This is a genomic window from Ilumatobacter sp. (genome assembly GCF_030065885.1).
Taxonomy (GTDB): domain Bacteria; phylum Actinomycetota; class Acidimicrobiia; order Acidimicrobiales; family Ilumatobacteraceae; genus Ilumatobacter.
On the sequence record NZ_JASJCS010000017.1, the window covers coordinates 1 to 56,592 of the forward strand.

Sequence of the window (56,592 nt, forward strand, 5' to 3'; positions counted from 1 at the left end):
TCGAGACGGCGTACCGCTGGCACCAGGCCCAACACGCCCGGATGCCGCAGCCGAGCTGAGCGCCGGCCGTGGGAGCACCCGACGTCGACGACACCGACGGCCCCGCACCCGTACCGCGCATCGGCATCCTGCACCCCGCCCGGCCGCACCCGATCGTCGCTGCCGCCGAGGCGCGCGTCCTCGAACACGAGTTGTCGCGCCGGCTCGGCGAGGTCACGCTCGACCTGCGCGTCGATGGCGAGCACATCGGCGTCTGGCAGCCGATGTCCACGGCGTCTTGGCCGACCGATGTCGACGCGGTCCTCGACACCGACCTGTGGGCGCCTGATCTCCCGCCGCTGGCGTCGCTGTTCGCGAGAACCGTCGAGGCCGGTGCGGCCGAGGTCCGGCGGCGCATGCTCGAACATCTCGGCGTGCTCCCGTGCCCGACGTTCGACCAGTCCGCGCTCGACGCTCTCCCGGACACGATCCGCGTCACGGACGTGTGGCTCATCGTCTCGGGCGCCGACGACGTCGGCGTCGACGACGCCGGCATCGCTGCGTTCGGCTCGGACCCCGGCGATCAGGCACGACTCGATGCTGCGCTCGATGCGGTCGCCGACGGGCTCTCCGTGCACGACGAGGTCGATCGCAGCACCCGCTGGAGTCTCCAGCGCTCGGTCGCCGCAACCGCCGTCTGGCGACGCAGGGCCGCCGAGCTCGAGTCCGAGCTGGCGCAGTCGACACGGGCGGCCACCGAACGCCTCGACGAGCTCAAGGCCGAGATCGGCGTGCTGCGCGAACGGCTCGAACGCAACGCGCTCGATGACCCGGCAGCACCGTCGTGACACACGACACGGTGGTCACCGCTTCACCCGCGCCGTCGGTCGTCGCGCCCGTGTGCGACACCCCCGATGTCTCCTTCGTCACGGTGACGTTCGGCACCGGCGCGATCGCGGTCGACTCGATCGCATCGCTGGTCGACTCCCTCGCGGCCGGCCGGCACTCGTACGAGGTGATCGTCGTCGACAACCCCCACCCGCTGCACGCCACGTTCACCGACCTCGCGCTGTTCACTGCGGGCGTGCGCGTCGTCCGCCCCGACCGCAACCTCGGCTTCGGCGGTGGCTGCGAGCTGGGTGCGATGTACGCGCGCGGCGGGCTGCTCGGCTTCGTGAACCCCGACATGTCGTTCCCGTCGGGCTGGCTCGATCCGCTGATCACCGCGCTCGGGGACGACTGGGCGCCGTCGATCGTCGCACCGGTGCTCCGCGACGGCGACGGCTCGATCCAAGAGGTCGGTCAGATGCTCGACGCGAACGGCCACACGAGCCCGATCACCACCCTGCCGGCAGGTGACCAGCTGATGCTCGTCGACTACGCCTCGGCCGCCTGCTGGCTGATGACCCGCGACGAACACGAGCGGCTCGGCGGCTTCGACCCGGCGTATCACCCCGCGTACTTCGAGGACGTCGACCTGGCGCTCCGTGCCCGCCGGGCGAACGGGTCGTGCGCCGTGCACGCGGGCGTCTCGGTCGTGCACCACCGCGGCCACGGCACGCCCGACGCGCCTGCGCCCGCGAGCGAGCAGCACCGCATCCTGCTGGACAAGTGGCCCGAGATCGCGTGGACCCAGCCGGCCGCCTCAGCCTGAGGCGCCGTCGCCGAACACGGCCGCGACGAGCCGTCGCGCCTGGGCGAGCGGCGTCTCACGGGCCGCGTAGGCGAGCGCGGCGGCACGCATCGCGAGCCGGCGCGGCTCGTCGTCGAGCAGCACCTCGACGGTGTCCGCGAGCTCGCCGGCCGACACGTCGACCGGCACCTTGACCGCCACCTCGTCCGGCAGCTCGGCCATCGCCCCGATGTCGGAGACGATCAGCGGTACGCCGCGCGCCAGCGCGTGTGCGACGACACCCGACGATTCGCCGTTGGTGGTCCGCCGGAGCTGCACCAGCACGCCGGCCCGCCGCAGCCAGGCGTCGAACTCGCCGTCGTCGACCTGACCCGTGACCTCGACGGCGTCGCCGTCGCCGACGAAGCGCTCTCCTCCCAGGCCGACCAGCGCGGGCCGCACCGATCGACGGGCAACCAGTTGTCGCATCGCCTCGGCGACCACGTCGGAGCACTTGCTCTCGTCGGCGATCCCGGCCGAGACGACGTAGTCGGGTCCGCCGTCTCGGATCGGCTCGGTGGACGCCACCGCGGCGCACGGGTGCGGCCCGATGTCGATCGCCTCGGCGCCGGCGTCCGACCGCACGAGATCGGCCGCGTGGGCCGATTGCACGAGCGTCGTGAGCGCGGCGTGCACGACCGGCGCGGCGAACAGCGTGTCGTCGTCGACGTCGTGGTCGTACCAGCGCTGTGCGAACCGGTCGACGCGGAGACGGTCGAACACACCGCGGAGTCGCACGTCGTGCAGGAACGCGTGGCCGGGCACGACCTCCAGCATCGGGAGGAAGCTGCGATGGAACCGGTTGTTGCCGAAGCAGTACACGACCGAGTCGAGCTCGCCGGCGGCCCAGCGCCCCGGCAGCGTGGCCAGGTCGTGCACCTGATACGGCACGTCGAGCTGCGACCAGGACGCTGTGCGCTCGACGAAGACCGCGACCTCCACGCTGTCGACGTCGTGGTGGAGCGCGGTGACGAGCCGTTCGCTGTGGTCGGCGATACCGCTCGGCGTCGGCGGCATCAGCGTCACGATCCCCAGCCGTTTCCGCTGCGGCGACGGCACGGCCGGCTCGGGCCGGACCGAGTCGTAGACGGTCACCAGCCGATCGGCCGCTCGCGCCCACGTGAAGCCGGCGTCGGGGACGCGATCGAGCGCGGCAGCGACCGATGGGTCGTCCAGTGCTGCGAGCAGCGTCGCCGCCGTGTCATCGGTGTCCCACGGGTTGAAGAGCGCCCGCTCGTCCGGCAGCACCTCGGGCAGCGACGACACGCCACTGCAGATCACGCGTGCCCCGCACGACCGCGCTTCGAGCACGGGGAGGCCGAAGCCCTCGTAGTAGGACGGGAAGAACACCAGCTCGGCGGTCTGGTTGAGGAGCACGAGCACGTCGTCGGGCACGAAGCCGGTGACGAGCACGCGGTCGGTGACGCCGTGCTCGTGGCACAACCGATCCAGCTCGTTCCGCTGGTGCTGGTCGACCTTGCACGCCAGGACCAGTTGATGCCGGGATCGGGCGGCGTAGGGGAGACGGGCGAAGGCGGCGATCGCCCCGGCGTAGTTCTTGCGCCAGTCCATGCCGGTCGGAACGAGCACGAAGCGCGCCTGGATGCCGGGGATCGCCTCCCGCAACGCACGGATCCGCTCGGCCAGCGGCGTGGTCGGCGGCCGGAACCGGTCGCTGACGCCTGCGCCGAGCACGGTGAGCCGCTCCTGCGACACGCCGAGCAGACCGGCCACGTCGTCGGCCGCCGATTGCGAGTCGGTGACGATGGCATCGGCCGCCGCCAGCATGCCGAGACGGGTCCGGTACCGGGCGCTGGTGAAGACGTCGGCGAGATAGCGGTCGGGGAACCGGTAGGGGATCAGGTCGTAGCAGGTGACCACCAGCCGCCGGGCGCGGACCGGAACACCGACCTCGCCGATCGGCAGGAGCTCGAAGGGCGAGTTCACGTGGAGCACGTCGACGGTCCTGCCGCGCACCGCCGAGAAGGACTGCAGCCGTTCACCGAGGTCGAGCTCGCCGATGCGGTCGACCCAGGGAAGCCGATCGTTCCACAAGAACGCGTCGACGACGCCCGGATGCCGCTCGGCCAGCGTGCGGGCGAGGTCGAACACGTACCGGGCGATGCCGCGCTCACCGTGGGCGGCGCTCTGGATCGCCTGGAGATCGAACGCGATCACGGTTCGGAGACCGCGGACGCCGCGATGACCGCTGCGAGCTGCCTGACGAGCCGCTCGAGCTCGTCGAGCCGATCGCCCATCGTCTGCACCTCGTCGCTCAGGCGAGTGAGGACGCGGCTCTGGTACAGCGACAGCTCGGCGAGCGTGTTCTCGAGATCGGCGACGCGCTGCCACGCGGCACTGTCGTCGATCTCGACCTCGGGCGAGTGCTCGCGGACCTCCTGCTTGACCATCTCGAAGTGGTCGTTGAGGTAGCCGCGTACCGGAGCCGTCGCCGCACGCGCCGCCCGCCGGAGTGGAGAACCAGGCATCGGGCTCACGCTAGCGATCGGGTGACCGGCAGCGTTGAATCACGGGCGACGCCGCCGTGGACCCGTGGCCAGGCGTCGACGAGCGCGGCGAGCCGCCGGCCGGTCTCGGCCCGCGTCGGCTGCGAGGCGATCCTCTCGTAGGCCGCCGCCGCCAGCCGACCTGGCAGGGACGGATCCTCGACGAACGATCGCATGATCCGGCTCGCGGCCTCGAGGTCGGGTTCGGCCCACCGGCCGCCGTCGTAGGCACCGTCGCCTCGCTCGACCGCGACGAGCTCGTGGTCGACGAGCGCCGCGCACGCGTCGTCGACGAGGTCGAGCACACCGCTGTACCGCGTGGCGATGATCGGCGTCCCGACCCACATGGCCTCGGCGATGTGGAGGCCCAGCCCCTCGCCGCGATGGAGGCTCACCACCGCGTCGCTCGACGCGACGAGAGCGGCCAGCTCGTCGTCTCGGAGGTGCTCGTCGCGGATGGTGATCCGCTCGTCGCCGGCTGCCGCTGCCGAGATCGCAGCTGCAGCTTCGGGTCGCTGGTCGGCGTTGATCGTCTTGACCACGAGCCGAACGGGCTCGTCGCCGCTGGCGAACGCGCGCCGGAATGCGGCGATCGCGCCGCTCGGGTTCTTGCGCTCGGCCACGCTGAGGTGGTCGAAGCTGACGAGGAACCGGAACGGTGCGTCTCGGACGCGCCCGATGCCGTGGGCGGCCGGCGCCTGGATCGGCAGCGGGACGTGGCGCACCGGCACGTCGGCGACCGAGCGGTACGCGTCATGGACGAACCGGGTGGGCGCCCAGATCTCGTCGACGAGCTCGATCGCGGCCAGGTGCCGGTCGGGGACGCGCTCCAGCTCCCAGAACCAGTACCCGATCACCCGATCGACCTCGGCGACGAGCGGCCGGTGCGACTCGAACAGACCGGGGGTTTGGTCGGCGGTGACGACGGCGATCGTGACGCGCCGAATCGGTGACGCACCCGGCTCGGGGTCACCCGGCTCGCCTGCCGGCGGGCTGGCCGATTCGACGTCCCACCTGCCGACCTGGACGCCCGCCTCCTCGAGGCATGCCGCGAGCTCTCGTGCGCGATCGCCGAGCCCGCTCATCGACGAGAAGTAGCCGACCACGTTCACGCCGGCCGCCCGCTGGGATGGCGCGGTCGCCAGCAGGAGCGGACCGAAGAGCGCGACGACGCTCAGCCCCGCCGCGACGAGGAGCACCTGCGGCGACGCGACCGAGTCCTCGATGGTCCAGCTCCGCCAACGAACCCAGCTGGCAGGTTCGGGGAACGTCGCCGCGAACCGGATCTGGTCGACGATCGCGACGAGCCACACCATGCCGCCGCCTGCGCCGACGAGGCGACCGATCCGACGGTGGACGGATCCCCTCAGCGGCACCGTCCCGGCCGTGAGCACGATGGCCACGCTGAAGAGGAACGCGCCGGCAGTGGTGTTCGCGGCACCGACGAATCGCTCGATCGCGGCGAACAGCACGAACGAGCCGACCAGAGCGATGAGGACGAGACCCGCCGCCAGCCGTCGACCGACGAACCAGGCCGTGGCGGCGACGGCGCCGACCGCGACCCACCAGAGCGCGAGCGCGCTGACCGACAGCGACGCACCGATCTCGCCGACGACGCCGGTCGCGCCACGCAGGTTGACGTCCGCCCGGTCGAGGATCGCCGACCACCCCGGGGTCGTGTCACGCGACGTCGCTGCGGCGAGCGCTCCGGCGACCCCGGCTGCGAGCGCGGCGCCCGCCACGAGGATCGCTGCCCGTGTGGCACCGTGCAGCAAGAGCAGCGTCAGCAGCGACGCAGCCAGCATCGCCAGCGCGCCGTGCCGCTCGCCCGCGGCGACCGACGAGAGGACGGCGGGCGACACGGCGAGGAGCAGTGCGCCGACCGCCAGCCACTGCCGGCGCCACAACGCCACCGTCACTGCGATCACGAGCAGCGCGGCGGGCACGAACGTGAAGGCCAGCCGCGCGGAGACACCGGGCGAGTCGAATCGGATCGTGGCCTGCACCCAGATCGCGAGCGCGACCCCGATCGCCACGATCCATGTCGTCCGGCCGCGCACGAGCGCGCCGACCCACGAGCGGTCGGTCATGCCCGGTGGCGCCCGAGGAGCCGACGCACGATGTTCGGCCGACCCTCGAACGCCGCCGCTCCGGACCGGAGCGGCCGCTCCAACCAGTCGTCGCGGCCCGGCGCCAGGTTCGGGTTGTAGTACGGGTCGTGGTGGATCTCGTCGTGCCAGCGCTGGTTGACGAACTGGTACTCCTCGGGCTGCAGCACGCTGTGCCGCGTGCGGCTCTCGAAGTGGTACCAGACGGCCCACGGCGTCCAGACGATGCGGTGCCCGGCGGCGCGCAGCTTCAGGCTGAAGTCGACGTCGTTGTAGTTGAGCGGCAGCTCGAGACTGAAGCCCCCGACCTCGTCGAACGCCGAGCGTCGGACGAGCGCAGCCGCTGCGGTGACCCCGCTGCACTCCCGCTCGACCGCGAGCGGCCGCAGCGGCCAGGGGCCGGGCGAATCGCCTCCCCACCCGAAGCAGGCGTGGCCGATGTCGCGGTGGTAGACGTGGCCGCCGTGCTGCAGCGTGCCGTCGGCGAACAGCAGCTTGGCCCCGACCATCGCGACATCGGGCACGTCGAGGTGGGCGACCATCGTCTCGAGGCTGGTCGGTTCGATCAGCTCGGTGTCGTCGTTGAGGAGCAGGAGCGCCTCGCCGGTGGCGTGCAGCACGCCCAGGTTGATCTTCTCCGAGAAGTTGAACGGCCCGTCGAACGGCACCAGGACGAGGCGCTCGCCGGCGATTCGCCGCAGGGCGTGCAGAACTGCGTCGGGGGTGTCGGCGTCGAACACCACGACGATCTCGAGCTGGTCGTACGTCGAGTGTGCCAACAGGCTGGCGACGGCATCGACGACGAAGCTGCGACTCGCCCCCCACACCCGTCCGACCGTCCCGCGGGTCGGCACGACCACGCTGACGAGCGGACGTGATCGTGGCCGGCGGCGGAGCCGGTAGCAGCCGTCGTGCTCGGTCAGCTCGGCGTCGGCGTCGATGCCGACCCGCGCGCAATGGTCGCTCACCGCCCGGACGCCCGCCTCGAACGCCCACCGCTTGTTGTCGCCGCTCGTCGTGACGCTGCGGGGCGACTGCCGCCAGTGGTAGAGCACCTCGGGCACGTGGGTGACCGAGACACCCGCCCGTTCGGTGACCCGCAGCAGCAGGTCGTGGTCCTGGGCACCGTCGAACCCGCTGCGGAACCCGCCGGCCTCGTCGGCGAGCGAGCGGCGCATGGCGACGCAGTGGGCGATGTAGTTCTGGTTGCGGAGTCGTTCCGGAGAGAAGTCCGGCTTGTACGACGGCGTCGCGTACTTGCCGTCGGGGCGGATCAGATCGTGATCGGAGTAGGCGACGTCGGCCCCGGCCTCGATCGCCTCGGTCATGATGCGCACCGCGTCGGGCTCCAACACGTCGTCGTGGTCGAGCAGGAGCACGACGTCGCCGGTCGCGGCCGAGAGCGCGTCGCTGCTCGCCGCTGCGATGCCGCCGTTGGACGGACGCCTGATGACGCGAACCCGCTCGTCGGCGGCGGCAGCCTCGTCCAGGACGGTGGCGACCCACGGCGCCGTCGATGCGTCGTCGACGACGACGTGTTCCCAGTCGGCCAGGTCCTGCTGCCGCACCGAGCGAAGACACGCGACGAGATGCTCGCGGTCGGTCTCGAAGACGGTGGTCAGCACCGAGCAGCGGGGCGACACGGCAACCTCAGAGAACTCGGGATCGGATCGCCCGACTCAGCCGCGAGCGCGCCGACGACGCGACGCCGAGCACTGCTCGTTGGAAGTGAGCCTGGTCCTGCCGTGCACGCGCGAGATCGACCTCGAGCTCGCGCACTCGGCCCCGCAACATGCCGGCGTTGGCCTCGGCGCCCTTGGCGGCATCGCGGCACGCGAGGACGTCTTCCTGGAGCTGGGTGTACGACAGCTCGGCGGGCCCGACGAGCGACCGGAGCCGGTCGACCTCGGCCTGCAGGGCTGCCAGCTCGTCATCTCGGGATGACTCGGTCATCGGGCGAAGTGTAATCCCGACGGGGCCGGCGGCCCGGGGGTGGCCATGTCCGGACGCCGGCCGACCGGTACTGTCGCCACCGTGACCGCCACGTCGACGCAGGCACGTCCCACTGCGGTCGTCCACCAACGCTCGGCCGTGATCACCGCCGGCGTGCTCGGTCTCGTGCTCTGCTGGGCGTTGCTGATGCCGCCGGGGTCCGGTCCGGACGAACCGGGTCACCTCGTGCGATCGGGCGCCGTCGTCCGTGGCGAGTTCGGCGACTCCGGCACGTTCGAGCTGCCCGACCGCTACCGGGTGCCCGAACCGGGCTGCTACGCGTTCGACCCGACGACGCCGGTGTCCTGCGCCGCCGACGTGCCGGCGGCCGGCGAGACGGTGGCGTTGCCGTCACGGTCGGGTGAGTACCCGCCGTGGGGGCATCTGACGTTCGGGCTGCCGAGCGGGCTGCCCGGCTTGCGGCCGATCTGGTGGGCGCGGCTCGGCGGCGCGATCGTGTCGGCGCTGCTGGTCGGCTGGGCGCTCCGCGAGGCCTGCGGCACTCGTCGCTCGCTCGCCGCCGCGACGCTCGTCGGGATCACCCCGATGGCGTGGTCGACGTTCGGCACCGTCAACCCGTCGTCGATCGCGATCGCGGGGTCGGTGGCGCTGTGGGTCGGTCTCGTGGTCGGCGACGGCAACCGGCACCGGGTCGGTTGGTTGACGGCGGTCGGCTGGGCCGCGCTCGCGCTCCCCCGCCGCGACGGGCTGATCTGGACGTGCATCGCGCTCGCGGTCGCCCTGGCCGCGACCGACCGGTCGGTGGCGACGTGGTGGCGATCCCTGCATCGCGGCGCGCAGGTGACGGTGGCCACGAGCACGCTGATGGCGATCGTCTGGGCGGTCACGAGCGAATCGCGAGCGAGCCGGTTGGCGGCGCTCGCGCCGCTCCTCGTCGTGGCAGGCGAGGGAGTGCGATGGCTGATGGCGGCACCGATCGAACGTTCCCGCCGGTTCGGCGTGGGTGCAGCCGGAGCGGTCGTCGCCGCGGTGGGCACCATCGTGCTGCTGCGCAACCGCCCCGGCGGTTGGGACACCGATCTCGCTGTCGCGATCGTCGAGCAGACCGGCAACAACCTGATCGAGGCGATCGGCGTGCTCGGTTGGCTCGACACCAGGGTCCCGTTCCTCGCGGTCGTGATCTGGCTGATGCTGATCGGTGGCCTGTTCGCTGCGTCGGCGATCGCGGGGCGACGAACGATCGCCACGGCGTCGATCCTGGTCGCCGTGATCGTCCTGACGAGCTGGGTGTTCGAGCTCTACCAGGGCAACACCTCCGGCCTCTACTGGCAGGGCCGCTACTCGATCCCGCTGCTCACGGGGGTTCCGATCCTGTTGGCGTCGCGCCCGACCGACCTCCCGGCGGTCGAGCAGCGCATCGCCGGCGCGGCGACGTTCGGGTCGCTGATCGTGCTGAACATCGCCGCGTGGGCTGCCGCGAGGCGGTTCGGCGCGGGCACGACGGGGACGTTCCTGCCGTGGCGGTGGGACACCATCCATCAGCCCGTCCACCCCTTGGCCCTGCTCGCCGTGCACGCTGCGCTCTCCCTCGGGCTGGCGGTCGTGGTGGTGGGCGGCCCGACGGTTTCCACTCGCCGCGCGCCGGCCAGCCGATAACGTCTGGTCGATGTCGGCAACACGGGCGGCGCCAGAGCCCATCGTTCGGGTGTCGCACCTGTCCAAGCGATTCCGCCTCTTCCACGAGCGGCACCATTCGCTCAAGCAGTCGCTGCTGAACATGCGCCGCAGCACGCACGAGGACTTCTGGGCGCTGCGCAACATCAGCTTCGACGTCTTCGAGGGCGAGACGTTCGGGATCGTCGGCCACAACGGCAGTGGCAAGTCGACGCTGCTCAAGTGCCTCACGCAGATCCTGCAGCCCGACGAGGGCACCGTGTCGGTCAACGGATCGATCTCGGCGCTGCTCGAGCTCGGCGCCGGCTTCCATCCCGAGCTCAGCGGCCGCGAGAACGTCTACCTGAGCGCTGCCATCCTCGGCGTGCCCAGGCGGCAGGTCGAGGAGAAGTTCGACGAGATCGTCGAGTTCTCCGGCCTCGAGCACTTCATCGACACCCCGGTCAAGAGCTACTCGTCGGGGATGTTCGTCCGGCTCGGGTTCGCCGTCGCGGTCAACGTCGATCCCGACGTGCTGATCATCGACGAGGTCCTCGCGGTCGGCGATGCCGACTTCCAGGCCAAGTGCGGTGACCGCATCGCCGAGTTCCGCGACCAGGGCAAGACGATCGTGCTCGTGACGCACAGCATGTCCGACGTCGTCCGGCTGTGTCAGCGAGCGGCGTGGATCGACCACGGCAACCTCCGGATGCTCGGCACGCCGGTCGACATCACCGAGTCGTACCTCGAGACCACCCACGAGGGACGGTCGGTCCAGTATCAGGACGGCACGCGGCGGGGTTCGGGGGAGGTGCTCGTCGCCAGCCTCGAGATCCTCGACGCTGGTCTCCAGCCGGTGTCGTTCGCTCGCTCGGGTGAACCACACGCGATCCGGATCGGACTCGAATCACGCGAGCGCGTCGTCGACCCCGAGGTGACGCTGTCGTTCTACGACCAGAACGCCACCCTGGTCACCGAGGTCAGCACGCGTGGCCGCAACGCCATCATCGACCACGTCCACGGCTCGCGGACGGTGACGCTCGAGATCGACGTGCTGCCGCTCGTCGAAGGCACCTACGAGGTGAGCTGCGCCGTCCGGGACCAGTCCGGCCAACGCGAGTTCGACGTGCGCAACCGGTTCGTGCGCTTCGACGTGCTCAAGGGGGCCACGTCCGACCAGGGCCTGGTCACGCTCGGTGGCTCGTGGGACGTGGGGTGAGAACCGGCGGGCTTCGCGCGCCCTCGTGCTGACAGCCCTGGCCGGCGAGCAGCTCGCCCCGAACGGGGGCGCACGGGCGCTCGGTCAGAGCTCTTCGGCGAAGCGGCCTTCGAGCCGGTCGAAGAGCCACCAGCCGGCGAGGAGCGCGATCACCGAGTACGCCGTCAGCAGGCCGTAGTCGATCAGGCGCGGCATCCGGAGGTCGTACATCAGGTTGCGGAAGACCCGGACCACCACGGCCATGGGCAGGTCGTTGTAGATCCGCACGATCGTCGAATGCCCGGCGAGCTGCTCCTCGACGAGCCGCGGCGGGTAGACGATCGGCGTCGAGAAGAACCACGCCTGCACGGCGATGCTCCAGAGGTACGTCATGTCGCGGAAGAAGACGTTCGCCGCCGCGAGCGCGAGCCCGAATCCCGTCCCGAACATCGCGAGCAGACCGCTCGTCAGCACGACCAACGGCAGCCACGGCAGCACCATGTTCCCCTCGACGACGATCAGTGCGGCGCTCAGCACCGTGAGCTCGACACCCAACGTGAACAGCCCGGCGAGGATGGTCGAGACGACGAGGTGCTCGCGTGGGAACCAGACCTTGCCGACGAGCGACGCGTTGCTCACGATGCTGGTCATGGCCGTGCTGACCGACACGTTGAAGAAGGTCCAGGGGACCAGGCCGCAGAGCAGCCAGAAGGCGTACGAGTCGAGGCCGCTCGGGTCACCCTTGCCGGGGCTCGCGTCGAGGATGATCGAGAACGCGAACGTGTAGATCAGCATGAACGCGATCGGGTTCAGCAACGACCAGCCCCAGCCGAGGAGGCTGCGCTTGTACCGGCCGCGCAGCTCGCGCAGGGTGAGGTTCCAGAGCAGTTCGCGGCGCGCCACGAGGGCGCCGGCCGATGACATGGACGCGCAGCGTAGTAGCGCCCGGCGCGGATCGGACCGAATGTCAGATCACTGCCGAACCGGGGCCGAGAGGCGCTCGCTCGACGACCCGCTCGCTATGCAGACGGCCACGGAAGGGTCGGGTACAGGCCCCTGAGGTACCGCAGCATGTGGTCGGCCACCAGGTTGGTCGTCGCGATCATCGACTGCTCCTGCGTCCGGTATCGCCCGAGCATCTGGGGGACGTGGACGCCGTGCTCACCCTGTGCGGCCAGCCGGAGCCAGAGCTCCCAGTCCTCCCAACCGAAGACCTCGTCGTCGACGCGGTAGCCGCCGTGGCGGGCCCAGGCCTCGCGCCGGATCATCGCCTGTGCATCGATGTAGTTCCCCTCACACAGCCACGGCACGTGCCACGCCATCGCGCTCCTGATCCCCGTCGACGAGCCGAACTCCTCGAGCGCCGAGTAGGCGAAGGCGGCGTCGGGGTCGGCGTCGAGGGCATCGGCGAGTCGACGCAGCGCCGACGGGTAGACGAGGTTGTCGGCGTCCATCACCATCACGTCGGCGGCACGGGCGTGCTCGAAGCCGAGGTTGCGGGCCGCGGGGAGGCCGCGGTTGATGTCGCTGCCGAGCAGCAGGGCCGGCACGTCGGGATGGGCGTCGATCCAGGCCCGCACGACCGCCCGCCCGGTGTCGTTCGAGTGATCGTCGACGACGACGATCTCGACGTCGACGTCCTCGGACGCGGCGATCGAATCGAGCGTCTCGGTCACGAGCTCCGCGTAGTCGTACAGCGTCACGACCACCGTGACCTCCGGCGCGGCCGCATCGTACGAAGCCGAGGTCACCCGTTCGACGTGATCGTCGCGACCGTGACGCACGAGGCTGCGAGCCCGTTCCAGCCGGCGCTGCAGCGCGGTCTCGGCCATCAGCGCGCGGTAGATCCGGTGCCGGAGCTCGGGGTGGGGGGTGAACGCCGGCAGCACCGGGATCTGCTGCGCCCGCACCGTCTCGCTGTCGTACCGCGGGGCGATCAACGATCGTCGCGGCTGGTGTCGCGACTCGATCCGGTCGAGCACCGGCGCGAGCGTGGCCGTGAGCGGCCACTCGTGCAGCACGGCCTCGGCGGCGCGTTCGCCGATCGCCGAGGCCCGGTCCGGGTCGTCGAGCAGCGCCGCAACCTGCCCGACCAGCTCGTCGTCGGCCTCGACGAAGTGCACACCGGCGGTCAGCGGCTCGTGACCGGTCGAGGGCTCGGTGACGACACAGCACCCGTTCGCCATGGCCTCGACCATGCGCGCCCACTCGAAGTAGCCAGGGTGTGCCTCGTCGCGGTGGATGTTGAGCAGGATCCTGCTGTCGGCCAACAGGTCGTACTTGTCGCGACCGAACACGAGCCCGCCGGCGCCGTCCTGGACGGGCTGCCGGAAGGAGAACATCCGCAGGTCGACCTCCCGATTCCACAGCTGCGGCGCGAGCGTCGCGAGCAGCCGGCCGCGGCGCGGCGTCCGGCCGCCGAGGAAGAGCAGCTCGCGGCTTCGATCGTCGTCCGCGAGGCGACGATCCATGCTCGGTACGCCACCGAGCCGGAGGTGGACCGCATCGTGACCGTGTCGCCGTAGGGCTCGCGCCCCGTGTGCGTTGATGTCCACCACCGACCCGCTCGCACGGCAGAGCAGGCGGGACACGTCGAACCAGGTGGTGCCCGGTTGCTCGGTGCACACCGGCGTGCTGATGCGGGCTGCGTCGTCGATCTCGCGGTTCGTGAAGTCGCCGAGCGGGTAGAACTCGTGCGGCGCGACCACCAGGTTCACGGCACGATCGTCGACCGGGAGGCGCCCGTCGGCGTGCAGCGACGCGTCACGGCCGAGCAGCGAGCCGGCCTCGACGAGCCACGCCGCGATGTCGCGCATGAACGCGTTCCCACGTGGGGAGACGTGGACGTGGAGCGGCGGCCCGGTCAGCGGCGACCTCGCACCATGTCCAGCGGAGTGCGGACGATCTTCGCGACGACCCGCCGCACCACGCGCGGCTTGTCGGGCGCGGTTGCGATGCTCTTCGCCATCGATCTCACCAGCGCGCGCCGGCTCACCGCCTCGGGCATCGCCGCCGCGATCGCGCGTAGCTCCGCCCGGCGGAGCTCGGACTCGCGCTGGAGCTCGTCGATCAGCGCCTCGGCGTCGGGCGACCTCGATCGGTCCATGCCGGCGAGGCTACGGCGTCGGGCCCGCAGGGAGGGGTACGCTCGGGTCGGTCACCATGAAGGAGCTGACGCAGCCCACCGAGGCCGACACCGAGCCGACGCCCGCCGCCGAGCCGTTCCCGGCGGTCATCGAACGTGCCGTCAACCGCGCCGGCCGCCCCCTCGGCTGGATGTGGGATCGAGGCTTCCGCTTCCTGTTCGTCCTCGATGCGGTCGCACTGTTCGGCGCCATGGTGGCGATCAACTTCGCCCGCTTCGGCTGGACCTGGCCGACGTACCCGAGGAGCCACTACTGGATCGGATTCTCGATCGCGACCGGCATCCACCTGCTGATCTTCTACTTCGCCGGGTTGTACGAGCGCGAGGTCCGTCTGGGCCACCGGCCGTGGCTCCCGAGAGTCGCCGTGGCGAGCGGCATCGCCGTCGCCTTCGACGGGCTCGCGGCGCTGCTCACCGACCGCTACCTCATGCCACGACTCAACCTCGCGGTCTTCTTCCTCGTCGGCGCACTCGCCGTCACCGGGAACCGGTCGGTGAGCCGGTACTTCGCCCGCCGGCGACGTGGTCCGTCACGCGTGCTGCTGGTCGGCCACGGCGAGACGGTCGAGACGGCGCGCCGCCACTTCGAAGCGACAGCGGACGCCGAGGTCGTCGGCACGGTCGAGCGACCGAACGAGCTGTTCGAGATCGTGAACGCCAGCCAGGCCACCGACGTCCTGCTGCTCGATCTCGCTGCGTTCTCGTCGGCGTTCCCCGAGCCGCTGACCGCACTCGACCGTGAGGGCGTCGGCGTCCACCAGCGGGTCAGCGCCCGCGAGACGCTGCTCGGCCTGCAGTCGGTGCGCGAGATCGCGGGGATGCCGTTCACCCGCATGCGCACGCACGCGATGGCGTCGCACCAGCTCAGGCTCAAGCGTCTGTTCGATCTCTTCGTGATCGTGGTCACGGCGCCGATCACGGTGCCGTCGGTCGCGCTGCTCGCGCTCTACGTGCGGATGCGCGCCGGTTCCGGCGTGCTGTACCGGCAGACGCGCGTCGGCCTGTACGGCAAGCGCTTCACCGTCGTCAAGTTCCGCACGATGGTGCCCGATGCCGAGTCGCTCGGTCCGCAACTGTCGTCCGAGCGCGACGACCGGGTCGTGCGCGGCCTCGCCTGGATGCGCTCGACCCGCGCCGACGAGTTGCCGCAGTTCTGGAACGTGCTCAAGGGCGAGATGTCGCTCGTCGGCCCACGCCCCGAACGACCCGAGATGATCAGCAAGATCGAGCGCGACGTCGCCGGCTACGCCCGCCGCCACGAGCTGCCGCCGGGCGTGACGGGGCTCGCCCAGATCCACGGCCGATACGACACCGACGCGGACTACAAGCTCGGCTACGACCTCCAGTACCTCGTCAACTGGTCGCTCGTCCTCGACATCCAGATCCTGCTGCGCACGGTCTGGGTCGTGCTCAGCCGCCGTGTCTGAGCTGCGGGCGGCGTGCCACGGGCGCGACGTCGAGCGTGACGGCTGGCCGACCGTGTCGGTCGTGATGCCGATCCGCAACGAGGCCGACCATCTCGGGCGAGCCGTCGAGTCGGTGCTCTCGCAGGGATACCCGCTCGATTTCGACGTCTGCCTCGCCGTTGCGCCATCGGACGACGGCACCGAGACGATCGCGGCGTCGATCGCAGAGCGCGAGCCGCGCGTGTCGGTCGTGGCGAACCCGACCGGCGTCACGCCCGCCGGACTGAACGCGGCCATCGGGGCGACGACCGGCGACGTGGTGGTGCGGGTCGACGGCCATGCCGCGCTGTCCGACGGGTACATCCGCCGCGCGGTCGACACGATGCGTCGCACGGGCGCCGTGAACGTCGGCGGGATGCAGGTCCCGGCGCCCGAGACGCCGTTCGAGCAGGCGGTCGCCGCCGCCACCACGTCGTGGTTGGGCACCGGCGGGGCCACCTATCGCGTCGGTGGACGCGCCGGGCCCGTGGACACAGTCTACCTCGGCGTGTTCGACCGGGCGGCTGGCGATGCCGTCGGCTGGTTCGACGAGACGCTGATCCGCAACCAGGACTACGAACTGAACATCCGGCTGCGCGATGCGGGTGGCGTCGTGTGGTTCGACCCCGAGCTGTCGGTGTCGTATCGGCCGCGCGGTTCGTTCCGAGACCTCGCCAAGCAGTACTACGAGTACGGCCGGTGGAAGGCCGAGGTGGTCCGGCGACGCCCCGACACGCTTCGACGGAGGCAGACCATCCCCGCCGTCGTCACCGCGACCCTCGGGTTGTCGATCGCAGGATCCATCCGACGACCGAGCCTGCTCGCGATCCCCGCCGCCTACCTCGCCGTCGTCGGGGCAGCGACCACGAGACTCGGACCGAAGGCGGGACCCGCCCTGGTCGGGATGCACATCGGGTGGGGTTGTGGATTCCTGTCGGGGCTGGCTCGCGCCGTCGCCGGGCCACACCGATCCGACGGGAGTAGGCCGCCGGCTCGAACCGTCGACGGATAGCGTGTCGCCCGTGATCACCCTGTCCGCACCTCACATCAGCGACGCCGAGCGAGACAGCGTCCTCCGCGTGCTCGACAGCGGCATGCTCGCCCAAGGTCCCGAGGTCGCAGCGTTCGAGGCGGAGTTCGCAGCGCGGATCGAGGCCGAGCACGCCGTCGCCGTCAACTCGGGCACCTCGGCACTCCATCTCGGACTCATGGCGGCCGGCGTCGAGCCGGGGCAAGAGGTCATCGTCCCGTCGTTCACGTTCGCGGCGACCGCGAACGCCGTCAGGCTGGCGGGGGCCGAGCCGGTCTTCGTCGACATCGAGCTCGACACGTTCTGCATGAGCGCCGAGGCCGCCGCCGCGGCGTGCACCGACCGCACGGCAGCGGTCATGCCGGTCCACCTCTACGGCCACCCGGCCGACATGGACGCCTTCGGGCGGCTCTGCGACCGCCGTGGGCTGCTGCTCGTCGAAGACGCAGCGCAGGCGCATCTCGCCACCTGGAACGACCGGTTCGTCGGCACGTTCGGCCTCGGCATGTTCTCCTTCTACCCCACCAAGAACATGACGTCGGGCGAAGGCGGCATGATCACGACGTCCGACGCCGAGCTGGCCCGCGCCGCGCGCCTGCTGCGCAACCAGGGGATGGAGCGTCGCTACGAGAACGAGATCGTCGGGTTCAACTGTCGGATGACCGACCTGCACGCTGCGATCGGTCGAGCACAGCTCGCCCGACTCGACGAGTGGACCAGCCGTCGCCGCGACATCGCCGCCCGGTACGACCGGGAGCTGACGAGCGTCGTGACACCGTGCGTCGCACCGGCTGCGCGGCACGTCTACCACCAGTACACCGTGCGGGTGCTCGAGCGACGTGACGCGTTCGTCGACCACCTGCACGAGAACGGGGTCGGTGCCGGCGTGTACTACCCGACGCCGGTCCATCGCCTTCCGTCGTTCGGGCTCGACGTCGACCTCCCCGTGACCGAAGCCGCCGCGAGTCAGGTCGTCTCGATCCCGGTGCACCCGAGGCTCACCGACGACGAGGTGAGCCGGGTCATCGAGGTGGTCAACGCATGGTCCTGAGAGCCGGCCTCATCGGCCTGGGCATGATGGGCCGGAACCACGCACGCGTCCTGCAGTCGGTCGACGGCATCGAGCTACGCGTCGTCGCCGATCCGCTCGGCGACACGACCGGAGCCGTGCGAACGGGCACCGTCGTCGATACCGTCGACGCACTGCTCGACCACGAGCTCGACATCTGCGTCGTGGCCTGCCCGACCGAGGACCACGAACGTGTCGGGCTCGCGCTTGCCGACCGGGGCGTGCACGCGCTCGTCGAGAAGCCGCTGGCCCTCGACCTCCCTGCGGCGCGCCGGCTCGCAGCAGCCTTCGATGCGGCCGGGCTGGTCGGGGCGGTCGGCCACATCGAGCGCAGCAACGCTGCGATCCGTTCGCTTCGGACTCGACTGCTCGCGGGCGAGATCGGTGAGGTCTTCCAGGTGGCGACGCGGCGCATCGGACCCTTCCCCGACCGGATCCGTGACGTCGGTGTGGTCAAGGACCTCGCCACCCACGATCTCGACCTCAGCGCCTGGGTCGGTGGTTCGCGCTACAAGACGATCGCGGCGCGCACCGTCTCCAAAGCCGGGCGCGAGCACGAGGACCTCGTCGCGGCCACCGGTGTGCTCGACGACGGCACCGTCACCAGCCACCTCGTCAACTGGCTGACGCCGTTCAAGGAACGCCTCGTCGTCGCCACCGGCGAGCGCGGCTGTCTCATCGCGGACACCTTGCTCGCCGACCTCACGCTCTACAAGAACGGCAGCGTGCCGGTCGAGTGGGACTCGATCTCGGGGTTCCGCGGTGTGTCCGAGGGCGACGTCATCCGCTTCGCGATCCCCAAGCCCGAACCGTTGCGCGTCCAGCTCGAGCACTTCCGAGATGCCGTGCTCGGCCGACCGGCCGAGATCGTCACCATGTCCGAGGGCATGGCCGCCGTCGCCGTGGCCGACGCGGCGATCGAATCGGCTCGCACCGGAACCGCCCTCGACGTCGAGCAGGATCTGCCATGAACGTCACCGTCGTGGCGCTCGGCAAGATCGGGCTCCCGCTCAGCGTCCAGATCGCCGCCAACGGCCACACGGTCGTCGGCGTCGACATCGACCCGAGGGTCGTCGACCTCGTCAACGAGGGACGCGAACCCTTCCCCGGCGAGGCCGAGCTGGACGTGCGGCTCGAGGCCGTGGTGACCGCCGGGAGTCTCCGGGCCACGACCGACTTCGCCGACGCGATCCCCGGCGCCGATGCGGTCGTCGTGGTGGTGCCCGTCGTCGTCGACCTGGACGCACGACCGGACTTCCGGGCCATCGACGCTGCGACCGAGGCGATCGGCACGCATCTCACTGCGGGCACGCTGGTCAGCTACGAGACCACGCTGCCGGTGCACACGACCCGCCAGCGCTTCGTGCCGGGACTCGAACGAGCGTCCGGCCTCGCGCCGGGGCGGGACTTCTTCGTGTGCCACAGCCCCGAGCGCGTGTTCACCGGCCGCGTGTTCGCCGACCTCCGCAAGTACCCCAAGCTCGTCGGTGCGGTCGACGAACCGTCGGCAGCTCGCGCCGTCGACTTCTACCAGCAGGTGCTCGACTTCGACGAGCGCGACGACCTGCCACAGCCGAACGGGGTGTGGGATCTCGGCAGCGCCGAGGCGGCCGAGCTCGCGAAGCTGGCCGAGACCACCTACCGCAACATCAACATCGCCCTCGCGAACGAGCTCGCGCTCCACGCAGAATCGATCGGCATCGACGTGCTGCCCGTGATCGACGCAGCGAACAGCCAACCGTTCAGCCACATCCACCGGCCCGGCATCGCGGTCGGCGGTCACTGCATCCCCGTGTACCCGAAGTTCTACCTGTCGGTCGACGAGCAGGCGACGCTGCCGGCCGCTGCGATCGAGCTGAACGAATCGATGCCCCGACGGGCCGCCGAGGCGACGCGTGCCCATGTCGGGGATCTTCGTGGCAAGCGGGTCGCCGTGCTCGGCGTCGCCTATCGCGGCGGCGTCAAGGAGACCGCCTTCTCCGGAGCCTTCCCGTTGGCCGCCGCGTTGCGCGAGATGGGCGCCGAGGTCGTTGCCCACGATCCCCTCTACGACGACGACGAACTGACGTCGCTGGGGTTCGAGCCCCACCACCTGGGCGACCCGTGCGATGCGGCGGTGATCCAGACGGACCACGATCGGTATCGCGACCTTCGGGCAGACGATCTGCCGGGCGCCGCGTTCGTGTACGACGGCCGACGCGTCGTCGACGCCGCACGCCTCGCGCCGATCGCCGTGCACGTCATCGGCACCGGACACTGAGGTGCGAGTCCTCAGCGTTGTCGGAACGCGCCCGCAGTTCGTCAAGCTCGGACCCGTCGACGGCGCGCTGAGTGCGAGCGGCATCGACCACGTCATCGTCCACACCGGCCAGCACCACCACGAGTGGCTCTCCGACGCCTTCTACCGTGAGCTCGGGCTACCCGCACCCGACGACCACCTCGCCGTCGGGTCGGGGTCGCACGGGGCCCAGACCGCCCGCATGCTCGAGGCGTGCGAGCGGTCGGTCCAGGAACACCGCCCCGACGTCGTCGTCAACTACGGCGACACGAACTCGACGCTCGCCGGCACGCTCGCAGCCGCCAAGCTCCGCATCCCGACCGTGCACGTGGAAGCAGGCGTGCGGTCCTTCGACCGCTCGATGCCGGAGGAGATCAACCGGCTCGCCGTCGACCACGTCTCGACGAGCTGCCTCGCGCCGACGCAGACGGCGATGGACAACCTCGCCGCCGAGGGTCTGGGCGACCGGGCGACACTCGTCGGCGACGTGATGATCGACGTGCTCCTGCGGACCCACGCCACGGTCACCGATGCCGACGTCGCCGCCGAGGTCGACCCCGAGGCCGGCTACGTCCTCGCCACGCTGCACCGGCCCGAGAACACCGACCATCCTGAGCGGCTCGCGTCGATCATCGACGCCCTCGCGTCGTTCGACACGCCGGTGCTGTTCCCCGCACATCCCCGAGTGCTCGACCAGGCTGAGCGCCACCGAGTTCGACTCGATCGTGGCAGCGTCATCGTCGTCGCGCCGCTGAGCTACCGCTCGCTGATCGCAACGCTCGCGCACGCCCGTGCCGTGATCACCGACTCGGGCGGACTCCAGAAGGAGGCCCACGTCCTCGGTGTACCCTGCACGACCGTGCGGGGGTCGACCGAGTGGCCGGAGACGCTCGTCGGCGGCTCCAACGTCTTGTGCCCCGACCCGGGCACGCTCGGCGACGTCGCCTTCCGCGATGTCGCCGTCACACCGCCCCCGGCGGTTCCCGAGGCAGCTCCCCTGGTCGTCCGGGCGATCCGCGACCTCGTCGAGTCATGACCCGAGCCGATCGGCGGCCCCACGTCGCGATGATCGTCGCCAACGACATCACGATCGACAGCCGGGTCAAGAAGACGGCTGCGACGTTGGCCTCGCTCGGGTACGCCGTCACCCTCGTCGGGGTGTCGAAGGGGGCACGCGAGGAGGGCCGGCTCGGCGACTGTCGTCTCATCAGGGTCGCCGACCAGGCGATCTTCAGGAACGCCGCAGCCTCCGATCGCAGCCTTCGCCGCCCTCGCTCCTGGTTCGGCTACCGGTCCCGGAGCGACTACGTCCTCGCCCGGCACCGAATCAGGTTGCGAGAGCGTTCCCTCCAGGCCGACATCGGTCGCGATCGCACCGCTGGGCCCCGTCGTGCGACACGGCGGCTCGAACGCGCCTATTGGTCCCTTCGCCGCCGGGTGACCGACCGCCGCGCCGCGATCGGCACCGACGCCGGTCGCACGTCGTCGGGCGGTTACCTGGCCAGCGCTGCGGCGTTGCAGGCACAGCTCGACGACTGGGAGTTCACGGTCGGCGTCGAGCTCGACCGCCTCGAACCGGACGTCATCCACGTCCACGACGTCCATCTGCTGGGCATCGCCGAGCGCGCGGTGGCCAGGGCCCGCGGGGCCGGACGACGTGTCCACCTCGTGTACGACGCACACGAGTACGTGCGCGGAGAGACCCACCTCGACGCAGGCGTGCTCGCCCGGTTCACCGAGATCGAGCGCGCCGGCATCGCGGCCGCCGATGCGGTCACCACCGTCTCACCGCTGATCGCCGAGTGGCTCGCACGAGACCATGGCGTCGACCGCGTCGACGTCGTCCTCAACGCCCCCTCCCTGTCGTGGCCGCGCGCCAGCGAGCACTCGGTCCGGGCGGCGGCCGGCGTGCTCCCGGAGACGCCCCTCGTCGTCTATGCCGGAGGTCAGAGTGACGCCCGAGGCGTGCCCGAGCTGATCGACGCCATCGGGATGCTGCCCGACGTGCACTGCGTCCTCGTCGCCAGCCCGACCAACCGGTACGTCTACGTCCAGCGCGAACGCGCAGTCCAACTCGGCTGGGGCGAGCGCGTCCACATCGCGCCCTACGTCGCGCCCGAGCACGTGCCGTCGTACCTCAGCACGGCGGACGTCGGCGTCATCCCGCTCCGTCACACGCCGAACCACGACGCTGCGTTGCCGAACAAGATGTTCGAGTACCTGCACGCCGGCCTCCCGATCGTCACGTCCGATCTGCCGCTCGCCGCCGCGTTCGTCACCGAGCACGAGCTCGGGAAGGTCTTCGCAGCCGGGGACCCCCAGCCGCTCGCGGACGCGCTCCGCTCGGTCATCGACGATCTCGCGACCTACGCGTGCGCGGCCACGGACGAGCTGGCCCGGGCCCACTCGTGGGAGGCCCAGGAATCCACGATCGCCGACGTCTACGCCCGTCTCGGGCTGGGTGCACGTCCCTCGCCGCGGTCGCCTGCCGGCGCCGACCATCCCCACACGGTCGCCCCGTCGAACGCCACGCTGTTGATCGGTCCCGCGAACATGGCGGGCCAGGCCAACTCGTGGGCCGAGGCGCTGCGACGCCACACCGACGTCGACGCCACGTCGATGACACTCGAACGCGCGGGCGGCCTGTACTTCGCGACCGATCGGACGATCCCGCGCGCCTCGTGGACGTCGCGCACGTGGCAGGTGCAGCAGCTGCTCGAGCTCCCGAACACCTTCACCCACGTCCTCCTCGAGGCGGGCATGGGAGTGCTCGGCGATCTCAACGGCGGCCGGCTCGCAGGCGACACCCCGTTCCTCGTCGCCAGGGGGATCCGACCGGCCGCCGTGTTCCACGGATCCGACATCCGCGATCCGAGACGACACGCGGCGAGCCATCCGTTCTCCCCGTTCCGTGATCCGTTCGACGACCTCACGGCGCGGCTGCAGCAACGGGTCGACGAGACACGCCGCCATCTCGACGAGTTCCCGGGGCCGGTGTTCGTCACGACCCTCGATCTGTTCGACGACCTGCCGGACGCCATCTGGCTCCCCACGTGCCTCGATCCGGACGTCTGGCGGGCCGACGCGCCGCCCAGCTTCGCGGGCGTCCCGCGGGTGCTGCACGCCCCGACCCGTACCCAGCTGAAGGGATCCGAGCAGGTCGATCCACTCCTCCACCAGCTCGAGTCGGAGGGACTGATCACCTACGACCGGGTCCACGGCGTTCCCCATCACGAGATGCCGGCGCGCGTGGCCGCCGCAGACATCGTGCTCGACCAGTTCGTCATCGGCCACTACTGCCACTTCTCGATCGAAGCCATGGCGACGGGCCGAGTCGTCATCGCCAACGTCCCCGACCACGTACGCGATCGACTCGACACCCCGATCCCGATCGTGCAGGCCGATCCATCGACACTCGAGTCGGTGCTGCGGTCGGTGCTCGCCGACCCGACCGCCGCCCTGGAGCTAGCATCGGCCGGACCCGAGTTCGTACAGCGCACCCATGACGGGCGCCTGTCGGCGCAGCAACTCGAGCGCTGGATCGACGGGACCGACCTCGAGCCCATCCCCAGCGCCCCCGACGACACGCAGGAAGACACCGGTGAACGACCGAGGCCGATCGATGACAACTGACGCCGCGTCCGGCCGATCGCCGTCCGGGTGGCGCCGCCTGCTCCCTCGCCGCGCCGCCCGTCCGCCGCGAACTGCGTTCGTGAAGGTCTACGGGGTCCAGCGCAGCGGGACGAACTGGATGCGGTTCGTGATCGAGCAGAACTTCGTGTCGACGCACGTCGTCGACCTGCCGCTCGGGAGCAAGCACGCCGCCCCCGACCCGGTGACGGCCATCGAGGCCTTCCGGGACGGCGGCGGCGAGCGCTACGAGGGCGGGCCGCTCCCGTTCCAGCCGTCCGAGCTCGACTACGACGTCGACGAGCTCGAGGCGAGCCTCCGACGGGGCGACGCTCGTGCGGTCGTGGTGATCAAGTCGCTCGTGCCGTGGCTGGCGAGCTACCACCGGTACCGCAGACTGAAGGCCAAGAACCAGCAGATGGAGCTGACGCCGAAGGTGGTCGAGATCTACACGAACCTGTGGATCGAACGGAACTCGGCGTTCGTCCTGGGCGTGCCCGAGCACTTCCCGCGCTGGCTGCTCGCCGACCACGCTGCGTTCTTGAGCGACTTCGACGCCCAGATGGAGCACATGGCGTCGACGCTCGAGCTGGTCGGCGCCCATCCGACCTGGGTGAACACCGACAAGGCGATGAAGCGCGGCGGCGACCTCGTCTCGTCGGACGACCTCGAGACCACCCGACCGTTCCGGCCCGAGACCCAGACCGTCGAGTCGGCGTCCGAACTGCTGACCCCCGAGACCCTGCAGACGGTCACCGACCTGGTCGAGGCCACCGACCTGCCACCGATCCTCGCGCCCTTCGCGGCGATCGACCCGACGCTGCTCGACGGCGAGTGACCACTCGGGTCACCCGTACCCGAATCGGTCCTGGAACTCAGCGCCGTTGCGGTGCGCCCACGCCGCGATCGACCGGGCGCCCGGCGAGAGCTCACCCGATGCGTGGCGCCCGACCGACCGCCGCGTGACGGCTCCGTCGTGCAACTCGACCTCGTGGGCGCGCTGGAACAGGGCGGCGAGGTTCCGGTCGGGTCGGCCGTCGAGCGGCCAGTCGAGCCACTGCCCCAACTCGGCCCGCACGCCGGCATCACCCGTGAGATCCTCGTACCGGACGATGCGGTGGTCGCGTCCGCCGAGTGCATCGACGACTGCGAGGATGCCACCGGGCGCTTGGGTGAGGTAGGTGCGCAACCACTCGTCGTCGTAGCGCGGGTCGTCGTCGCGTCGGGCCTTCTCGTACAGGCTCACCGCCACGTCGCGCAGGTCGCGAACGAGCACGATCGTGTGCTTCGGCCGCAGGATGTCGAGGCTCGCAACGAGCACGTCGTGGCGGACCTCCTTCACGCCCCACTTCTCGAGCGCCAGGATCCGGTCGCGGAAGATGCGTCCGATCCGCTGCTCGGGCGTCTCGTCCACGCGGAGCGGCCACTCGTCGTCGCCGATCGCGATCCCGACCGATCTGGCCTGCGCGAGGACGTCCCTCCCGGTCGTCGCGTTCGCGAAGCGCGGTTCGACGATCAGCCAGCGGGTGGGCGGCGTGGTCAAGAGGTTGGCCAGCATCGTGCTGCCCGAGCGTCCGAGGGCAGCGATGTAGAGGTCTGCGGGCGGCAGCGAGAGATCGATCATGGCGTGACGCCTCGTGACCGGGTCACCTGCCGAGCGCGCTGAGCATCGGCTGCAGACGCCCCCGGATCCACCTGCTGCGCCGAATCCGCGGCGCGAGCGACGCCACGAGCTCGCACTCGGCGCCGATCGTGCGCTCGACGCCGCAGCTCGCCCGCACCGCGGCGGCAGCCCTGCGCGAGCGTTCGAGGAACTGGTCCGGGTCGTCCTGCAGCGCGAGGACGGCCTCGGCCAGGCAGGCGGCGTCCTCGGGTGGACACAGCACGCCCGCGTCCTCGGGCACGTACTCGGGCACCGCTGCGACGGCGGTCGTGACCGGCACGAGACCGCTGCTCATCGCCTCGAGTGACGTGAGGCCCTGGCTGTCCCACCGAGAGGGAACGAGCATCACACCGTGGTCGCCGTGGAGCTCGGCCAGGCGCTCGGGACTGACGAATCCACGGCTGATCGTGACGTTGTCGAGCTCGTGCAGCGGCCCGGTGCACTCGTCGAAGTACTTGCCGTCGCCGACGATCGTGACGTGCATCTCGGCGAAGTGATCGCTGTCGGCCAGGCGCAGCACTGCGTCCCGCGAGAGGTCGTTCGCGTAGTTGCGAGCGTTGAAGCTCCGGACCCACAGCACCCGACGCCGCTGCTCGGCCGAACGCTCCCGGTACGGGAAGACCTCGTCGTCGACGACGTTCGGTATCACGTGGGGGTGCCGTGGCGGCCGACGAACGAAGTCCTCGGCAATGCCCTGCATGAAGTGCGAGACGAAGACGGTGTGGATGTTCTCGGACTCGAAGACCTCCGACATCGCCGAGCGCCGCGTGCGGTTCAGCTCGTCGAGGAACTCGCGGTGCTCGCGCAGGTAGTCCTCGTCGAAGTTGAACGCCAGCTCACGCCAGTCGCGGGCCTCGAACCCGTGCACCCAGACGACGAACGGCAGCGTGGACGCGAACGGTTGCAGCACCTCCCACAGCGCCGGCTCCATGTGGTGCACGCCGATCAGCACGGGTTCGAGCTGGTCGACGAGGCCGGCGACCATCTCGCGACTGGTGCGATGCACCTTGACGCCGTCGACGACCGACGTCCGCACCCTGCGGCCGTTCAGGTCGGTGACGACGACATGCGTGCGGATCCCGTACTCGGCGTAGCGGCGGACGCGGGCACGGACGAACTCGCCGCCATACGGGTACCGGCCACCCGGATAGCGGGGGCAGATCACCATGATCGCCGGTGGCTCGGGCCGGACCGCGCGGACGGCGCGAACGCCTCTGGAGGCCACGCGGCGTCCCACGGCGCCGACCTGCCTGTCGATGCGTTTGCCGTCGATCATCGGTCGCAGCCGCTTGAGGACCATGTCGTCCCCTTGCGTTCGGGCCGCCACCTCGTCGTCGAGCGCGCGCCCGACCTGTCCGAGCTGCTGTTCGATGCGGCGCATCGAGCTGCGGAGCTCGTCCATGTCCTCTGCCATCGCCCGCGCCATGAGCAGGTCTGCGTCGTCGGGCTCCGGTGTCGATGTGTCCATACGAGGCTCCCTTGGTCGTCTACAGCAGGTCGACGATGAGGTCGATGAGGCGGTCGGTCTGAGCTGCGCGCGAGAAGGCCATCCGGTCGGCACGTGGAGCGAAGCTCGGCTCGAACGAGGCGACGAAGTCCGCGACGTCCTCTTCGGTGTTGCGGACCCAGTGCACACCGTCGAGGTTCGCGGTGAGGTCGTGGAGCTCGCCGGTCTGCGGCTCGCCGTCGGTGAGGATCACGATCTCGAGGTCCGCACCGATGTAGTCGAACACCTTGGTGGTGTGCTCGAACGGATCACCGTTGGTGATGATCAGCCCGACGTCGGCCTCGGCGAGGATCTCGCCGAGCTCGGTGTACGGAACTCGACCGATCGCCTCGACATCGGGGCGGTCGAGGTCGGCGAGCCGCGGGTCGGGAGGGCCGACGTGGACGAGCCGATGCGGCGAGCCGTCGAGACTCGCCAGCAGGTGCCGCGGATCGTGGGTCGCGTAGAGGCGCCCGGCCAAGACGATCGTGGCGCCGTCCGACGATCGAGGGCCGTGGGATCGCGGCACCGCCACCTTCTCGTCGAACCCGTTCGAGATCACGACGCGGCGCCCCTGGTACGCCTCGCCGCACACCAGATCGAGACAGGTCCCGTTCACGGTGGTGACGGCGTCGGCGTGCGGCAGGAACTCCTGCTGGAAGCGCGTCAGCAGTGCCGTCTGCACCTCGTTGTGCGACAGCCGGGGATTGTTCACGAAGGGATCGCGGAAGTCGAGGACCACTCGGCTGCCGAGGCCGCGGATCTGCGCAGCCGCGTCGAAGCAGTAGAAGGGGTTGCCGGTCATCACCACGACGTCATACGGCTTGGCGGCCTCGAGCGCCTCGACGAGATACGGCGTCCACGTCGACGAGATGGTGTCGAGGCGAGCGGCGTCCAGTTCGGCCACGACCTCGCGGCGTTCCTCGCCGAGCGGCGTCGCCAACCCACGATCGATCACCGTGCGGCTGCGCTCGAGCGGCGGGAACGTCGCCGACGCCGTGAAGAGATCGACGGTGACGTCCAGGCCGCGGGCCGTCGCGAGCGAGGGCATCCTCCGGTACCAGTATTCGACGCGATTCACACCGACCGACTCGGTCGGCGGCCCGAAGTACGACACGAGCGCGACTCGAACGTCGGCGTCGTCGAGCACGTCCTCGACAGGGCCGGCATCGTCGAGCGCGTCGACGAGTCGTTCGATCTCGTCGACGAGGGCACCTTCGACCGGCCGAGCCGAGAAGATGAGCCGGCGTTGCCACTCCTGCGGATCAGGGCCGTCGAGGAGCCGGGCGATCGCCCCGTTGATCAGCTCCCACGACTTCCAGTGGCTCGACAGCTCGGCTCGGTATACGAGCACATAGGGCTGCCCGAGGCTGCGAACGACCAGCTCGGCGACGCGGTGGCTGACTGCGCGATGGTCGACCACGACGAGGGCAGGCGGTCCGAGGTCGCGAACGGCGCGCACCACGTCGGCGCTCACCGCCGTGTGCGTGCGCGGCACCTGCGACCCGAGCTGGGAGAGCGCGACGACCGACAGGTCGAGATCGGCCTCCGGGTCGCCGGGGTCGGGCTCGCCGAGGTCGAGCTCGCCGAGCACGAGCACGTGGGGGCGCGGCGCCGCGGGCCGGGCACGAGCCGCTCTGTCCGCCGCGCGTCGACGCACTCGGTTGAGGTCCTCGGAGAGTCGAATCGTGTGGGCGACCGAGGCTTCGACGACCGGATCCGAGCGGCTGAGCTCGCCACAGACGCCGTCCGGTGCGACCCAGATCACCGTTGGTGTCGGGTTCAGGACCGCGATCGGCGCGTACCCCAGTTCCGTCATGAGGGTGCGCAGTTCGTGGTAGGCGACGAGGCTCTGGACCTCGGCCGTGACGACCGGTCGATGCACCTGCAGCACGTGGCGAGCGCCGGCGAGCACCGCTGGTTCGTGCCCCTCGACGTCGATCTTGATCAGCCCGATGCGTGCACCGTCCTGTGCGAAGCGGTGCTGCGACCACAGCTGATCCAACGTCGTGGTCGGCACCTCGACGCCTCCGTCCGGCGACGGCGCCTCGATCGAGGCCGTGCCCGCGTCGGCTTCGGACAGCTGACCGAGGCTCGCCGTACCGGCGTGGTCGGAGAGCGCGACGTTCACGAGGTCGGCTCGGCCGGGCGGGACGCTGCGGCCGACGTTGTCGGCCAGGAGTCGGAACGACGGCGGGTTCGGCTCGGCAGCGACGACCGACATCCCCATGACAGCCGCGAAGTACAGCGTGTGGTTGCCGATGTGCGCACCGACGTCGATCGCGACGGTGTCGCGAGGGATCACGCTCGACAACAGCTCGAGGAAGCCGAGCTCGTAGAAGGTGCCCTCGCGACGCAGGAACGCCGACACCGAGCAGTTCTCCTGTGTCGACACGACCAGGTGATGGCCGTCGTACTCGATCGTTGCGTCGCTCATGTCGGGGTTGCCTCTCGATGGACTCGCTCGACGTTCCGTACGTACTCGTCCTCGATCGCCTCCCATGAGTAGCAGGCGCGAGCACGTTCGGCCGCCTGCCGGCGTTGGGAGGCCGTGGGCGGGTCGTCGAGGAGGCGCACGATGGCCGCCGCGAGCGATCGCGCGTCGTCGCTGCGAGCCCCCTCGAATCTCGCCGAGCACGCGCCGGCGAGCTCGATCCAGAGCGGGAAGTCGGTGGCGGCCACGGGCAGGCCCATCATCATGTACTCGAACAGCTTGTTGGGCTGCGACTCGACGTGGTTGGCGAGCGCCAGGAACGGCAGCACCGCCACGTCGGCTCGTGTGAGCGCGTCGTAGACCTCGTCGCGCGGCCTCCATCCGGCGACGTCGGTGTCGGCCCAGCCATCGAGCTGTGCCAACTCGTCGCACAGCGACGGCGGGGTCAGCCGACCGACGATCTCGAGCCGGGCGTCGTGTGTCGTGTTGACGATCGCCATCGCCTCGACGAGTGCCCGTGCACCCCGCGCGAGACGGAGGTCGCCGACGTACAGCACCCTGGCCGGTTCGGCACCGCGGGCCGTCCCGGGCCCGACATCCAGCCGGGGGGCGTCCGCGAGCAGGGGGCGGTTCAGCACGAGCATCGATCGATCGGCTGCGAAGCGACGACGGATCGCCGGCGTCGCGCAGAAGACCGCGCTGACCCTCCTGGTGGCGAGCAGCTCGAGGCGTCCGAACGCGGCACCGGCGAGCCGACGAAGCACGGCCGGGATCCACTCCTTGTCGCGGATCTGGGCCGCGTAGTCCTCGTGGGCGTCGTACACCAACGCGGCGGGCCGGCGGCGGCGGAAGCCGAGACGCAGCAACTCGGGGTCGTGCAGCACGACCACGTCGGGCCGAAGGGCCTCGATGGCGTCGCCGATGCGAGCGACGAGCCGCGTCATCCGGTGCCGGCGCACGTCGGCGCGTCCGACGCCGACGACGTTCACGCCATCGACCACCCGCTCGCCGTCGCCAGGTGCGAGCAGCGTGACGTGATGTCCGTGACGTGCCAAGGAGCGACACTGGCGTTCGAAGATCCGGCCGTCGTCCCACCGATGGACGGAGGTTGCGTGGACGACGCGGAGCGTGGCGCCGTCGGCTGATCTCAGAGGTCCTCGGTGGTCGATGCTTCCTCTCCCACGTTGATCCGGCGTTGGTACTCCTTGATGACGGGCCGTGGCTCGCCGGCCGCCACCAGGTTGCCATGGTCGAGGAGGATGCACTCGGTCGACAGCTCGCGGACCGACTGGAGGGCATGGCTGACCAGCACGATCGAGCCCGCCTTGTCGCACAGCTCGCGCATCTTCATCGTCGCCTTCTTCTTGAAGCTCGCGTCGCCCGCGGACAGGGCCTCGTCGACGAGCAGGATGTCGGGGTCCATGTGCACCGAGACGGAGAACGCCAGCCGGCCCGTCATGCCCGAGCTGTACGCCCGCACGGGGAAGTCGATGAACTCCTCGAGCCCGGAGAAGGCGACGATCTCGTCGAACCGCTCGCGGATCTCGGGCCGGGTGAGACCCGCTGCGAGACCACCCAACATGACGTTCTCGCGCCCGCTCAGGTTGCGATTGAAGCCGAGCCCGAGCGACAGCAGGGTCGAGATCTCGCCGTACACCTCGACCTTGCCGGAGGTCGGCGGGAGGATGCCGGCGAGCACGCGCAGCAGGGTCGACTTCCCCGCGCCGTTGTGCCCGATCACGCCGAGGACGCCCCCGCGGGGAACATCGATCGAGACACCCTTCAGCGCTTCGATGGTGCGGACCTCCCGGCGACCCCCGAAGATCCTGCTGACCGACGTCTTCAGCGTCGGGTTGACGTCCATCGTCGTCCGGTACGTGAGGTGGATGTCGGTGGCCCGGATCGCATACGGGGATTCAGATGCGGACGGCAAACTCACGCTCCTTGCTGAGGAAGAGCACGACGCCCGTCGTGAGCACGACCACGGACCAGCCCACGCTCACGAGGAGGTCGGTCGCCTGCGGTGCGAGGCCGTCGACCACCACGCGCTGCCAGGCGCCGATGATGTCGAACAGCGGGTTCAGGTGCGTCCAGGGTCGCGCCCCGCTCGGCACCTCGGAGGGCCGATACAGCACCGGCGAGAGATAGAGCCAGATGCGGAGCACGTAGCTCAACAGGCTGGACGTGTCCCGGAAGTACACGGTGAGCACCGCGAGGAGCAGCATCAGGCCGGTCGAGATCGCCGTCTGGATCACCAGGATCGGGACGAGCCAGAGGAGATGCGGACCGATCGGGAAGCCGACCGCCACGACGAGCACGGCGAGCACGATCAGCTGAGCCCGGTGGCTCATCATCGCGTTGAACAGCGCCGAGAGCGGCAGGAGGAGGCGAGGGAAGGCGGAGTTGAGCAGGAGGCCGCCGCCACCGACGACGGAACCCGCCCCGGATGCCATGACCTCACGGGAGTAGAAGAAGGCGAACAACCCGGAGATGAGGGCGACGATGCCGTCGATGCCGCCCGACGAGCCGCGGATGATCGTGATCAGGAACCAGTAGACGAGCGCGAGGAGCAGCGGGTTGAGCAGGTTCCACACCTGGCCGAACAGCGAGTCGACGTGGCGGGCACGACGGCCCGAGCGCGCCATCTCGAACGCGAACCGCCGCCGCGTCCAGAGCGCGGACGCGTAGGGGCGAATGGGCGGCAACCCGGCCCGGTAGGGCGCGAAGACGGAGGTGGGCCGTTGGACCTCGGTCATTGCGAGCGTGCTGTCTCGACGAGCTGCAGGAACGGTGCGTCGGCGAGAACGAGATCGTCGCGGCCGAGCGCTGTGGCATAGGCCGCGCACAGCAGGGCCTCCTGGCGTTCCCAACTCAGCTCGCGCATCAAGTCGGCACTGTACCGAGCAACGTACTGCCACCGGTCGGCGATGACCTGCCGCGCTGCCACTGCGAAGTCGTCGGCATCTCCGCTGACGAACACCTCGCCGATGCCGTGACGATGCACGAACTCGGCCATCTCCCTCGTGTCGGACACGACCACGGGCAGGCCCGCCTGGACGTACTCGAGCAGCTTGGTCGGCACCGCGATCTCGGCGTTGGGGTAGTGGGTGAGCGGATAGATGCCGGCCGTCGCATCGCTGATGAACGGGGCGATCCGGTCGGGCGGGACGTAGGGGTGGACGTGGACCCGGTCGTCGACGCCCAGGCGGCGCGCCTCGGCCACCAGATCGGCGACGTGTTGCGACGACACGTCGGCGAGCAGGACCAGGTGGACGTCGGCGAGTGCGGTGAGGGCGGCGACGACCGTGTCGAGGCCGCGCTTGGGCTTGACGACGCCCGGATACACGAGGACCGGAGCATCGCCGAGCGCGAAGGTCGATCGCAGCTGCCCGGCGTCGGCGCGACGATCCCGCCACTCCGGTGGGGCGTTCAGGACGACCGTCGGGCGGTCCGCCAGGCCAAGCCCGGCGACGAGCTCACCCGCCAGCGCCTCGCCCACGGTCAGCACACCGTCGGCTGCGGGTGCGACGAGCCGCTCGAGCCCGTCGGCCGCGACGGTCTTCGGGATCGCGCGTTCGGCTCTGAGGCCGGCCACCCACTCGTGCGCGTCGTAGATCCAGCGCACGCGGCGCCCCGCCGCGCCGGCGCGTCGCGCGTAGGTCGTTCCGACGGCCGCCATGAAGATGTCGTGGGCATGGATCAGATCGGGCTCGAACTCCCACAGCACGGGCACCATCTCGTTGACGTAGCCGGCCACGAACGGGAGCTGCTCGGACAGGAGCAGCTCGAGCTCGCCGCGTCGATCGACCCCGCCGATCGCGATCGGCGGACGCACATGTGCGCGCCGCCGCACGACGAACCATCCGTCGAGGACGAGTGCCCGGCTGCGCTCGAACTGGAGACGCGCCCAGGACACGGCACGGCTGCCACGAGAGGTCCGCGAGGCGAGATCGTGCTTGATCCGCTCGATGCGCTCGCGCGTCCGCCGCCGCCGCTCGGTTCGCGCGTCTGCGGCCCGGCCGTAGTTGGCCGACGATCCGAAGGCGAGGGGCGCGAGCGGCCGGATCAGCCACCGACCGTCCGAGCGGCTGACGATCCGCCGGCCGCGAGTGCCGCTGGGCGAGATCGGCACGCGCACGACCGGGATGTCGCCGATCATCGAGTCGTCCCGGCGTGAGGTCGTCGACGTGCCGACGATCATCACGTCGGCACCCATGCGGCGCGCGCTGGCGGCGGTCTTGATGACCCGGCTGTCGCTGCTCACGTCGTTCGCGACGATGACGGCGATGCGCAGGGGGGCGCTCATCGCCCGATGCCCCGGCGAACCCGGCGCCGGACGCCGCGGACCACGCGGGCGGCACCCGACCGGTAGAAGATTCGACGCGCGCGGGGCACCACCTCGAGCGCGATCTCGTCGCGGATCCGCTCCGCGGACGAACGACGTTCGAGTTGCACGACGCCCGGAGCGACGACCGAGCGCAACCGTTCGATCTCGGCCTCCAGGGTGCGGATCCGGCGGTCGTCGCCGACGGCCGGGAACGACGGGTCGGACAGACCCGACGCTCGGTGCGGCCGCTGGTAGAGGTCGACCAGCAGCGGGCCGACGACCTCCATCGAGTGCTTGGCGCGGACCCAGTCGACCGACTCGCGCTTGAGCGCTGCCCGCCGGTCGGGATCGGCGGCGAGACCCTCGAGGACCAGCTCGAGATCGTGGACGGTCGCCTCGACCACCGGGACGCCGGGGTTGCGGTCGCGATTGCGCTCGTGGATGTGGGCGACGGCGATCGCGCCGGCAGCCATCGCCTCGACCGAGACGAGCCCGTGATCGCCGATCGTCAGACTGTCGACCACGATGTCCGCCGCGTGGAAGGCGGCCCGCACGCCATCACGGTCGAGCCCGGTCAGTGGGACGTACTCGATGACACCACGATCGCTGAGCGTTCGGCAGGTGCGATCGACGACGTCGGAGGCCTTGGCCGACCGCCGGGACGGCATGTGAGCGACCCGCGGGATCGTCCGCTCGGCGGCGGGCCGCTTCGCCCACCACTGCGTATCGACGACGTGGGGCAACCACATCGCGTCGGGCACGTAGTCGAGCAGGCCGGGGGTGGACACGAGCAACGCGTCGCAGTAGCGGCGCGCGACCGACACGTTGGCGCGGATGCGGGCCTCGTCGCACTCGACGTCGGCGGACCGCATGTACGAGTCGGGTTCGCGGGCCGTGTGGACGGACTTGAGCCGAACGTCCGAACCGCGGTAGTTCATGATCAGCTTCTTGTCGAGCGACCACAGGAGCGGGAGGTCGGAGAGAGGTGCCACCTCGGGCAGATCGGGGTCGACCAGTGAACGCCCGTATTGGAAGTGGATCACGTCGAAGCTGCGGACCGCATCGTCGAGGACCTGCCACCGATGGAGCGGGTCGGCGCGCAGGCGCCCGAGATCGATCACCCGGTCGGCACCGAACGAGAACGCCGGAGGTCCGTAGCTCCAGACCTCGGCGGAATGGCCGGCAGCCCGGAGGCAGTGCGCGTACGCTTCGGCCTGCCCAGCGATGTTGCGAGGGGCGTACAGAACTCGGAGACGGCGCATGGGCAGGTCGGCCCGCACTGGGCCGGACCGGTACTCTAGCGGCGGCGTCTCGCGCCCCGCATCGTCGTCGGAAGGTGTTCCATGATCCACGAATCAGCCGATGTCGCCGACACTGCGACGGTCTCGGAGAGCGCGAGCGTGTGGCACCTCGCGCAGGTTCGCGAGGGCGCATCGGTCGGCGACGACTGCGTCGTCGGGCGGGGGGTCTACATCGGGCCGGGGGTCTCGGTCGGTCCGCGCACCAAGATCCAGAACTTCGCCCAGGTCTACGACCCGGCTCGCCTCGGCGCGGGTGTCTTCATCGGGCCCGCCGTGGTGCTCACGAACGACGTCTACCCCCGCAGCGTCGACGTCGACGGTGAGCTCAAGCGCGCGGACGGCTGGGACTCGACCGGCGTCACCGTCGCCGACGGTGCCTCGATCGGTGCACGTGCCGTCGTGCTCGCCGGCGTCACGGTCGGCGAGTGGGCGCTCGTCGGAGCTGGCACCACGGTGATCCGGGACGTGCCGCCGTACGCGCTCGTCGTCGGCAACCCGGGCCGTCAGGTCGGGTGGGTCGGACGAGCCGGCCGGCGACTCGAACCGGCCGGCGACCGACGCTGGCGGTGTCCCGACACCGGCGAGGAGTACGTCGAGACCGCCGACGGGCTGACCATCGACGGTTGACCGCCGCCCTCGCGGGACTTCGAGGTTCGACGGCGGGCGGGCGGATCGCCTGACCGGCCGGCCGTCAGCTCGTTCGAACCCGGTCGAGCCATCCCATCAGGATCGCGATCGCACGGGGATCGTGACGCAGGCGATGCCCTGCGCCGGTGAGCAGCCCGAGCTCGGCCGTGCCGTGGGCCTGGGCGAGCTGGCGCGCGTCGGTGGTGGGGATGCTCTCGTCGTCGTCGCCGTGGAGCACGATCAATGGCCGCGGGGCGAACCGGCGCGCCGCTGCGGTCGGCCGGAACCGGCGGAACGCTCGGGACCAGTCGTCCATCGAACCCGGGAAGCCGGGAGTGCGCACGGCACCGATCTCGCGGGCGTGGTCGAGGAAGCGCCTCGGATGGTCGGCCCAGTCGTCGAAGTCGGCACGCGGCGACAACAGTGCGGCGGCCGAGACGCGCGGATCGTCGGCCCCCACGCAGATCGCGATCGAACCGCCCGTGTTGGTGCCGACGAGGACCACGTTGCTCACCGCCGCCACGCGAAGGAGATGATCGATCGCGGCGCGGAGATCGTCGATCCAACCCTGGAGCGAGAAGTCGCCCGTGCTCTTGCCGCACCCGCGGAAGTTGAACGCCATCGCGGCGTAGCCGGTCTCGTACGCGATTCGATCGATCAGCTGCGGGTAGGTCCCGGCCGAACGCCGTGCGTCGATCGGCCCGATCGGGAAGCCGTGGCACAGGATCATGCCGGTCCGCTTCCCGTCGTGGCTGTCGGCAGTGGGTTCCTTGATGTGGCACGCGAGCGTGTGGACGCCGCTTCGGAAGCTGTCGTCCACGCGTGCGTCTCAGGCCCTCGGCTTGCGGTGGATGCGACGCTTGCCCGGTGACGCGAGCGTGTAGCCGCGGTTGCGGGCCTCGGCGAGCGAGTCCGGGCCGAACTGGATGCCGACGCCCGCGTCGACGATCTCGTCGATGACGGACTCGTCGGTCCACTCGTCGAGGTCGTAGACGAGCTGGGTGCGCTTGTCGCCCAGGAAGCGAGCGTGCTCGAACTTGGTCGGCCGTTCCATGCCGACAGGATACGCGGAGCGAGGGAGCACCGAAGCACTCCCTCGCCACCGTTTCGTTGTTGACTGTTGGGACCGGACACCACCGTGCAAGGCCGGCGGGACGAGCTCCGGCAGCGGTGTTCGGCGGGGGTTGGCGAGGATTCGCCAGGCCGTCCAGCCTGTTGACCTAGCGGCCAACCACCTCCAGGGTCCCGAAAGAACTGTCACTCATTGTGTGGACCACCTCCCTTCTCTGGTACGGGACAGTCAAGCACATCCGGTCAGATCGTGTACGACAGGTTGTCGAGAATTCTGCGGCCCAGCGCCTCGTCGCCAATGATCGTGGCGTTGGGCAGGTGGTCGGCTGCGTCGAGACGGCCGCCGGCGATGCGGCCGAACGAGACGATCGGCATCGTGAGGGTCACGGTGGCCGGGCCGTCGAGCTCGGGGACGACCGCCGCCCGGCCTTCGACGCGGACGTGGATCGAACGCGGTGAGCCCCCGGTCAGCTCGAACGTGACCGAGGCGCCGTCGGGTGCTCCGGCGCGCTTGCCGACGACGAAGCCCATCGCCGTGGTCATCTCGTCGAGCGAGACCTCGACCGCGATGCCGCCGTCGTGGCCGGGCCGCCCGACCGCGGCTCGGATGTCCTGCTCGTGCATCCAACAGTCGAAGACCCGGATCTGCATGAACCTGCCGTAGACGTCCTCGCCCGCAGGCGTGAACCCGACCGCGTTCCACTCGTCGGCCGGCATCGCGTCGAGCACGGCGAGTCGCTGCGCCGTGACGTCGCGGAACGCCGCCAGCACCTCGGCGGGGGTCCGTGACGCGAACGTCTCGATCCAGCGCTCGTTCATCTCGCCGATCGGGTTGCGGACGTGATCCGCGGCGGGTTCGCCGCCGGTCTCCGGCTCCCGGCCGAGCAGGAACGACTCGGTACCGACCATGTGGGCGAGATTGGCCTGGACGTCCCAACCGGGCAGGGGCGACGCGACCCGCCACTGGTCGTCGGCGAGGTCGGCCACGAGTGCGTCGACGCTTGCCCAGACTGCTCGCAACCCGTCGATGGTTCGTTGCTGATCGATCTCCGATGGCATCCGGCCATCTCACCAGGTCGGGCGCCGTGCCGGAGAGCCGGGGGAGGTCAGACGACGTCGTCGAACGGCGCCTGTGGCCCGACGGCGCCGATCGCCTCGAAGTAGGCGAGGTGGGCGTCGACCACGTTGACGGCGTCGACGTCGTCGAGCAACTCGACCTCGAGGCGTTCGGCCTCGGCCAGCAGGTAGGCGACCAGCGACGTCTCGCTGATGACCACCTGGTCGTCGATCTGCTGGCGGGCATCGACCGCCCGGTCGGGCTGCAGCCCCTGCTCGTGCATCCAACGCAGGTGCGCCTTCAGGAGCTCTTCGACCTCGGCCGGCGTGAGCCGCGCCTGGCTCTCGGCCGGGATCCGGTCGGCGACGAAGTCGACGGCCTCGTCGAGCTGGTAGACGGCGCGGGGCGCGATCGAGTCGAGCCGGTGCGCCTCGCGCCCGATCGTTCCCGCGGCGATCGCGAACACCAAGACCGCCGCCACGACCGCGAAGACCCAGACGGTTGCGTCCATGTCTGCAGCCTACGGCTCGACGTACGAGCGGCTTCCCCGGCCAACGGTCTGGATCTCGTAGACGTCGTACACGACCGGTGCCGACGTCACCGAGATCGCCCCGAGGTCGAACGTGCCGAGATCGATCGCGCCGAAGATCGGGTCGAGGTACGTGTACGTCCACGTGCCCGACCATGTCGTCGTCAACGTGATCGTCGACTCCCCCGGCAGGTTCGGCGTCCAGGTGGCGGCGGCCGATGCACCGTCCGAATCGATCGGCGGCTCGCTGCCGCAGTCGGTTGCGACGAGCTCGGCCTGGCCGTCGGGACCCTCGACCGTCCAGGTCAGCTCGACGACCTCGACGACCGCTGCGGCTCGGTACGGCGGCAACGTCGCATCGACGTCGACCGCACCGTCGTTGCTGCACCAGAACCAGGTCGGGAGCTGGCTGACGCCGCGCTTGCGAACCGGCGGGTTGAGGCCGGTCTCGAGCGCGAACACCTGATCCTGATCGATCTCGATGTCGGTGCGAGTGGGAGGCGGCGGTGGTGGCGGAGGCGGCGGCACCCCCGGCCACTCGCAGAACCCCCTTGCGGAGAGGAGCTGCCCCGTGTCGGTGTTGGTCAACGTGATCAGCCACGGGACACCGAACGTCTGCGCGCCGTCCGCCTCGATCCGCTCGCACGACACAGGGGCGCCAGGGCTGTCGGCGATCTTGAACCGCGCCCACCTGAGCGGCAACCCGTCGGGGCCATCGAGGTCGACGCCGATGTTCGGGCTGGTGCTCTGCACCACGACGACGCAGATGAGCTCCCCGGATTCTTGATCCTTCGAACACTGAGTCTCTTGCGCATGGACGGGCGTGCCGACAACGAGGCTCGTCGCTCCGAGTAGGAGCAGCAAGACAGCTATCGCGCTGATCCGAACGGCCGTCGGAGAACTCGACATGGGCCCAAGATGCCCTACAGGATCTCGAAGAGGCGCCACGTTCCGTCCGAGTGACGCTGAACGATGTAGTTGGTTGGAATGTCCGGTAGCGGTGAGGGGTCGATGTCGAACAACGTCTCGCCGTTCGCATCGATGATCCGTCCGGGGTCGCCACCAGCGGAAGACAGCTGTGCCCGGACGATCGCGAGCTGGCTCTCCGACAGCGGAACGTCGTCGGGCGTGCCCGCGAGCGCGCCGTCGGAAACGAGGGTCCGCGAGACATCCACGACCCGCCAGCCGTCACGTTCGAGCGCCTCGATCTGCGCACCCAGCGTGTTGCGGCACGGCGACCCTGGCGCACACAACTCGTCGATCCGTGTCGAGTCCGGCGCCGCCTGGATGTCGTCGAGCGTGTCGTAGAACCCCTGGATGATCGCGGTCCAATCCGGCTCGCCGGGTTGGGTGGTCGGCGGGACGTCCGATGTCGACGTCACGGTGACGACCTCCGGCTCGGTCGTCGTGGGCGGTGGCGCGGTCGTCGGCGGCGTCGCGCTGGTACTCGTACTCGCCGGCGCATCGGTGTCGACGGTCGGTTCGACCGTCGAGCTCGAATCCGTTATGGGCGGATTGGTCTGCGGCGCGAGCGTCGTCGGCGTCGACTCGTCATCGCCGTTGCAGCCTGCTGCCACGAGCGCAACAGCCAGCGCGGCTCCAGCGATCGTCCGCCGACTCATCCCGAGCAGGCTATTCGCCCCGCGTCGCGATGCCCTCGCGCCGACATTCAGGTCAGACATGGCGGCCATGCTGACCGTCGTCGGCGACCGATGCCATGGGCACCACTCCCCGCGCCTGCCCACACGGCCCGGGCCCGCGGCAGCCGTCGAGGGGCGTCGGTCAGGTGGCCGTCGCCAGCACGCCGAGCGCGATGTCGTTGGCGAGGCGGTGTCGATCGACGACGGCTTCGAGCCGGTAGCTGTTGGTCACCGGCACGAGACCCGAGCGCCTGAGCAGGATCTGGCGGTACACCGACGGCCCGAGTGGCTGGCCGTCGCGAGCGACGTCGTCGTTGATCAGCTCGGCTCCGAGCCAGTTCTTCACCCGCGCCGGTGAGACGAGCTCCTTGATGCTCTCCTCGCTCTCGGCGAGTTGACCGAGCTCGATGCTGAACTGGCTGACCACGGCTTGGACCGCCTGCGATCCGACCTCGGTGGTCACCGATCGGGCGGACGCCTCGTACGCCTCGGAGACCGAGGGGTGCACCGCGGCGAGCGACCTGCGCACGGCGCTCGGCGTGGCGAGACCGATGAGCTCTTTGTCGACACCGAGGATCAACAGCTGCTCGATCTCGGTGTAGTCGTCGATCAGCGCTGCCAGCAGGAGGAGCCTCGTCGACCACCAGACGTCGCCCTCGCCGAGATCGACCTCGCCGAGCCGGGCCGACTCGGCGGTCTCGAGCATCGATGCGATCCGTTCGGCGATGTCGGGAAGAAGCGTCGTCCCGAACCCGAGCCGCCTCGTGTCCGCCAGCTCGGTGGGCAGCGCCACCTCGGGGTCGACGGTGGCGCGCTGCACCGCGAGGCGCTGCTGTGAGTGTGTGGCGACGGCCACGCCCACCTGACTCGCCAGCTGCTCGGGGTTGGCGAAGAAGCTCGCCATGTAGTCCTCGCCGAGGCGACCACGGAACGCATCGATCTTCTTGCCGGCCTCGCCGTCTCCGGTCTTGGCGTCCATCTGACTGGGCGGCCACGGCGAGTCGTCGGCGAGCATGAACACCAGGCACGGGATGCCGTGCTCACGCGCCGCCTCGAACTCCATCTGCGTGACGGACTTCTGCTCGGGATTGTCCTGGCGTGGCACGTAGCCGTAGCGCCAGGCGAAGATGCCGACGTACAGGTCGCACGTCTTGACGTCGCGCACGCAGTAGTCGACCGGTCGTTCGTCCTGCGCGATGTAGTCCTCCATCGCACGCACGTCGTGTCCCATCTTGCGGAGGACGTCGTGGGTCGCTCTCCGGTAGTCGGCGAGGTCGGAGAACGTGGACGAGATGTAGATCGTGAGGCGCCCGTCGTCAGCTGCCATGCAGCGACCGTACCGAAGATGGCGGACGCGTGCATCCGGACGCGACGGTGCCCCCGGCGCAACAGCCAGGGGCACCGTCGACGAACTGCGAGCGGTCAGATGCCGATGCGCTGAGCGAGCTGCTCGCGGTGGTACGTCGGATCGCCGAACAAGAGCTCGGAGCTCTTCGCCCGCTTGAAGTACAGGTGTGCCGGGTGCTCCCACGTGAAGCCGATGCCGCCGTGGATCTGGATGTTCTCGGCAGTGGCGTGGAAGTACGCCTCCGAGCAGTACGCCTTCGCGAGCGAGGCCACCGACGGCAGCTCGTCGTTCATCTCGCTCGCGCACCACAGGCCGTAGTACGCGGCGGACTTCGCCGACTCGACCTCGAGCAGCATGTCGGCGCACTTGTGCTTGATCGCCTGGAACGAACCGATCGGACGACCGAACTGGACGCGGTCCTTCGCGTACTGCACCGCCATCTCCAGCACGAACTGGGCGCCGCCGACCTGCTCGGCGGCGAGGCCGACGGCGGCGAGATCGAGCACGGTCGACAGGACGTCCCAGCCGGCGCCCTCGGCACCCACGAGCGTCGCCGGTGTGTCGTCGAAGTCGAGTTTGGCCTGCTTGCGGGTCTGGTCCATCGTCGAGAGCGACGTGCGGGTCAGGCCCGAGGCGTCGCCGTCGACTGCGAACAGGCTGACCCCGGCGCCCGTGCGGGCAGCGACGAGGATCAGGTTCGCCACGTGGCCGTCGATCACGAAGCTCTTCGTACCCGACAGCGTGTACCCGTCACCGGACGGCGTCGCCTCCATGGTGATGCCGGCCTCGTCCCACTTGCCCGAAGGCTCGGTGAACGCCAGCGTGGCGATCGTCTCACCGCTCGCGATCCCGGGCAGGTGCGACTTCTTGGCGTCGTCGTCGCCCGAGTGGATCAGCGTGTTGGCGGCCAACACGACCGAGGAGAAGAACGGCGCACACAGCAGCGCTCGGCCCATCTCCTCGAGCACGATGCCGAGCTCGACGTAGCCGAACCCCGACCCGCCGTACTCCTCGGGGATGTGGAGGCCCTGCAGCCCCATCTGTTCGGCCATCTGCGACCAGACGTCGGCGTCGTAGCCCTGGTCGGTCTCCATCTGCTCGCGCACGGCCGCTTCGGCGCTCTTGGCCTCCATGAAGGCGCGGATCGTCGAGCGGAGCTCCTCTTGTTCCTCGGTGAAGGCGAAGTTCATGCCGGGGATCGTGTCGCGGTTGCGAGCGGCCGGCAAATCTGATTGTGTACGCATGTGGACACACTGGGGATCCGAGCATTGCGGGCCGGGCTGGCCGGGCGCGTGCGGCGCGCTGCCGCCGGCGAGCGCACCGTGATCACGGCGCACGGCCGCCCGGTCGCCCAGCTGGGCCCGCTCGACGAGGCTGCGCCCGACATCGATCGCCTGGTGTCGTCGGGTGCCTTGATCGCGCCGCGGCGCGCCGGCCAGTGGCGACCGCCCGCCCCCGTCGAGGTCTGGTCGGGCGTCCGGATCGACCGCGCCCTCCGGGAGCTCCGCGGATGACTCGCGAGTTGTGTCTGACACGACACGCGACGGGGCGATGACGGTCGCGCTCGACACCAGCGCGCTGCTCGCACTGGCGGTCGACGGCGATCAGCGGGTGGTCGTGCTCGACGCGCTCACCAACGACCTGACCTGGTGTGCGTCGGCACTGGCGCTCACCGAGGCGCTTCCCGCTATCGACCGGCTGACCGACGAAGCCATCTTGCGCGCCGACCTCGAAGACGCCGTACGCCTCGCCTGGGACCACCTCCACGTCGTCCCGCTCGACCAGCGCTGTCTCGATCGAGCGGCCAACCTGTCGCGGGTCCAGCCCGTGCGGCTCACCGACGCGATCCACCTCGCCGCGGCCGAACGCCTCCCCGACCCAGTGCGGTTCGTCACGTTCGACCCCGCCCAGATCGGCGTCGCCCTCGGGTTGGGGTTCGACGTCGTGTCAGCCTGACGATCATCGCCACATCGCGCGCCGCACACGACCCGCAACCGCGCGGCGGGCGAGAACGCACCGAGTACCGTGGGGTCGTGGTTCGTCGGCGCGTGTTGACGCGTGGCCGAGCGGCCTCGCTCGCGATCGGTGCCGCCGCGCTCGCGGTCGCCGGCTCGGTCACGACAGGAGCCGCGAAGACCCTCGTCGTCGAACCTCGCACCGGCGCGACCGGAGTCCCCGTCGCTCTGTCGGGCGACTGCGACAACGAAGCCGTCTCCGTCTCGGTCCTCGGCCGGACGACCGGCTGGTACGACGTCGCAACCGTGTACGTCGACGACGTCCTGACTCCGACCGCGGGCCGGTGGTCGCTCGAGACGACGATGCCACCGGAAACGGCCTTGGTGTCGGCACAGTGCGGTCTGACGGGGCCGCACTCGTTCGCTCAAGCCGTGATTGCGCCGACCGACGCAGATCACCCGACATCGAGCATCCGTTGGGCGGCGCCAACGCCGGTCGATCTCGTGCCGTCGCCGTTGTTGCTCCCACCGAGCTATCAACTCGAAGCGTTCACCACCGAAGGCGAACCCGTGACCGTTCGGGCGCTCGAGGGAGGTGCGATCGACATCGAACCACCGTCGACTTCACCCGTGATCGTGGTCGGCTGGATCGAATTCGGCGAGAACGCGGAGGCTAATCAGGTCGTCTCCGTGCATTCGTGGCGGATCGACGTGCTCGGCGTGCCGACCGCGTTCGCCATCGACTCACCTGCGACCGTCGGGAAGCAGGCCGTGCGGATCGGCGTTGCACACGAATCAGTGAATCCGTGATGAACGGCGACCAACCTCAGAAGCGCCTCAGCTGCTGCGCGGGTGTGAAGAGCTGACGCGAGATCCCCAGGCTCATCACCGCCGTCGTCGTCGCGACGCTCCCGAGCACGAGGTACATCACCGACAGCTGGACACGGACGGCTTCCGCCGGGTCGGTGCCGGCCAGGATGAGGCCGACCATCGCCCCGGGCAGCGCGATGATGCCGACCGCCTTCGTCGTCTCGATCTGCGGCACCAGGGCCGTCCGGAGCGACTCGCGCAGATCCGGCCTGAACGCCTCCTCGGCCGACAGCCCGAGCGCGAGCCGGCCCTCGATCACGTCGCGATGGTCCTCGGCCGCCGCGAACAGCCGGCGGGAGACCAGCACCGTGGCCGAGAGCGAGTTCCCGACCACGATCCCGGCGAGCGGCACGATCGTGCGCCCCTCGAGCTCGTAGACCTGGAACCCGAACAGCACCCCGAGCGTCACCGCGGCCGACGCGGCATACGCCATCAACGACAGCGGCAGGACCGCCGGCACATCGGTGGCGCGCCGCCAGGTCGTGTAGCCGGCGAAGCCGAGCATCGCCGCCAACCAGACGAACGACCAGATCAGCGGGTCCTCCTCATCGACGATCAGGCGTAGCGCCCATCCGACGATCAGGAGCTGCACGAGCGCCCGGAGGCACGCCCACAGCAGGCTCCGCTCGAGCCCGAGTCGCCGCCACATCGACACCACGAGCGCAACAGCAACCAGGAGCCCCGAGGCCGCCATGCCGACCAGGCCGATGTCGGTCTGGCTCACGGCGACGCCGCTCCGACGAGGGCCCGCACTCGTGGCTCGTCGTGGCGGTCCATCTCGTCGAGATGACCGAACGCGGCGACACCGCCGTCGATGAGCACGAGCACGTGGTCGGCGACCCGCCGCAACTGGTCGACGTCGTGGGTGACCCAGACGATCGGCACCCCCGCGGCGGCGATGTCGCACCCGAGCCGCTCGATGGTGCGCCGGGCGGCACCGTCGAGCGCAGCCGTGGGCTCGTCGGCCAGCAACACTGCCGGCTCGGTCAGCAGCGCGCGGGCGATGCACATGCGCTGCGCCTCACCGCCGCTCAGATCGGTGGCGGCGCGATCGAGCAGCTCACCTTCGAGCCCGACGCGGTCGAGCGCCGCGACGGCGCCATCACGGGTGATCGACGGGTCGGCGATCCGGAGGTTGTCCAGCACCGACCCGCCGAAGAGCGGCGGCCGCTGGAACACCATCGCGACCCGGCGACGCAGCGCGCCCGGCTCCCACTCGACGATCGACCTCCCCTCCCAGCTGATCGTGCCGGACAGCGGATCGTCGAGCCGGTTCAGCAGGCGCAACAGCGTCGACTTGCCCGATCCCGACGGTCCGGCGACCGCAGTGACACCCCGGCACGGCACGTCCACCGAGACACCGCGCAGGATCGGCGCGTCCTGGGGCCCGGCGACCACGTCGCGGAGCTCGAACGTCGCCGGAGCGGCCACAGCCGCACGGTACCCACCGAGGCGCAATCGGGCCGCACGCGGCGTGCGAAACTGTGCCGGTGCCGAAGATCCCGCTGACGGCCGGCCGCTCGTGCCTGATCCGCCTGCTGCTCGACAGCGGCTCGCAGCGCCGATCCATCGGGCTATCTCTCTCGCGGACTCCGATCGGCTCGGCCTCACGATCGGACGTGTCGGCGTGAGGCGCATCTTCATCAGCTACCGGCGGGAAGACACCGCAGCCGATGCCAACGCCCTCTACCAATCGCTCTCGAGGGAGTTCGGCGAAGACAGCCTCTTCAAAGACGTCGACAACGTGCCGCTCGGCGCGGACTGGCAGGCGGCGATCAAGGAGGCGGTCGAAGACTCCGCGGTGCTCCTCCTGCTCATGGGCAGCAAGTGGACGCCGAGCACAGCGGTCACACTCGAGGTCGAAGCCGCGCTCGACCGCGACGTCACGATCATCCCGCTGCTCTTCGACGAGGCGAGGATCGACGCGTTGACAGCGAGCTTGCAGGGCCCGATCGCGGCCATCGCGACGAAGAACGGCGCGCATCTGGATCACGCCAGCTGGCACCGTGACCTCGCACCGGTCGTGGCGAGGCTCCGTGAGCTGCTCGAGGCCGACGAGCAGGAGCAGGCCGAGAGGCGCGAGCATGCGAACGCCCGCTTCCGGGAACTGTGCGAGTCAGCCCGTGCCGATGGGGCGATCGACGAGACACGGCGAGCGGCGCTCGAGGAGCAGGCGTTGGCACTCGGGGTTGCCGATGATGACGCGACGAGGATCTTGACCGCTGCGATCGAGGCCGTCGAGGCAAGGCTGGCGGCCGAGGAATCCGAGCGAGCAGCTGCCGAGGAGGCCAACCGACAAGCCGAGGAGACCGAGCGAGCGGCCGCCGAGGCTCGGCAGCGGGAAGCCGAGCGTGCGAAGGCGCTCGGCCAGTATCGGAGCGAGGTTGTCGACGCACTGGCGAGCGGGCACCTGACCATGTCGAGGCGCGCCGAGCTCGATGACCTCAAGTCGTCGCTCGGCGTCAGCGACGACGACGCGGACCGGATCGAAACCGAGATCATGACGAAGCGTCAGGCGCGCCTGGCCGAAGAGGAACGGGCCGCCGAGGCGGAGATCGAACTGCGCGCGAACGGCCTCGCCACAGCTCTCGAGCCGCACGCCTTCAGCGGCTTCTCCGTGCATCCCAAGATCGCCGAGAAGAAGCAACGCAGGGTCCGCAAGCTGTCGAGCGTGCCGAACGACGAGCGGATCCTCGCGGTCCTCGACAGAACCGCCTGGGGCTCAGCCAAGCTGCATTGGGCGTTCACCGACAGGGCGCTCTACCACTACGCGTCGGGTCGGGGCAGGCGCATCGGCTACGACAGGCTCGCCACGATGACGTTCGAGACCTCGGACGACGGTCACGCGCTCCTCGCCCAACCCGGGATCCGCTTGCCCCATGTCGGAGCGGGCATCGGACCCGATCGGGCGCTCGCAATCGTCGGGGCCGTCCAGCAGGTCTTGTAGCCGGCCAACGCCGCTTCTGGCCGTCACCCGCCGGACTCACCGTCGAGATCACCCGTCGGGTCCTGACGATCGCGAGAGCGCAGACGTGCCAGTGGCGACGGACACCGAGCAAGGGTTGCCACCTCACCCGACGGCGGACTCACTCTCGTGCGACACTGGGGGCATGGCGACACCGTCCGGCATCCCGTCCACGACCCTGCACTGGACCAACGCCGACGTCGAGGTGCACCGCGTCGTCGTGGGCTCGTACGACAACAACGTCTTCATCGTGCGCTGCCGTCGAACGGGCGAGGCCGTGCTCATCGACGCCGCGAACGAGCACGAGCTGCTGCTCGAGCTGTGCCAGCAGCTCGGCGTGCGACGGGTGCTCGAGACGCACGGCCACTGGGACCACATCGGCGCCGTCTCGCAGATCCGCGAGGCGGGCTACGAGGTCGCCGTCACCTCCCAGGACGCTCCGATGCTGAAGGACGTCGGCTACGACGTCTTCCTCGACGACGCCGAGGTCATCGAGTTCGGCCGCCTCCGCATGAACGCGATCCACAACCCCGGGCACACCCCCGGGTCGATCTCGTTCGAGCTGGTCGGGACGCCGCTGCTCTTCACCGGCGACACACTCTTCCCGGGAGGGCCCGGCGCGACCGGCTTCGAGGGCGGTGACTTCGCCACGATCATCGAGTCGATCGACGACAAGCTGTTCACGTTCCCCGAACACACCATCGTGCTGCCGGGCCACGGCGTCGACACCACGATCGGGCGTGAGCGCCCGCACCTCCAGGAGTGGGTCGACCGCGGCTGGTGACCCGGTGACGGCCGGCGACCGGTGACTTGACACCGGCGACCGGCGTCAGGGCCGGCCGAGGTCGCGGTGCCGGTCTCGAACGCGGGCTTCCGCGAGCAGGCGCCGACTCGCCGCCTGCAGGTCGCCGAGGAAGCCGACCAGCCAGATCTGCACGCCGACCAGCGTGAAGACCGCGCCGACGACGAGGCTCGGGATCCTGCTCTGGTACTCGTCGGCGAACACGAAGAACGCCAGCCAACGCACCAGGAGCGCCAGGCCGATCAGCAGCGGGAGCAGCCCCATGATGAAGAAGAACCGGAACGGGTAGTAGAGCGCGAAGCTCCGCACGATGGTCTGCGCCGAGCGACGCACGTACTGCCCGGTGCTCCGCACCAACCGTGACGGCCGCGTCTGCGGGTTGACCCGGATCGGCACGGCCTCCACCGCGAGTCCCTCGGCCCGCGCCTGCACGAGCGTCTCCATCGTGTAGCTGTACTTGCCGTACACCTGCAGCCGCAGCGCAGCGTCGCGGCTCAGCGCGCGGAAGCCGCTCGCCGCGTCGCGGATGTCGGTCCCCGAGAAGCGTCGCACCACCCACGAGCCGAGCCGCTGCAGCCGCTTCTTGAGGCCCGAGAACTCGGAGATCTGCTCGATCGGCCGCTCCCCCACGACCATGTCGGCGCCGTCGCGGAGCACCGGGCCGATCAGCTCGGGGATGCACGAACCGTCGTACTGGTTGTCGGCGTCGGTGTTGACCACGACATCGGCACCCGCGCGGAGCGCAGCGTCGAGCCCGGTGAGGAACGCCGCGGCGAGACCACGGTTGCGAGGATGCTGGACGACGTGGTCGACGCCGTGCGCCCGGGCCACGTCGACCGTGCCGTCCGTGCTGCCGTCGTCGATGATCAGCCACTCGACGACATCGACCCCCTCGACCTCGCGGGGCAGGTCGGCGAGCGTCGCCGGCAGCGTCTCCTCCTCGTTCAGGCACGGGATCTGGATCACGAGCTTGCGCAGACGCTCGCCGGATTCGGACATGGTGGCAGAGCTTACGCTCGCGACGCCCCTACGATCGGGAGAGTGGAGTCGTCGAATCCCGCCAACGTGGCGGGGAACACCTACGACAAGTACACGACCACGAATCCGGTCGAACGGCGGATGATGGCCGGGTTCTTCGACGCCCTCGATGCCGCGCTCGACGGGCTGCATCCCGACCGCGTGCTCGAGGTCGGTGCCGGCGAGGGCCGCGTCACCGAGCGGCTCGTCGAACGGTTTCCCGATGCCGATGTCGTCGGCCTCGACCTGCCCGACGGCGACCTCGCCGACGAGTGGGCGACCCTCGACGTGCCGATGTTCTTCGGCGACGTGACGCGGCTCCCGTTCGCGGCCAACAGCGTCGACCTCGTCGTCGGACTCGAGGTGCTCGAGCACGTCCCCGGGCCGGCGGCGGCGCTGGCCGAGATCGCCCGCGTCTGCCGGCACACAGCAGTCCTGTCGGTTCCTCGCGAGCCGATCTGGCGCGCCGGGAACGTGGCGCGCGGCCGTTACGTGCGCGAGCTGGGCAACACGCCGGGCCACGTCAACCACTGGTCGGCGCGGCGCTTCGAGCGCTTCGTCGCCGAGCGCTTCGACGTCGTCGACGTCCACCGCCCGCTCCCCTGGACCATGGTGCGGGCGACGCCGTCGGCGGCGGCCTAGGCGGCAACGTGCGGTACGACGAGCGACCCGTCGATCCGACGCCCGTGCAGACGGCCGACCTGCCCGCCACGCCCGTGCGCGACCGCAACATCCCCGCCACGGCGTGGGTGCAGGCGCCGGATTCGCTCCTCGCGCTCGGCGATGACCTTCCGGGTGCGCCGACCGCCGAGTACAAGCGCCGCATCGGCCCGTGGATCCTGTGGCGCGCCGGGCCGGCCAAGCACGCCGACGCCCGCTACTGGGCCGCACGCGCTGAGGCGCTCGACGAGGCATACACCTTCCGGCTCTACCCCGACGGCTCGGGCGAGGGCATCGGGCCGAGCGGCGTCCCTGTCGACCGCTTCCGCGCCTGGAAAGAGGACCTCCGCGACGTCGAATGACCGCCGGTCCGCGTCGCGGCTCGACCACGCTGCGTCGAGCTTCTTGACGAAAGACCACTGGTTGTGGCATCGATCACGCCGTATCGTCGTCGGCACGAGCGGTCAGGCGGCCCCGGATCGATCACCACCATGGCTCAGCAACCACTGTCGACCCACATGGCTCCGACGTTCCTGCGCAGCGTCCCGGCCTCGGCATGGCTCGAGGCGCCCGACTCGCTGTGTGTGCTGGGCATGGACCTGCCCGACAACCCCCAGGCGCGCTACCTGCGACGATGCGGCGACTGGGTCGTCTGGCGGGCCGGGCCGGGTCGCCGCGGCGACGCCCGCTACTGGGCCGGGCACCGGACCGATGCGGACCGCTGGTGCACGTTCCGCGTGTTCCCCGACGGCAGTGGCGTCGGCACCACCCCTGACGGTCAGACCGTGACCCGTCTGCGGCACTGGAAGCGCCAACTGCGCCTCACGCGCTGACGCATGGCGCTCGACGGGCCGACGGCGGGCCCGGCGAGGGCCACGCCGGCTGTCAGTAGCCCGACGGCCGACCGGTCACCAGCGCGAGCTGCACCTCGCCGACGATCCGGGCCATCCGGTCGAAGTCGGGTCGCGTCACGCTGACGAGCGGCGGCACGAGGCCGACCGATTCGACGATCGCCGTCTCGCCCCCGATCACGTTCAGCACCTCGGCGAGCTCGTCGGGCGTCATCGACGTGCGAAGCGTCGCACCGATGGCGGACGCCACCTCACCGAACGCGAAGACGACGTCGTCGACAGAGACCTGTGTCGCCAGCGCGGCGAGCAGCTCACGCTGACGCTCGGTGCGCCGGAAGTCGTTGTCGCCTTTCCGGCTGCGCACGTATCCCAGTGCCGTCGTGCCGTCCATCTCGATCACGCCGGGACCGATCGTGTCGGGGTACTGGGTCGGGGCCCCCGGCACGTTGCCGGGCATCGGTACCTGCTTCGGGACGTCGACGGTGACACCGCCGAGGGCATCGATGAGCTCGAGGAAGCCCTGCATGTCGACGAGTGCGTAGTCCTCGATCGTGACGTCGAGCGAGTACCCGATGCCGTGGACGATGCCGACGACGCCCGGCCGGACGCCCGGCACGTCGTACGCATCGCGGAGCGACCGGCGCGACGAGACCACCGGATAGACCGCGTTCGCGATGTCGTCGAAGCCGTACGGATAGCGTGCCTCGAGCGCGCTCCCGGGTGGGAAGAGCAGACCCTCGAGATCACGCGGGATCGAGATCAGCGCCGCCCGACCGCTCGGCTCGTGCAAGCTGAAGAGCATCATCGTGTCCGTGCGCAGCCCGAACCGGCCGGGACCGCCGTCGCCGCCGAGCAGCAGCACGGTGTGGACGTTCTCGAGGAGCGCCGCGTCGACGCCCGACGACGGCCGGGACGGACGAGGCGGCTCGGTGGTGGGCGTCGTGATCGCCGGCTCGTCGGCAGCGTCGACGACGGCGACGTCGGCGGGCCGTTCGAGACGATCGACGCGATCGACACGATCGGGAGCAGCGAGATCGTCCGGGCGCGACGTCGGGCTGACGTCGCTGCGGACCTCCGACGGGTTCGTCGAGGCGACGGCCGGCGTCTCAGCGTCGTAGAGCGGTTCGTCGGACGCGCCGGAGAACGCCGGTTGGATGTCGGCACGCGCCCGCCCGACCTGGACCAGGCCGACCGTGAGCGGAGCGCAGACGGCAACGACGACGCCGATCGCGAGCAGATCGCTGCGTCGCACGGGGGTCGGGCGGCCGGCGTGGTGCCAGAGCTCCGCGACCGCGACGAGCCTCGCCGCCAGCGCCGACGCGAAGGCGACCATCACCCACGCGAGGAAGCCGGAGTCGAGGCTCAGCGCCACCCAGTTGCGGCCCGAGAAGGCGGCGTACACGGCCACACCGAGCGGGACGACGAGGCCGAACGACAGCAGCACGACGGCGAGTGGGCGTCGCCGGTGGCGTGCGTTCCAGCCCGGCGCGAGCACCGCCTGGGCGACCTCGGACAGCAACCTCATTTCTCCTATCCGCGTAGTGATAATCCCGCCGATTCGATCGTAGACTCGGCATCATGCCGGAAGCGCCGCTCTTCCACGTCGAGAACCTCCACGTCCGACCCGCTGCCGAACGAGGTGGCGCTGCCACCGAGCAGGGTGCCGGGACGGCCGACGAAATCCTCCGCGGGGTCGACCTCACCGTCGCGGCCGGCGAGGTGCACGCGATCATGGGACCCAACGGCTGCGGCAAGAGCACGCTCGGCAACAGCTTGCTCGGTTCGCCCGAGTACGAGGTCACCGAGGGCACCATCACGTTCCTCGGCGACGACGTCACCGAGTGGCCGAGCGACGAGCGCGCCAAGGCCGGCATGTTCCTCGCGTTCCAGTATCCGCAGGAGATCCCGGGCGTCTCGGTGATCCAGTTCCTCCGCCAGGCGCTGTCGGCACGGAAGGGCATCGAGCTCTCGGTGCTCGAACTGCGCCTCGCCACGATGGACTGGATGAAGCGCCTCGGCATGGACTCGTCGTTCGTCGACCGCTACCTCAACGAGGGCTTCTCGGGTGGCGAGAAGAAGCGCAACGAGGTCATGCAGATGGCGATCCTCGAGCCCGAGCTGGCGATCCTCGACGAGACCGACTCCGGGCTCGACATCGACGCGCTGCGGATCGTGGCCCAGGGCATCCGCGAGGTCCGCGCCGAGCGACCCTCGATGGGCGTCGTGCTGATCACGCACTACCAGCGGTTGCTCGACGAGCTCGAGCCCGATCACGTGCACATCATGGTCGACGGCCGGATCGTGCAGAGCGGCGGCATGGACCTGGTCGAGCAACTCGAGCGCGACGGGTACGAGGCGTTCAGAGCGCCGGCGTGATGGGCACCGACTGGGCGGCGGTCCGCGCCGACTTCCCCGTCCTGCGCCGCGAGATCGACGGCTCGCCGATCGTCTACCTCGACTCGGGCAACACCTCCCAGAAGCCGAACCAGGTGATCGACGCGATGCGCGACTTCCAGCGCACGGCGTACGGGCCGATCAACCGGAGCGCCTACCGGCTGGCCGCCGAGGCGACCGACCGCTACGAGGGGGCGCGCAGCGCCGTCGCACGCCTGATCAACGCACCCGCGGCCGACGAGGTCGTGTTCACGAAGAACGCAACCGAGGCTCTCAACCTCGTCGCCGGCTCCTGGGGCGGCGACAACCTGGGTGAGGGCGACGTGGTCGTGCTCACCCACATGGAGCACCACGCCAACATCGTGCCCTGGCAGATGCTCGCCGCCACCCGTGGCGTCGAGCTGCGTTGGGTCCCGCTGACCGACGACGGGCAGCTCGACCTGACCGACCTCGACCGGCTGCTCGACGGGGCGAAGGCGTTCGCGTTCACGGCGATGAGCAACGTGCTCGGCACCATCCCTCCCGTCGCCAAGCTCTGCGAGGCCGCCCACGACGCCGGCGCGCTGGCCATCGTCGATGCGTGCCAGTACGTGCCGCACAACCCGACCGACGTCCGGGCGTGGGACGCCGACTTCGTCGCGTTCTCGGCCCACAAGATGTGCGGCCCATCCGGCATCGGTGCGCTGTGGGGTCGGATGGAGCTGCTCGATGCGATGCCGCCCTACCTCGGCGGCGGCAACATGATCGCCGACGTTCGGCTCGACGGCTTCACGCCAGCGCCCGTGCCCGCGAAGTTCGAGGCCGGCACACCACCGATCACCGAGGCGGTCGGTTTCGGCGCCGCCGCCGAGTACCTCGAGTCGATCGGCATGGCCGAGATCCGCCGGCACGAGGTCGAGCTGACCCGGTACGCGATCGACACGCTGAAGGAGCGCTACGGCGACGACATCACGATCCACGGCCCGGACAACGTCGAGGTCCGCGGCGGTGTCCTGAGCTTCGCGTTCCGCGACATCCACCCGCACGACGTCAGCCAGGTCCTCGACGAGAAGAACGTGTGCGTCCGGGCCGGACATCACTGCGCGAAGCCGCTCATGCGTCTGCTCGGTGCGAACGCGACGACGCGGGCGAGCCTCTACCTCTACAACGACGAGTCCGACATCGACACCCTGGGCGATGCGCTCGACGGCGCTACCGATATCTTCGGCTTCTGACCAGGAGACGACATGCCAGGCCTCGAAGACCTCTACCGCGAGATCATCCTCGACCACTACCGCTCGCCGCGCAACCGCGGCGAGCTCCCGGTCCCGCCGGCGCGCCACGCCGAGGGCCACAACCCGCTCTGCGGTGACGAGATCACGGTCTTCCTCGACGTCGACGACGCCGATGTCGTCACCGACGTGCGCGTGAGCGGCCAGGGCTGCTCGATCAGCCAGTCGTCCGCCTCGATGATGAGCGCCGCGATCAAGGGCAAGCCGGTCCCCGAGGTGCGGGCGCTGGTCAGGAAGTTCAAGGGGTTGATGTCGATCGAGTCCGACGGCGACGACGCCGACGTGGCCGACGTGGCCGACGTGGCCGACGTGTCGCTCGGTGACCTCGAGGCGCTCCAGGGGGTCGTCAAGTTCCCGGTGCGCATCAAGTGCGCCACCCTCGCGTGGAACACGCTCACCGAGGCCCTCGACGCCTGAGCGTTCCCGGTTGACCGTGACCGCGGTCGACGTGCGAGAGTCGTGGCGATGACCGACGACGCGTTGACCGGGTCAGCCGACGCTGCGGCCGACGACTCGATCGTGCAGGCTCGGTGGCGGGCGGGTTCGGCGATCCGAGAGCTGGGCCATGCGTTCATCGGCCGGCACGCGACGGTCGAGCAGATCGAGCACCTGACCGATGTGCTCGAGGCGATCACGGCAGAACTGTGGCCGGCCGAGCTGCGGACGCGCAACGGTCTCCCCTTCGCCAACCGCCAGATGACCGAGTACCCGCAGGGACGGTTCGACCACGACTTCGACGATCGACCGGTCTCGGGCAAGTCGTCGCCGTGGGGCCTCGATCTCGAGCTCCACCGCCACGGCGACGAGATCGAGGCGCACGTCACGTTGCGGTCGGCGCACGAGGGCGCTCCCAACCGGAGCCACGGCGGCGTCGTGGCCGCGCTGTTCGACGATGTGTTCGGGTTCGTGCTCGGCGTCGTCGGTCAGCCCGCCTTCACTGGCGACCTGTACATCCGCTACCGCGCGCCGGTGCCGCTCCACCGCCGCCTGGTGTGCCGCGTCCGCATGGACGAGCGGCAGGGGCGCAAGCTCCTGCTGAGCGGCGAGCTGGTCGACGTCGAGACCGGTCGCACGGTCACCACCGCCAGGGCGACGTTCGTCGCCGTCGATCGTGAGGCCTTCGCACGTATGACGGCCGAACGACCGGCCCCACCCGACGAGGACCGCTGACCCCGCAGCCGTGATCAAGTACCTCGGTTCGAAGCGGCGACTCGTGCCGGTGCTGACCGAGCTGTTCGAGCGGTCGGGGGCACGGAGCGCGCTCGACCTGTTCACGGGGACCACCCGCGTCGCGCAGGCGTTCAAGGCGGCGGGCGGCGAGGTCACCGCGGTCGACACCGCCCGGTACTCGGAGGTGTTCGCCAGGACGTGGATCGAGACCGACGCGGATGCGGTCGACCGGCGGCATCTCGCTGCCGTGATCGACGAGCTCGACGCGCTGCCCGGCGCGCCGGGGTACGTGACCGAGACGTTCTGCGAGCGGTCGCGCTTCTTCCAGCCGCACAACGGCGAACGGATCGACGCGATCCGCACGGCGATCGCCGACCACCATGCCGGGAGCCCGCTCGAGCCGATCCTGCTCACGAGCCTCCTGGTCGCAGCCGATCGCGTCGACTCCACCACCGGGGTGCAGATGGCCTACGTCAAGCAGTGGGCGCCCCGATCGCATCAGCGGATGACGTTGCGCCCGCCCGACCTCCTCCCCGGCGCCGGTCGGGCGATCCGCGGCGACGCGATCGACGTGGCGTCGGCGTTGGAGCACGTCGACTTCGCCTACCTCGACCCCCCGTACAACCAGCACCGCTACTTCACGAACTACCACGTCTGGGAGACGCTGGTCGCCTGGGACCAACCCGAGCACTACGGGGTCGCCTGCAAGCGCGTCGACGCCCGCGACGACGCCACGAAGAGCGCGTTCAACCGCAAGCGCGAGATGCCCGACGCGCTCCGCCGGGCCATCGCGAGCGTCAATGCCGAGGTCGTGGTCGTGTCGTACAACGACGAGTCATGGGTGTCGCTCGACGAGCTCCGCAGCATGTGTGCGGTACACGGCGACGTCGTGGCGCTGGCGTTCGACTCGAAGCGCTACGTCGGCGCCCAGATCGGCATCCACGACCCGAGCGGCAGGAAGGTCGGCGAGGTCAGCCACACCCGCAACCTCGAGTACGTCCTGGTCGCCGGCGACCGGGCGCACATCTCGACGATGGTCGAGCCCTACGCGTCCGCGCTCGTGTGAATGCAGCTCAGTGCGCCGCGATCTCGGCCGCGAGGTCCGCCTTGCCCTGACCTCCCAGGAAACTCGCGCCGACGGCGTCGAGCAGCATCGTCCGGTGTCCCTCCAGGTCGACGCCGAGCCGCTCCGATGCCACGACGAGTTCGCTCGTGAGATCGTTGGCGAACCAGCCAGGATCGTCGGTGTTGAGACACACCGGCACGCCGGCTTCGACGAGCTGTGACAAGGGATGGTCGTCGATCGTCTCGACGATCTGGAGGAGATCGTTGCTGGTCGGACAGACCTCGAGCAGGATGCCACGCGCTGCGAGCTCGTCGAGGAGATCACCGTCCTCCACGCTGCGAATCCCGTGGCCGATGCGGACCGCGCCGAGGTCGTCGACGGCGGCACGCACACTCGCCGGCCCGTCGGTCTCACCGGCGTG

General features: G+C 70.1%; 55 protein-coding genes (1 of these 55 only partly in view). 26 read left to right on the top strand and 29 right to left on the bottom strand.

The features are described 5' to 3' along the window. The first annotated feature begins 68 nt into the window (after positions 1 to 68). Both QNJ12_RS06045 and QNJ12_RS06050 read left to right on the top strand, forming a co-directional pair. The gene (locus QNJ12_RS06045) at positions 69 to 827 is read left to right on the top strand and encodes a hypothetical protein (protein ID WP_300620241.1); all 759 of its coding nucleotides are present in this window, start codon (positions 69 to 71) and stop codon (positions 825 to 827) included. Further along, a complete protein-coding gene (locus QNJ12_RS06050; RefSeq protein WP_300620244.1) occupies positions 824 to 1,633 on the top strand; it encodes a glycosyltransferase in 810 nt (269 codons plus the stop codon). Before QNJ12_RS06045 ends, QNJ12_RS06050 begins: the two co-directional genes overlap by 4 nt. Here the strand turns inward: QNJ12_RS06050 and QNJ12_RS06055 are convergent. The 5 genes from QNJ12_RS06055 to QNJ12_RS06075 are packed head-to-tail and all read right to left on the bottom strand — an operon-like array spanning position 1,625 to position 8,219. Continuing rightward, a complete protein-coding gene (locus QNJ12_RS06055; protein ID WP_300620247.1) occupies positions 1,625 to 3,829 on the bottom strand; it encodes a glycosyltransferase in 2,205 nt (734 codons plus the stop codon). The two genes, QNJ12_RS06050 and QNJ12_RS06055, sit on opposite strands and share 9 nt — an antisense overlap. Next, entirely contained in the window at positions 3,826 to 4,140 is a 315-nt protein-coding gene (locus tag QNJ12_RS06060; RefSeq protein ID WP_300620249.1) for a hypothetical protein, read from the bottom strand. The genes QNJ12_RS06055 and QNJ12_RS06060 overlap by 4 nt, the downstream gene beginning before the upstream one ends. A 5-nt stretch (positions 4,141 to 4,145) precedes the next feature. Then, positions 4,146 to 6,248: a glycosyltransferase gene (locus QNJ12_RS06065; protein WP_300620252.1), complete on the bottom strand. Its 2,103-nt coding sequence runs from the start codon at positions 6,246 to 6,248 to the stop codon at positions 4,146 to 4,148. Then, positions 6,245 to 7,909 carry a glycosyltransferase gene (locus QNJ12_RS06070; RefSeq protein WP_300620255.1) on the bottom strand — a complete coding sequence of 555 codons (1,665 nt, stop codon included), beginning with the start codon at positions 7,907 to 7,909 and terminating at the stop codon, positions 6,245 to 6,247. The genes QNJ12_RS06065 and QNJ12_RS06070 overlap by 4 nt, the downstream gene beginning before the upstream one ends. 7 nt (positions 7,910 to 7,916) lie before the next feature. After that, the gene (locus QNJ12_RS06075; RefSeq protein ID WP_300620258.1) at positions 7,917 to 8,219 is read right to left on the bottom strand and encodes a hypothetical protein; all 303 of its coding nucleotides are present in this window, start codon (positions 8,217 to 8,219) and stop codon (positions 7,917 to 7,919) included. Positions 8,220 to 8,300: 81 nt separating this feature from the next. Between QNJ12_RS06075 and QNJ12_RS06080 the strand changes: the two genes are divergently transcribed. After that, positions 8,301 to 9,875, top strand: a complete 1,575-nt coding sequence (locus QNJ12_RS06080; RefSeq protein WP_300620261.1) for a DUF2142 domain-containing protein — start codon at positions 8,301 to 8,303, stop codon at positions 9,873 to 9,875. Positions 9,876 to 9,885: 10 nt separating this feature from the next. Next, positions 9,886 to 11,091 (top strand): ABC transporter ATP-binding protein, encoded by a 1,206-nt coding sequence (locus tag QNJ12_RS06085; RefSeq protein ID WP_300620263.1) that lies wholly within the window; start codon positions 9,886 to 9,888, stop codon positions 11,089 to 11,091. A gap of 84 nt (positions 11,092 to 11,175) precedes the next feature. Here the strand turns inward: QNJ12_RS06085 and QNJ12_RS06090 are convergent, their stop codons facing one another. The 3 genes from QNJ12_RS06090 to QNJ12_RS06100 all read right to left on the bottom strand — a co-directional run bounded on the left by QNJ12_RS06090 (position 11,176) and on the right by QNJ12_RS06100 (position 14,176). Continuing rightward, a complete protein-coding gene (locus QNJ12_RS06090; RefSeq protein ID WP_300620266.1) occupies positions 11,176 to 11,994 on the bottom strand; it encodes an ABC transporter permease in 819 nt (272 codons plus the stop codon). Between the two features lie 95 nt (positions 11,995 to 12,089). Further along, on the bottom strand, positions 12,090 to 13,886 hold the full coding sequence (locus QNJ12_RS06095; RefSeq protein ID WP_300620269.1) for a glycosyltransferase: 1,797 nt from the start codon (positions 13,884 to 13,886) through the stop codon (positions 12,090 to 12,092). A 47-nt stretch (positions 13,887 to 13,933) separates the two neighbouring features. Then, a complete protein-coding gene (locus QNJ12_RS06100) occupies positions 13,934 to 14,176 on the bottom strand; it encodes a hypothetical protein (RefSeq protein ID WP_300620272.1) in 243 nt (80 codons plus the stop codon). A 56-nt stretch (positions 14,177 to 14,232) separates the two neighbouring features. Between QNJ12_RS06100 and QNJ12_RS06105 the strand changes: the two genes are divergently transcribed. From QNJ12_RS06105 to QNJ12_RS06140, 8 genes are all read left to right on the top strand, one after another. Continuing rightward, a complete protein-coding gene (locus QNJ12_RS06105) occupies positions 14,233 to 15,642 on the top strand; it encodes an exopolysaccharide biosynthesis polyprenyl glycosylphosphotransferase (protein ID WP_300620275.1) in 1,410 nt (469 codons plus the stop codon). Beyond that, positions 15,635 to 16,672 carry a glycosyltransferase family 2 protein gene (locus QNJ12_RS06110; protein ID WP_300620278.1) on the top strand — a complete coding sequence of 346 codons (1,038 nt, stop codon included), beginning with the start codon at positions 15,635 to 15,637 and terminating at the stop codon, positions 16,670 to 16,672. The genes QNJ12_RS06105 and QNJ12_RS06110 overlap by 8 nt, the downstream gene beginning before the upstream one ends. A gap of 10 nt (positions 16,673 to 16,682) precedes the next feature. After that, entirely contained in the window at positions 16,683 to 17,741 is a 1,059-nt protein-coding gene (locus QNJ12_RS06115; RefSeq protein ID WP_300620281.1) for a DegT/DnrJ/EryC1/StrS aminotransferase family protein, read from the top strand. Then, entirely contained in the window at positions 17,732 to 18,730 is a 999-nt protein-coding gene (locus tag QNJ12_RS06120; RefSeq protein WP_300620284.1) for a Gfo/Idh/MocA family oxidoreductase, read from the top strand. Before QNJ12_RS06115 ends, QNJ12_RS06120 begins: the two co-directional genes overlap by 10 nt. Then, entirely contained in the window at positions 18,727 to 20,019 is a 1,293-nt protein-coding gene (locus tag QNJ12_RS06125; protein WP_300620288.1) for a nucleotide sugar dehydrogenase, read from the top strand. Before QNJ12_RS06120 ends, QNJ12_RS06125 begins: the two co-directional genes overlap by 4 nt. 1 nt (position 20,020) lies before the next feature. Continuing rightward, a complete protein-coding gene (gene wecB, locus QNJ12_RS06130; protein ID WP_300620291.1) occupies positions 20,021 to 21,073 on the top strand; it encodes a non-hydrolyzing UDP-N-acetylglucosamine 2-epimerase in 1,053 nt (350 codons plus the stop codon). Beyond that, positions 21,070 to 23,670, top strand: a complete 2,601-nt coding sequence (locus QNJ12_RS06135) for a glycosyltransferase (RefSeq protein WP_300620294.1) — start codon at positions 21,070 to 21,072, stop codon at positions 23,668 to 23,670. The genes wecB and QNJ12_RS06135 overlap by 4 nt, the downstream gene beginning before the upstream one ends. 79 nt (positions 23,671 to 23,749) lie before the next feature. After that, entirely contained in the window at positions 23,750 to 24,505 is a 756-nt protein-coding gene (locus QNJ12_RS06140) for a hypothetical protein (protein WP_300620297.1), read from the top strand. A gap of 9 nt (positions 24,506 to 24,514) precedes the next feature. On the opposite strand, the gene QNJ12_RS06145 is transcribed toward QNJ12_RS06140, so the two are convergent. Genes QNJ12_RS06145 through QNJ12_RS06180 form a run of 8 tightly spaced genes read right to left on the bottom strand, consistent with a single transcriptional unit; the run spans position 24,515 to position 34,839 of the window. Further along, positions 24,515 to 25,291: a hypothetical protein gene (locus tag QNJ12_RS06145; protein WP_300620300.1), complete on the bottom strand. Its 777-nt coding sequence runs from the start codon at positions 25,289 to 25,291 to the stop codon at positions 24,515 to 24,517. A 22-nt stretch (positions 25,292 to 25,313) separates the two neighbouring features. Then, positions 25,314 to 26,798, bottom strand: a complete 1,485-nt coding sequence (locus QNJ12_RS06150; protein ID WP_300620303.1) for a glycosyltransferase family 4 protein — start codon at positions 26,796 to 26,798, stop codon at positions 25,314 to 25,316. A 19-nt stretch (positions 26,799 to 26,817) separates the two neighbouring features. Then, the gene (locus tag QNJ12_RS06155; protein ID WP_300620305.1) at positions 26,818 to 29,253 is read right to left on the bottom strand and encodes an FkbM family methyltransferase; all 2,436 of its coding nucleotides are present in this window, start codon (positions 29,251 to 29,253) and stop codon (positions 26,818 to 26,820) included. Further along, positions 29,250 to 30,515: a glycosyltransferase gene (locus QNJ12_RS06160; protein WP_300620308.1), complete on the bottom strand. Its 1,266-nt coding sequence runs from the start codon at positions 30,513 to 30,515 to the stop codon at positions 29,250 to 29,252. Before QNJ12_RS06160 ends, QNJ12_RS06155 begins: the two co-directional genes overlap by 4 nt. Then, complete coding sequence (locus QNJ12_RS06165; protein WP_367281759.1) at positions 30,398 to 31,189, bottom strand: ABC transporter ATP-binding protein; 792 nt, start codon at positions 31,187 to 31,189, stop codon at positions 30,398 to 30,400. Before QNJ12_RS06165 ends, QNJ12_RS06160 begins: the two co-directional genes overlap by 118 nt. Continuing rightward, entirely contained in the window at positions 31,167 to 32,006 is an 840-nt protein-coding gene (locus QNJ12_RS06170) for an ABC transporter permease (RefSeq protein ID WP_300620314.1), read from the bottom strand. The genes QNJ12_RS06165 and QNJ12_RS06170 overlap by 23 nt, the downstream gene beginning before the upstream one ends. Continuing rightward, positions 32,003 to 33,556 (bottom strand): glycosyltransferase, encoded by a 1,554-nt coding sequence (locus QNJ12_RS06175; RefSeq protein ID WP_300620317.1) that lies wholly within the window; start codon positions 33,554 to 33,556, stop codon positions 32,003 to 32,005. Before QNJ12_RS06175 ends, QNJ12_RS06170 begins: the two co-directional genes overlap by 4 nt. Beyond that, positions 33,553 to 34,839 carry a hypothetical protein gene (locus QNJ12_RS06180; protein WP_300620320.1) on the bottom strand — a complete coding sequence of 429 codons (1,287 nt, stop codon included), beginning with the start codon at positions 34,837 to 34,839 and terminating at the stop codon, positions 33,553 to 33,555. The genes QNJ12_RS06175 and QNJ12_RS06180 overlap by 4 nt, the downstream gene beginning before the upstream one ends. 81 nt (positions 34,840 to 34,920) lie before the next feature. Here QNJ12_RS06180 and QNJ12_RS06185 point away from each other — a divergent pair, with 81 nt between their 5' ends. After that, positions 34,921 to 35,505 carry an acyltransferase gene (locus QNJ12_RS06185; protein WP_300620322.1) on the top strand — a complete coding sequence of 195 codons (585 nt, stop codon included), beginning with the start codon at positions 34,921 to 34,923 and terminating at the stop codon, positions 35,503 to 35,505. A 64-nt stretch (positions 35,506 to 35,569) separates the two neighbouring features. Here QNJ12_RS06185 and QNJ12_RS06190 read toward each other — a convergent pair whose 3' ends face one another. The 8 genes from QNJ12_RS06190 to QNJ12_RS06225 all read right to left on the bottom strand — a co-directional run bounded on the left by QNJ12_RS06190 (position 35,570) and on the right by QNJ12_RS06225 (position 42,340). Then, on the bottom strand, positions 35,570 to 36,325 hold the full coding sequence (locus QNJ12_RS06190) for an alpha/beta fold hydrolase (RefSeq protein WP_300620325.1): 756 nt from the start codon (positions 36,323 to 36,325) through the stop codon (positions 35,570 to 35,572). A 9-nt stretch (positions 36,326 to 36,334) separates the two neighbouring features. Next, a complete protein-coding gene (locus QNJ12_RS06195) occupies positions 36,335 to 36,559 on the bottom strand; it encodes a hypothetical protein (RefSeq protein WP_300620328.1) in 225 nt (74 codons plus the stop codon). Between the two features lie 260 nt (positions 36,560 to 36,819). Continuing rightward, on the bottom strand, positions 36,820 to 37,635 hold the full coding sequence (locus QNJ12_RS06200; protein WP_300620331.1) for a maleylpyruvate isomerase family mycothiol-dependent enzyme: 816 nt from the start codon (positions 37,633 to 37,635) through the stop codon (positions 36,820 to 36,822). A gap of 47 nt (positions 37,636 to 37,682) precedes the next feature. After that, positions 37,683 to 38,144, bottom strand: coding sequence for a hypothetical protein (locus QNJ12_RS06205; protein WP_300620334.1), 462 nt, complete (start codon positions 38,142 to 38,144; stop codon positions 37,683 to 37,685). Between the two features lie 9 nt (positions 38,145 to 38,153). Further along, the gene (locus QNJ12_RS06210) at positions 38,154 to 38,915 is read right to left on the bottom strand and encodes a hypothetical protein (protein ID WP_300620337.1); all 762 of its coding nucleotides are present in this window, start codon (positions 38,913 to 38,915) and stop codon (positions 38,154 to 38,156) included. Positions 38,916 to 39,085: 170 nt separating this feature from the next. Further along, entirely contained in the window at positions 39,086 to 39,784 is a 699-nt protein-coding gene (locus QNJ12_RS06215) for a hypothetical protein (RefSeq protein WP_300620340.1), read from the bottom strand. A gap of 160 nt (positions 39,785 to 39,944) precedes the next feature. Continuing rightward, positions 39,945 to 41,129 carry a DUF4062 domain-containing protein gene (locus tag QNJ12_RS06220; protein WP_300620343.1) on the bottom strand — a complete coding sequence of 395 codons (1,185 nt, stop codon included), beginning with the start codon at positions 41,127 to 41,129 and terminating at the stop codon, positions 39,945 to 39,947. Positions 41,130 to 41,224: 95 nt separating this feature from the next. Continuing rightward, positions 41,225 to 42,340, bottom strand: a complete 1,116-nt coding sequence (locus tag QNJ12_RS06225; RefSeq protein WP_300620346.1) for an acyl-CoA dehydrogenase family protein — start codon at positions 42,338 to 42,340, stop codon at positions 41,225 to 41,227. Between the two features lie 54 nt (positions 42,341 to 42,394). On the opposite strand from QNJ12_RS06225, the gene QNJ12_RS06230 reads away from it, so the two are divergent. From QNJ12_RS06230 to QNJ12_RS06240, 3 genes are all read left to right on the top strand, one after another. After that, positions 42,395 to 42,664 (top strand): type II toxin-antitoxin system Phd/YefM family antitoxin, encoded by a 270-nt coding sequence (locus tag QNJ12_RS06230; RefSeq protein WP_300620349.1) that lies wholly within the window; start codon positions 42,395 to 42,397, stop codon positions 42,662 to 42,664. Between the two features lie 10 nt (positions 42,665 to 42,674). Beyond that, the gene (locus QNJ12_RS06235) at positions 42,675 to 43,106 is read left to right on the top strand and encodes a type II toxin-antitoxin system VapC family toxin (RefSeq protein ID WP_300620352.1); all 432 of its coding nucleotides are present in this window, start codon (positions 42,675 to 42,677) and stop codon (positions 43,104 to 43,106) included. 629 nt (positions 43,107 to 43,735) lie between these two features. Then, positions 43,736 to 43,915 carry a hypothetical protein gene (locus QNJ12_RS06240; protein WP_300620355.1) on the top strand — a complete coding sequence of 60 codons (180 nt, stop codon included), beginning with the start codon at positions 43,736 to 43,738 and terminating at the stop codon, positions 43,913 to 43,915. A 16-nt stretch (positions 43,916 to 43,931) separates the two neighbouring features. Here QNJ12_RS06240 and fetB read toward each other — a convergent pair whose 3' ends face one another. Further along, positions 43,932 to 44,699 carry an iron export ABC transporter permease subunit FetB gene (gene fetB / locus QNJ12_RS06245; RefSeq protein ID WP_300620358.1) on the bottom strand — a complete coding sequence of 256 codons (768 nt, stop codon included), beginning with the start codon at positions 44,697 to 44,699 and terminating at the stop codon, positions 43,932 to 43,934. Continuing rightward, positions 44,696 to 45,406, bottom strand: coding sequence for an ATP-binding cassette domain-containing protein (locus tag QNJ12_RS06250; RefSeq protein WP_300620361.1), 711 nt, complete (start codon positions 45,404 to 45,406; stop codon positions 44,696 to 44,698). Before QNJ12_RS06250 ends, fetB begins: the two co-directional genes overlap by 4 nt. A gap of 196 nt (positions 45,407 to 45,602) precedes the next feature. Here QNJ12_RS06250 and QNJ12_RS06255 point away from each other — a divergent pair, with 196 nt between their 5' ends. Together QNJ12_RS06255 and QNJ12_RS06260 are read left to right on the top strand one after the other, a co-directional pair. Beyond that, positions 45,603 to 46,922 (top strand): toll/interleukin-1 receptor domain-containing protein, encoded by a 1,320-nt coding sequence (locus QNJ12_RS06255; RefSeq protein WP_300620363.1) that lies wholly within the window; start codon positions 45,603 to 45,605, stop codon positions 46,920 to 46,922. A gap of 163 nt (positions 46,923 to 47,085) precedes the next feature. Continuing rightward, entirely contained in the window at positions 47,086 to 47,724 is a 639-nt protein-coding gene (locus QNJ12_RS06260) for an MBL fold metallo-hydrolase (protein WP_300620366.1), read from the top strand. A gap of 45 nt (positions 47,725 to 47,769) precedes the next feature. Here QNJ12_RS06260 and QNJ12_RS06265 read toward each other — a convergent pair whose 3' ends face one another. Then, positions 47,770 to 48,741 (bottom strand): glycosyltransferase family 2 protein, encoded by a 972-nt coding sequence (locus QNJ12_RS06265; RefSeq protein WP_300620368.1) that lies wholly within the window; start codon positions 48,739 to 48,741, stop codon positions 47,770 to 47,772. A 42-nt stretch (positions 48,742 to 48,783) separates the two neighbouring features. Here QNJ12_RS06265 and QNJ12_RS06270 point away from each other — a divergent pair, with 42 nt between their 5' ends. The 3 genes from QNJ12_RS06270 (at position 48,784) to QNJ12_RS06280 (ending at position 50,252) form a co-directional block, all read left to right on the top strand. Next, complete coding sequence (locus QNJ12_RS06270) at positions 48,784 to 49,401, top strand: class I SAM-dependent methyltransferase (protein WP_300620371.1); 618 nt, start codon at positions 48,784 to 48,786, stop codon at positions 49,399 to 49,401. Positions 49,402 to 49,445: 44 nt separating this feature from the next. Next, a complete protein-coding gene (locus tag QNJ12_RS06275; protein WP_300620374.1) occupies positions 49,446 to 49,781 on the top strand; it encodes a hypothetical protein in 336 nt (111 codons plus the stop codon). 156 nt (positions 49,782 to 49,937) lie between these two features. After that, the gene (locus QNJ12_RS06280; protein ID WP_300620376.1) at positions 49,938 to 50,252 is read left to right on the top strand and encodes a hypothetical protein; all 315 of its coding nucleotides are present in this window, start codon (positions 49,938 to 49,940) and stop codon (positions 50,250 to 50,252) included. Between the two features lie 52 nt (positions 50,253 to 50,304). On the opposite strand, the gene QNJ12_RS06285 is transcribed toward QNJ12_RS06280, so the two are convergent. After that, positions 50,305 to 51,795, bottom strand: coding sequence for an LCP family protein (locus QNJ12_RS06285; RefSeq protein ID WP_300620379.1), 1,491 nt, complete (start codon positions 51,793 to 51,795; stop codon positions 50,305 to 50,307). A 53-nt stretch (positions 51,796 to 51,848) separates the two neighbouring features. Between QNJ12_RS06285 and sufC the strand changes: the two genes are divergently transcribed. Genes sufC through QNJ12_RS06310 form a run of 5 tightly spaced genes read left to right on the top strand, consistent with a single transcriptional unit; the run spans position 51,849 to position 56,171 of the window. Then, positions 51,849 to 52,646, top strand: coding sequence for a Fe-S cluster assembly ATPase SufC (gene sufC / locus QNJ12_RS06290; RefSeq protein WP_300620382.1), 798 nt, complete (start codon positions 51,849 to 51,851; stop codon positions 52,644 to 52,646). Beyond that, positions 52,646 to 53,878, top strand: coding sequence for a SufS family cysteine desulfurase (locus tag QNJ12_RS06295; protein WP_300620413.1), 1,233 nt, complete (start codon positions 52,646 to 52,648; stop codon positions 53,876 to 53,878). Before sufC ends, QNJ12_RS06295 begins: the two co-directional genes overlap by 1 nt. Positions 53,879 to 53,890: 12 nt before the next feature. Continuing rightward, positions 53,891 to 54,352 (top strand): Fe-S cluster assembly sulfur transfer protein SufU, encoded by a 462-nt coding sequence (gene sufU, locus QNJ12_RS06300; protein WP_300620384.1) that lies wholly within the window; start codon positions 53,891 to 53,893, stop codon positions 54,350 to 54,352. 48 nt (positions 54,353 to 54,400) lie between these two features. Further along, on the top strand, positions 54,401 to 55,105 hold the full coding sequence (locus QNJ12_RS06305) for a PaaI family thioesterase (RefSeq protein ID WP_300620386.1): 705 nt from the start codon (positions 54,401 to 54,403) through the stop codon (positions 55,103 to 55,105). A 10-nt stretch (positions 55,106 to 55,115) separates the two neighbouring features. Further along, positions 55,116 to 56,171, top strand: coding sequence for a DNA adenine methylase (locus QNJ12_RS06310; protein WP_300620388.1), 1,056 nt, complete (start codon positions 55,116 to 55,118; stop codon positions 56,169 to 56,171). 7 nt (positions 56,172 to 56,178) lie between these two features. Here the strand turns inward: QNJ12_RS06310 and QNJ12_RS06315 are convergent, their stop codons facing one another. Then, positions 56,179 to 56,592: the final stretch of an adenosine deaminase family protein gene (locus QNJ12_RS06315; RefSeq protein WP_300620391.1), read on the bottom strand. It continues 630 nt past the right edge of the window; the window shows 414 of its 1,044 coding nt (coding positions 631-1,044); its start codon lies beyond the right edge, outside the window; it ends in the stop codon at positions 56,179 to 56,181.

What these genes read in the sequence shown, in the direction of transcription:
- QNJ12_RS06280 (WP_300620376.1), top strand. Translation starts at nt 49,938, where the DNA reads ATGGCTCCGACGTTCCTGCGCAGCGTCCCGGCCTCGGCATGGCTCGAG.
- QNJ12_RS06205 (WP_300620334.1), bottom strand. Translation starts at nt 38,144, where the DNA reads ATGGACGCAACCGTCTGGGTCTTCGCGGTCGTGGCGGCGGTCTTGGTG.
- QNJ12_RS06295 (WP_300620413.1), top strand. Translation starts at nt 52,646, where the DNA reads ATGGGCACCGACTGGGCGGCGGTCCGCGCCGACTTCCCCGTCCTGCGC.
- QNJ12_RS06185 (WP_300620322.1), top strand. Translation starts at nt 34,921, where the DNA reads ATGATCCACGAATCAGCCGATGTCGCCGACACTGCGACGGTCTCGGAG.
- QNJ12_RS06305 (WP_300620386.1), top strand. Translation starts at nt 54,401, where the DNA reads ATGACCGACGACGCGTTGACCGGGTCAGCCGACGCTGCGGCCGACGAC.
- QNJ12_RS06075 (WP_300620258.1), bottom strand. Translation starts at nt 8,219, where the DNA reads ATGACCGAGTCATCCCGAGATGACGAGCTGGCAGCCCTGCAGGCCGAG.
- QNJ12_RS06265 (WP_300620368.1), bottom strand. Translation starts at nt 48,741, where the DNA reads ATGTCCGAATCCGGCGAGCGTCTGCGCAAGCTCGTGATCCAGATCCCG.
- QNJ12_RS06060 (WP_300620249.1), bottom strand. Translation starts at nt 4,140, where the DNA reads ATGCCTGGTTCTCCACTCCGGCGGGCGGCGCGTGCGGCGACGGCTCCG.
- QNJ12_RS06220 (WP_300620343.1), bottom strand. Translation starts at nt 41,129, where the DNA reads ATGGCAGCTGACGACGGGCGCCTCACGATCTACATCTCGTCCACGTTC.
- QNJ12_RS06150 (WP_300620303.1), bottom strand. Translation starts at nt 26,798, where the DNA reads ATGGACACATCGACACCGGAGCCCGACGACGCAGACCTGCTCATGGCG.
- QNJ12_RS06105 (WP_300620275.1), top strand. Translation starts at nt 14,233, where the DNA reads ATGAAGGAGCTGACGCAGCCCACCGAGGCCGACACCGAGCCGACGCCC.
- QNJ12_RS06100 (WP_300620272.1), bottom strand. Translation starts at nt 14,176, where the DNA reads ATGGACCGATCGAGGTCGCCCGACGCCGAGGCGCTGATCGACGAGCTC.
- QNJ12_RS06260 (WP_300620366.1), top strand. Translation starts at nt 47,086, where the DNA reads ATGGCGACACCGTCCGGCATCCCGTCCACGACCCTGCACTGGACCAAC.
- sufU (WP_300620384.1), top strand. Translation starts at nt 53,891, where the DNA reads ATGCCAGGCCTCGAAGACCTCTACCGCGAGATCATCCTCGACCACTAC.
- QNJ12_RS06095 (WP_300620269.1), bottom strand. Translation starts at nt 13,886, where the DNA reads ATGCGCGACATCGCGGCGTGGCTCGTCGAGGCCGGCTCGCTGCTCGGC.
- sufC (WP_300620382.1), top strand. Translation starts at nt 51,849, where the DNA reads ATGCCGGAAGCGCCGCTCTTCCACGTCGAGAACCTCCACGTCCGACCC.
- QNJ12_RS06125 (WP_300620288.1), top strand. Translation starts at nt 18,727, where the DNA reads ATGAACGTCACCGTCGTGGCGCTCGGCAAGATCGGGCTCCCGCTCAGC.
- QNJ12_RS06170 (WP_300620314.1), bottom strand. Translation starts at nt 32,006, where the DNA reads ATGACCGAGGTCCAACGGCCCACCTCCGTCTTCGCGCCCTACCGGGCC.
- QNJ12_RS06195 (WP_300620328.1), bottom strand. Translation starts at nt 36,559, where the DNA reads ATGGAACGGCCGACCAAGTTCGAGCACGCTCGCTTCCTGGGCGACAAG.
- QNJ12_RS06180 (WP_300620320.1), bottom strand. Translation starts at nt 34,839, where the DNA reads ATGCGCCGTCTCCGAGTTCTGTACGCCCCTCGCAACATCGCTGGGCAG.
- QNJ12_RS06200 (WP_300620331.1), bottom strand. Translation starts at nt 37,635, where the DNA reads ATGCCATCGGAGATCGATCAGCAACGAACCATCGACGGGTTGCGAGCA.
- QNJ12_RS06065 (WP_300620252.1), bottom strand. Translation starts at nt 6,248, where the DNA reads ATGACCGACCGCTCGTGGGTCGGCGCGCTCGTGCGCGGCCGGACGACA.
- QNJ12_RS06215 (WP_300620340.1), bottom strand. Translation starts at nt 39,784, where the DNA reads ATGAGTCGGCGGACGATCGCTGGAGCCGCGCTGGCTGTTGCGCTCGTG.
- QNJ12_RS06085 (WP_300620263.1), top strand. Translation starts at nt 9,886, where the DNA reads ATGTCGGCAACACGGGCGGCGCCAGAGCCCATCGTTCGGGTGTCGCAC.
- QNJ12_RS06225 (WP_300620346.1), bottom strand. Translation starts at nt 42,340, where the DNA reads ATGAACTTCGCCTTCACCGAGGAACAAGAGGAGCTCCGCTCGACGATC.
- QNJ12_RS06145 (WP_300620300.1), bottom strand. Translation starts at nt 25,291, where the DNA reads ATGATCGATCTCTCGCTGCCGCCCGCAGACCTCTACATCGCTGCCCTC.
- QNJ12_RS06175 (WP_300620317.1), bottom strand. Translation starts at nt 33,556, where the DNA reads ATGAGCGCCCCCCTGCGCATCGCCGTCATCGTCGCGAACGACGTGAGC.
- QNJ12_RS06155 (WP_300620305.1), bottom strand. Translation starts at nt 29,253, where the DNA reads ATGAGCGACGCAACGATCGAGTACGACGGCCATCACCTGGTCGTGTCG.
- QNJ12_RS06090 (WP_300620266.1), bottom strand. Translation starts at nt 11,994, where the DNA reads ATGTCATCGGCCGGCGCCCTCGTGGCGCGCCGCGAACTGCTCTGGAAC.
- QNJ12_RS06285 (WP_300620379.1), bottom strand. Translation starts at nt 51,795, where the DNA reads ATGAGGTTGCTGTCCGAGGTCGCCCAGGCGGTGCTCGCGCCGGGCTGG.
- QNJ12_RS06135 (WP_300620294.1), top strand. Translation starts at nt 21,070, where the DNA reads ATGACCCGAGCCGATCGGCGGCCCCACGTCGCGATGATCGTCGCCAAC.
- QNJ12_RS06120 (WP_300620284.1), top strand. Translation starts at nt 17,732, where the DNA reads ATGGTCCTGAGAGCCGGCCTCATCGGCCTGGGCATGATGGGCCGGAAC.